Origin of the sequence: Acinetobacter piscicola (assembly GCF_015218165.1) — a bacterium.
Classification (GTDB): Bacteria; Pseudomonadota; Gammaproteobacteria; order Pseudomonadales; family Moraxellaceae; genus Acinetobacter; species Acinetobacter piscicola_A.
Genome location: NZ_CP048659.1, coordinates 1,557,133 through 1,613,633, shown reverse-complemented (window position 1 = coordinate 1,613,633; position 56,501 = coordinate 1,557,133). Strand labels below are relative to the sequence as shown.

Annotated in this window: 69 protein-coding genes, 1 tRNA gene and 1 pseudogene (2 of these 71 only partly in view); 11 read left to right on the top strand and 60 right to left on the bottom strand. The window is 37.8% G+C overall.

The genetic code is table 11. The features are described 5' to 3' along the window. Positions 1-17: the 5' end (the start) of a chlorhexidine efflux PACE transporter AceI gene (gene aceI / locus G0028_RS07890; RefSeq protein ID WP_130073841.1), read on the bottom strand. 406 nt of this gene lie to the left of the window's left edge; the window shows 17 of its 423 coding nt (coding positions 1-17); it begins with the start codon at positions 15-17; the stop codon falls past the left edge of the window. A 102-nt stretch (positions 18-119) separates the two neighbouring features. Here aceI and G0028_RS07885 point away from each other — a divergent pair, with 102 nt between their 5' ends. The 4 genes and pseudogenes from G0028_RS07885 to G0028_RS07870 all read left to right on the top strand — a co-directional run bounded on the left by G0028_RS07885 (position 120) and on the right by G0028_RS07870 (position 4,132). Next, positions 120-1,010 (top strand): LysR family transcriptional regulator, encoded by an 891-nt coding sequence (locus tag G0028_RS07885; RefSeq protein WP_130073842.1) that lies wholly within the window; start codon positions 120-122, stop codon positions 1,008-1,010. 90 nt (positions 1,011-1,100) lie between these two features. Next, complete coding sequence (tal, locus tag G0028_RS07880; RefSeq protein ID WP_180047885.1) at positions 1,101-2,090, top strand: transaldolase; 990 nt, start codon at positions 1,101-1,103, stop codon at positions 2,088-2,090. A 99-nt stretch (positions 2,091-2,189) separates the two neighbouring features. After that, positions 2,190-2,840, top strand: coding sequence for a leucine efflux protein LeuE (gene leuE / locus G0028_RS07875; protein ID WP_180047883.1), 651 nt, complete (start codon positions 2,190-2,192; stop codon positions 2,838-2,840). Between the two features lie 123 nt (positions 2,841-2,963). After that, positions 2,964-4,132: pseudogene (locus G0028_RS07870) on the top strand (benzoate/H(+) symporter BenE family transporter). A gap of 94 nt (positions 4,133-4,226) precedes the next feature. Here G0028_RS07870 and G0028_RS07865 read toward each other — a convergent pair. Then, complete coding sequence (locus G0028_RS07865) at positions 4,227-4,712, bottom strand: DUF4274 domain-containing protein (protein ID WP_180047881.1); 486 nt, start codon at positions 4,710-4,712, stop codon at positions 4,227-4,229. Between the two features lie 376 nt (positions 4,713-5,088). Beyond that, complete coding sequence (map, locus tag G0028_RS07860; protein ID WP_180047878.1) at positions 5,089-5,883, bottom strand: type I methionyl aminopeptidase; 795 nt, start codon at positions 5,881-5,883, stop codon at positions 5,089-5,091. A 339-nt stretch (positions 5,884-6,222) separates the two neighbouring features. On the opposite strand from map, the gene brnQ reads away from it, so the two are divergent. Together brnQ and G0028_RS07850 are read left to right on the top strand one after the other, a co-directional pair. Continuing rightward, the gene (gene brnQ / locus G0028_RS07855; protein WP_130073848.1) at positions 6,223-7,515 is read left to right on the top strand and encodes a branched-chain amino acid transport system II carrier protein; all 1,293 of its coding nucleotides are present in this window, start codon (positions 6,223-6,225) and stop codon (positions 7,513-7,515) included. A 459-nt stretch (positions 7,516-7,974) separates the two neighbouring features. After that, positions 7,975-8,220: a hypothetical protein gene (locus tag G0028_RS07850; RefSeq protein ID WP_174492879.1), complete on the top strand. Its 246-nt coding sequence runs from the start codon at positions 7,975-7,977 to the stop codon at positions 8,218-8,220. Between the two features lie 61 nt (positions 8,221-8,281). On the opposite strand, the gene G0028_RS07845 is transcribed toward G0028_RS07850, so the two are convergent. Then, positions 8,282-8,740, bottom strand: coding sequence for a hypothetical protein (locus tag G0028_RS07845; protein WP_180046658.1), 459 nt, complete (start codon positions 8,738-8,740; stop codon positions 8,282-8,284). 144 nt (positions 8,741-8,884) lie between these two features. Here G0028_RS07845 and G0028_RS07840 point away from each other — a divergent pair, with 144 nt between their 5' ends. Next, positions 8,885-9,742, top strand: a complete 858-nt coding sequence (locus G0028_RS07840; protein ID WP_180046656.1) for an alpha/beta fold hydrolase — start codon at positions 8,885-8,887, stop codon at positions 9,740-9,742. 96 nt (positions 9,743-9,838) lie between these two features. Here G0028_RS07840 and G0028_RS07835 read toward each other — a convergent pair whose 3' ends face one another. Continuing rightward, positions 9,839-11,374 (bottom strand): TerC family protein, encoded by a 1,536-nt coding sequence (locus tag G0028_RS07835; protein WP_180046650.1) that lies wholly within the window; start codon positions 11,372-11,374, stop codon positions 9,839-9,841. Between the two features lie 897 nt (positions 11,375-12,271). On the opposite strand from G0028_RS07835, the gene G0028_RS07830 reads away from it, so the two are divergent. Then, positions 12,272-12,736 (top strand): MarR family winged helix-turn-helix transcriptional regulator, encoded by a 465-nt coding sequence (locus tag G0028_RS07830; protein WP_180046648.1) that lies wholly within the window; start codon positions 12,272-12,274, stop codon positions 12,734-12,736. A gap of 1 nt (position 12,737) precedes the next feature. Here G0028_RS07830 and G0028_RS07825 read toward each other — a convergent pair whose 3' ends face one another. Beyond that, positions 12,738-12,965, bottom strand: coding sequence for a hypothetical protein (locus G0028_RS07825; protein ID WP_180046646.1), 228 nt, complete (start codon positions 12,963-12,965; stop codon positions 12,738-12,740). 173 nt (positions 12,966-13,138) lie between these two features. Here G0028_RS07825 and G0028_RS07820 point away from each other — a divergent pair, with 173 nt between their 5' ends. After that, positions 13,139-14,356 carry a tyrosine-type recombinase/integrase gene (locus tag G0028_RS07820; RefSeq protein ID WP_130073853.1) on the top strand — a complete coding sequence of 406 codons (1,218 nt, stop codon included), beginning with the start codon at positions 13,139-13,141 and terminating at the stop codon, positions 14,354-14,356. 309 nt (positions 14,357-14,665) lie between these two features. Here G0028_RS07820 and G0028_RS07815 read toward each other — a convergent pair whose 3' ends face one another. The 12 genes from G0028_RS07815 to G0028_RS07760 form a co-directional block, all read right to left on the bottom strand. Further along, on the bottom strand, positions 14,666-15,418 hold the full coding sequence (locus G0028_RS07815; protein ID WP_180046644.1) for a TIGR02594 family protein: 753 nt from the start codon (positions 15,416-15,418) through the stop codon (positions 14,666-14,668). After that, on the bottom strand, positions 15,415-15,729 hold the full coding sequence (locus tag G0028_RS07810) for a hypothetical protein (protein ID WP_180045154.1): 315 nt from the start codon (positions 15,727-15,729) through the stop codon (positions 15,415-15,417). Before G0028_RS07810 ends, G0028_RS07815 begins: the two co-directional genes overlap by 4 nt. Positions 15,730-15,803: 74 nt before the next feature. Continuing rightward, entirely contained in the window at positions 15,804-16,247 is a 444-nt protein-coding gene (locus tag G0028_RS07805; protein WP_180046642.1) for a hypothetical protein, read from the bottom strand. Between the two features lie 546 nt (positions 16,248-16,793). After that, positions 16,794-17,333 carry a DUF4376 domain-containing protein gene (locus tag G0028_RS07800; protein WP_180046640.1) on the bottom strand — a complete coding sequence of 180 codons (540 nt, stop codon included), beginning with the start codon at positions 17,331-17,333 and terminating at the stop codon, positions 16,794-16,796. Beyond that, positions 17,330-21,754, bottom strand: a complete 4,425-nt coding sequence (locus G0028_RS07795) for a host specificity protein J (protein ID WP_180046638.1) — start codon at positions 21,752-21,754, stop codon at positions 17,330-17,332. Before G0028_RS07795 ends, G0028_RS07800 begins: the two co-directional genes overlap by 4 nt. A gap of 55 nt (positions 21,755-21,809) precedes the next feature. Next, positions 21,810-22,391 (bottom strand): tail assembly protein, encoded by a 582-nt coding sequence (locus G0028_RS07790; protein WP_180046636.1) that lies wholly within the window; start codon positions 22,389-22,391, stop codon positions 21,810-21,812. Beyond that, positions 22,375-23,124 carry a C40 family peptidase gene (locus G0028_RS07785; protein WP_180046634.1) on the bottom strand — a complete coding sequence of 250 codons (750 nt, stop codon included), beginning with the start codon at positions 23,122-23,124 and terminating at the stop codon, positions 22,375-22,377. The genes G0028_RS07790 and G0028_RS07785 overlap by 17 nt, the downstream gene beginning before the upstream one ends. Positions 23,125-23,127: 3 nt before the next feature. Continuing rightward, positions 23,128-23,937 (bottom strand): phage minor tail protein L, encoded by an 810-nt coding sequence (locus G0028_RS07780; RefSeq protein WP_180046632.1) that lies wholly within the window; start codon positions 23,935-23,937, stop codon positions 23,128-23,130. Continuing rightward, entirely contained in the window at positions 23,924-24,862 is a 939-nt protein-coding gene (locus tag G0028_RS07775; protein WP_180046630.1) for a hypothetical protein, read from the bottom strand. The genes G0028_RS07780 and G0028_RS07775 overlap by 14 nt, the downstream gene beginning before the upstream one ends. 52 nt (positions 24,863-24,914) lie before the next feature. After that, positions 24,915-25,259 (bottom strand): phage tail protein, encoded by a 345-nt coding sequence (locus tag G0028_RS07770; RefSeq protein ID WP_180046628.1) that lies wholly within the window; start codon positions 25,257-25,259, stop codon positions 24,915-24,917. Further along, the gene (locus G0028_RS07765; protein ID WP_194088760.1) at positions 25,260-29,240 is read right to left on the bottom strand and encodes a tape measure protein; all 3,981 of its coding nucleotides are present in this window, start codon (positions 29,238-29,240) and stop codon (positions 25,260-25,262) included. Positions 29,241-29,493: 253 nt separating this feature from the next. Beyond that, a complete protein-coding gene (locus G0028_RS07760) occupies positions 29,494-30,168 on the bottom strand; it encodes a hypothetical protein (RefSeq protein ID WP_180046624.1) in 675 nt (224 codons plus the stop codon). A 157-nt stretch (positions 30,169-30,325) separates the two neighbouring features. Between G0028_RS07760 and G0028_RS07755 the strand changes: the two genes are divergently transcribed. Next, entirely contained in the window at positions 30,326-30,547 is a 222-nt protein-coding gene (locus G0028_RS07755; RefSeq protein ID WP_180046622.1) for a hypothetical protein, read from the top strand. 50 nt (positions 30,548-30,597) lie between these two features. Here the strand turns inward: G0028_RS07755 and G0028_RS07750 are convergent, their stop codons facing one another. The 9 genes from G0028_RS07750 to G0028_RS07710 form a co-directional block, all read right to left on the bottom strand. Further along, entirely contained in the window at positions 30,598-30,822 is a 225-nt protein-coding gene (locus G0028_RS07750) for a hypothetical protein (RefSeq protein ID WP_130075263.1), read from the bottom strand. Between the two features lie 504 nt (positions 30,823-31,326). Continuing rightward, entirely contained in the window at positions 31,327-31,497 is a 171-nt protein-coding gene (locus tag G0028_RS07745; protein ID WP_227554789.1) for a hypothetical protein, read from the bottom strand. Between the two features lie 50 nt (positions 31,498-31,547). Then, a complete protein-coding gene (locus tag G0028_RS07740; RefSeq protein WP_180046620.1) occupies positions 31,548-32,072 on the bottom strand; it encodes a hypothetical protein in 525 nt (174 codons plus the stop codon). A gap of 22 nt (positions 32,073-32,094) precedes the next feature. Continuing rightward, positions 32,095-33,006 (bottom strand): phage tail tube protein, encoded by a 912-nt coding sequence (locus G0028_RS07735; protein ID WP_180046618.1) that lies wholly within the window; start codon positions 33,004-33,006, stop codon positions 32,095-32,097. A gap of 63 nt (positions 33,007-33,069) precedes the next feature. After that, positions 33,070-33,579, bottom strand: coding sequence for a Rha family transcriptional regulator (locus G0028_RS07730; protein ID WP_180046616.1), 510 nt, complete (start codon positions 33,577-33,579; stop codon positions 33,070-33,072). Between the two features lie 257 nt (positions 33,580-33,836). Further along, the gene (locus tag G0028_RS07725) at positions 33,837-34,241 is read right to left on the bottom strand and encodes a hypothetical protein (protein WP_180046614.1); all 405 of its coding nucleotides are present in this window, start codon (positions 34,239-34,241) and stop codon (positions 33,837-33,839) included. Beyond that, positions 34,238-34,618 (bottom strand): hypothetical protein, encoded by a 381-nt coding sequence (locus G0028_RS07720; RefSeq protein WP_130075269.1) that lies wholly within the window; start codon positions 34,616-34,618, stop codon positions 34,238-34,240. The genes G0028_RS07725 and G0028_RS07720 overlap by 4 nt, the downstream gene beginning before the upstream one ends. A 55-nt stretch (positions 34,619-34,673) precedes the next feature. After that, positions 34,674-35,519, bottom strand: a complete 846-nt coding sequence (locus G0028_RS07715) for a Bro-N domain-containing protein (protein ID WP_180046612.1) — start codon at positions 35,517-35,519, stop codon at positions 34,674-34,676. Between the two features lie 79 nt (positions 35,520-35,598). Further along, positions 35,599-35,754, bottom strand: a complete 156-nt coding sequence (locus tag G0028_RS07710; protein WP_180046610.1) for a hypothetical protein — start codon at positions 35,752-35,754, stop codon at positions 35,599-35,601. A 117-nt stretch (positions 35,755-35,871) separates the two neighbouring features. On the opposite strand from G0028_RS07710, the gene G0028_RS07705 reads away from it, so the two are divergent. Next, a complete protein-coding gene (locus G0028_RS07705) occupies positions 35,872-36,177 on the top strand; it encodes an Arc family DNA-binding protein (RefSeq protein WP_180046608.1) in 306 nt (101 codons plus the stop codon). A gap of 16 nt (positions 36,178-36,193) precedes the next feature. On the opposite strand, the gene G0028_RS07700 is transcribed toward G0028_RS07705, so the two are convergent. From G0028_RS07700 to G0028_RS07540, 33 genes are all read right to left on the bottom strand, one after another. After that, positions 36,194-36,727: a hypothetical protein gene (locus tag G0028_RS07700; RefSeq protein WP_180046606.1), complete on the bottom strand. Its 534-nt coding sequence runs from the start codon at positions 36,725-36,727 to the stop codon at positions 36,194-36,196. Positions 36,728-36,779: 52 nt separating this feature from the next. Continuing rightward, positions 36,780-37,151, bottom strand: a complete 372-nt coding sequence (locus tag G0028_RS07695) for a glutamate 5-kinase (RefSeq protein ID WP_218946325.1) — start codon at positions 37,149-37,151, stop codon at positions 36,780-36,782. Continuing rightward, positions 37,144-37,521: a hypothetical protein gene (locus G0028_RS07690; protein WP_180046604.1), complete on the bottom strand. Its 378-nt coding sequence runs from the start codon at positions 37,519-37,521 to the stop codon at positions 37,144-37,146. Before G0028_RS07690 ends, G0028_RS07695 begins: the two co-directional genes overlap by 8 nt. A 7-nt stretch (positions 37,522-37,528) precedes the next feature. Next, positions 37,529-37,912, bottom strand: coding sequence for a hypothetical protein (locus G0028_RS07685; protein ID WP_130075272.1), 384 nt, complete (start codon positions 37,910-37,912; stop codon positions 37,529-37,531). A 4-nt stretch (positions 37,913-37,916) separates the two neighbouring features. Further along, entirely contained in the window at positions 37,917-38,528 is a 612-nt protein-coding gene (locus G0028_RS07680) for a HeH/LEM domain protein (RefSeq protein WP_180046602.1), read from the bottom strand. A gap of 37 nt (positions 38,529-38,565) precedes the next feature. After that, positions 38,566-39,516 carry a major capsid protein gene (locus tag G0028_RS07675; RefSeq protein WP_130075274.1) on the bottom strand — a complete coding sequence of 317 codons (951 nt, stop codon included), beginning with the start codon at positions 39,514-39,516 and terminating at the stop codon, positions 38,566-38,568. A 9-nt stretch (positions 39,517-39,525) separates the two neighbouring features. Beyond that, on the bottom strand, positions 39,526-40,290 hold the full coding sequence (locus G0028_RS07670; protein ID WP_180046600.1) for a DUF6651 domain-containing protein: 765 nt from the start codon (positions 40,288-40,290) through the stop codon (positions 39,526-39,528). 108 nt (positions 40,291-40,398) lie between these two features. Continuing rightward, complete coding sequence (locus G0028_RS07665; protein WP_130075276.1) at positions 40,399-40,746, bottom strand: hypothetical protein; 348 nt, start codon at positions 40,744-40,746, stop codon at positions 40,399-40,401. A 115-nt stretch (positions 40,747-40,861) separates the two neighbouring features. Continuing rightward, a complete protein-coding gene (locus G0028_RS07660; protein WP_180046598.1) occupies positions 40,862-41,971 on the bottom strand; it encodes a phage minor head protein in 1,110 nt (369 codons plus the stop codon). Beyond that, positions 41,937-43,433 carry a DUF4055 domain-containing protein gene (locus G0028_RS07655; protein WP_180046596.1) on the bottom strand — a complete coding sequence of 499 codons (1,497 nt, stop codon included), beginning with the start codon at positions 43,431-43,433 and terminating at the stop codon, positions 41,937-41,939. The genes G0028_RS07660 and G0028_RS07655 overlap by 35 nt, the downstream gene beginning before the upstream one ends. Continuing rightward, on the bottom strand, positions 43,430-44,857 hold the full coding sequence (terL, locus tag G0028_RS07650) for a phage terminase large subunit (protein ID WP_130075279.1): 1,428 nt from the start codon (positions 44,855-44,857) through the stop codon (positions 43,430-43,432). Before terL ends, G0028_RS07655 begins: the two co-directional genes overlap by 4 nt. Next, positions 44,847-45,311: a DUF2280 domain-containing protein gene (locus G0028_RS07645; RefSeq protein ID WP_194088759.1), complete on the bottom strand. Its 465-nt coding sequence runs from the start codon at positions 45,309-45,311 to the stop codon at positions 44,847-44,849. The genes terL and G0028_RS07645 overlap by 11 nt, the downstream gene beginning before the upstream one ends. Before the next feature lie 58 nt (positions 45,312-45,369). Next, positions 45,370-46,008: a putative metallopeptidase gene (locus tag G0028_RS07640; protein ID WP_180047985.1), complete on the bottom strand. Its 639-nt coding sequence runs from the start codon at positions 46,006-46,008 to the stop codon at positions 45,370-45,372. A gap of 57 nt (positions 46,009-46,065) precedes the next feature. Then, a complete protein-coding gene (locus G0028_RS07635; RefSeq protein WP_180047987.1) occupies positions 46,066-46,515 on the bottom strand; it encodes an XRE family transcriptional regulator in 450 nt (149 codons plus the stop codon). Further along, positions 46,512-46,739, bottom strand: a complete 228-nt coding sequence (locus G0028_RS07630; RefSeq protein ID WP_180047988.1) for a hypothetical protein — start codon at positions 46,737-46,739, stop codon at positions 46,512-46,514. Before G0028_RS07630 ends, G0028_RS07635 begins: the two co-directional genes overlap by 4 nt. A gap of 62 nt (positions 46,740-46,801) precedes the next feature. Continuing rightward, a complete protein-coding gene (locus G0028_RS07625) occupies positions 46,802-47,230 on the bottom strand; it encodes a hypothetical protein (RefSeq protein WP_180047990.1) in 429 nt (142 codons plus the stop codon). A 36-nt stretch (positions 47,231-47,266) separates the two neighbouring features. After that, complete coding sequence (locus G0028_RS07620) at positions 47,267-47,938, bottom strand: DUF4760 domain-containing protein (RefSeq protein ID WP_180047992.1); 672 nt, start codon at positions 47,936-47,938, stop codon at positions 47,267-47,269. Positions 47,939-48,237: 299 nt separating this feature from the next. Beyond that, a complete protein-coding gene (locus G0028_RS07615; RefSeq protein ID WP_180047994.1) occupies positions 48,238-48,477 on the bottom strand; it encodes a hypothetical protein in 240 nt (79 codons plus the stop codon). A 161-nt stretch (positions 48,478-48,638) separates the two neighbouring features. Next, positions 48,639-48,714: transfer RNA gene (locus G0028_RS07610), tRNA-Arg, on the bottom strand. Between the two features lie 415 nt (positions 48,715-49,129). Next, positions 49,130-49,465: a hypothetical protein gene (locus G0028_RS07605; RefSeq protein ID WP_180047996.1), complete on the bottom strand. Its 336-nt coding sequence runs from the start codon at positions 49,463-49,465 to the stop codon at positions 49,130-49,132. A gap of 111 nt (positions 49,466-49,576) precedes the next feature. Beyond that, the gene (locus G0028_RS07600) at positions 49,577-50,065 is read right to left on the bottom strand and encodes a hypothetical protein (RefSeq protein ID WP_180047997.1); all 489 of its coding nucleotides are present in this window, start codon (positions 50,063-50,065) and stop codon (positions 49,577-49,579) included. 5 nt (positions 50,066-50,070) lie between these two features. Beyond that, on the bottom strand, positions 50,071-50,466 hold the full coding sequence (locus G0028_RS07595; protein ID WP_194088758.1) for a hypothetical protein: 396 nt from the start codon (positions 50,464-50,466) through the stop codon (positions 50,071-50,073). Next, complete coding sequence (locus tag G0028_RS07590; protein ID WP_194088757.1) at positions 50,463-50,810, bottom strand: hypothetical protein; 348 nt, start codon at positions 50,808-50,810, stop codon at positions 50,463-50,465. The genes G0028_RS07595 and G0028_RS07590 overlap by 4 nt, the downstream gene beginning before the upstream one ends. Then, positions 50,803-51,096: a hypothetical protein gene (locus tag G0028_RS07585; RefSeq protein WP_180048116.1), complete on the bottom strand. Its 294-nt coding sequence runs from the start codon at positions 51,094-51,096 to the stop codon at positions 50,803-50,805. Before G0028_RS07585 ends, G0028_RS07590 begins: the two co-directional genes overlap by 8 nt. Continuing rightward, positions 51,089-51,466 carry a hypothetical protein gene (locus G0028_RS07580; protein WP_180048118.1) on the bottom strand — a complete coding sequence of 126 codons (378 nt, stop codon included), beginning with the start codon at positions 51,464-51,466 and terminating at the stop codon, positions 51,089-51,091. The genes G0028_RS07585 and G0028_RS07580 overlap by 8 nt, the downstream gene beginning before the upstream one ends. 19 nt (positions 51,467-51,485) lie before the next feature. Beyond that, positions 51,486-52,280, bottom strand: a complete 795-nt coding sequence (locus tag G0028_RS07575; RefSeq protein ID WP_194088756.1) for an AP2 domain-containing protein — start codon at positions 52,278-52,280, stop codon at positions 51,486-51,488. Continuing rightward, positions 52,277-52,522 (bottom strand): hypothetical protein, encoded by a 246-nt coding sequence (locus G0028_RS07570; RefSeq protein ID WP_180048097.1) that lies wholly within the window; start codon positions 52,520-52,522, stop codon positions 52,277-52,279. The genes G0028_RS07575 and G0028_RS07570 overlap by 4 nt, the downstream gene beginning before the upstream one ends. Then, on the bottom strand, positions 52,519-52,767 hold the full coding sequence (locus G0028_RS07565) for a MarR family transcriptional regulator (RefSeq protein WP_180048100.1): 249 nt from the start codon (positions 52,765-52,767) through the stop codon (positions 52,519-52,521). Before G0028_RS07565 ends, G0028_RS07570 begins: the two co-directional genes overlap by 4 nt. Before the next feature lie 82 nt (positions 52,768-52,849). Next, entirely contained in the window at positions 52,850-53,647 is a 798-nt protein-coding gene (locus G0028_RS07560) for a hypothetical protein (RefSeq protein ID WP_194088719.1), read from the bottom strand. Then, on the bottom strand, positions 53,644-54,969 hold the full coding sequence (locus tag G0028_RS07555; RefSeq protein WP_180045379.1) for a replicative DNA helicase: 1,326 nt from the start codon (positions 54,967-54,969) through the stop codon (positions 53,644-53,646). The genes G0028_RS07560 and G0028_RS07555 overlap by 4 nt, the downstream gene beginning before the upstream one ends. Then, positions 54,969-55,808, bottom strand: coding sequence for a replication protein (locus G0028_RS07550; RefSeq protein ID WP_227554722.1), 840 nt, complete (start codon positions 55,806-55,808; stop codon positions 54,969-54,971). The genes G0028_RS07555 and G0028_RS07550 overlap by 1 nt, the downstream gene beginning before the upstream one ends. Next, on the bottom strand, positions 55,805-55,993 hold the full coding sequence (locus G0028_RS07545) for a hypothetical protein (RefSeq protein ID WP_180045378.1): 189 nt from the start codon (positions 55,991-55,993) through the stop codon (positions 55,805-55,807). The genes G0028_RS07550 and G0028_RS07545 overlap by 4 nt, the downstream gene beginning before the upstream one ends. Before the next feature lie 47 nt (positions 55,994-56,040). Continuing rightward, a protein-coding gene (locus G0028_RS07540; RefSeq protein WP_130075340.1) for a phage regulatory CII family protein crosses the window boundary here: on the bottom strand, positions 56,041-56,501 show its 3' portion. The gene runs 40 nt beyond the window's last position; 461 of the gene's 501 nt are visible here — the last part of the coding sequence; the start codon falls outside the window, past its right edge — the gene reads right to left on this strand; the stop codon is at positions 56,041-56,043.

The window sequence follows — 56,501 nt, the reverse complement described above, 5'->3', positions numbered from 1 at the left end:
CTTTTGGAAATCAACATGTTTCAATACTCAAATTTATTCGACAAATGCAATTTTATTTTTATAATAGTGAATAATAAAGTTAGATTCTTTCAATAAAATTGATAGATAAATCCTAAAGTATGAATATCAACCAAGAACAACTGATTGTTTTTAAAACTGTTATGGAATGTGGCTCTTTTTCTGCGGCTGCACGTAAACTTGCAAAAGTCCCTTCTGCCATCAGCATGTCCATTGCAAATTTAGAAATAGATTTGAATTTAAAACTTTTTGAGCGCATTGGGCGTGAGCCTATTCCAACCGCTCAAGCACATGTTTTATATGAAAAAACAGAACAACTTCTGATTGAAATGAATCAATGGAAACAGCAAGCTTTGGCTCTAGCGAATGGCTTAGAAACGTCATTGAATATTGTCGTTGTCACTGAGCTTTTACATACCGATTGGACAGAATACATTGCCCTGCTTGCTGAGCATTTCCCAACCTTACAAATTAATATTTTTTCTGCACCGCAAGAAGATGCTTTAAAAATGCTGATTAACCAAACCGCACAGCTCGCTTTAATGTTTGAACGTGAAATCTTAGAACGCCGTGAACAATTTGTTGAAGTTAAACGTGAAGCTTTAGTACCTGTTGCTGCACAGCATTTTCCACTTGCACAACATGATGTGGTGACTTTCGAGGAAATTTTACAAAGTCGGCAAATCGTAGTGGCAAGCCGAGATAAAACCATTAAACCCGAACTACTGTATTCTAAAAATTATTGGCGTACTGATAATCATCATTTGGCGTGTTCAATGATTTTACAAGGCTTAGGTTGGGGCGTTTTGCCTTTACAAATTTTTGAGGAAAATAGTCAGTACAAAAAAAATCTTAAAATTTTAAATTTGGCAGATTTTACGCCCAAGTTTGAATATTACGTTGATTTGGTTTGGAATCGTGAAAGTCATTTAGGACAAGCTGCTCGTTTTTTGATTAATCACATCAGAAATCAACGAATTCATACAAAATAATGCACACTAAAACACTGAAACCACTTTCGCTGAAAACACATTGTGATATAAATAAAGTTACACGTATTTTTATCTAAGAATTAAACAGCAATGACACAATCAGCATTAGCGCAATTAAAACAACTCACCACTATTGTTGCCGATACAGGTGATTTAACTGCCATTCAACAATTTCGCCCTTTAGATGCAACCACAAATCCATCTTTAATTACCGCAGCAGCACAGCAACCTGAAAGTAAAGAATTAATTGAGTCTGCTTATTTACAAGCAAAACAAGAAGGTTATGTAGCAGATCAGTTGCTTGAACGCACCATTGACATTTTAACAGTCAAGTTAGGTGTTGAAATTTTAAAACTTGTGGAAGGTCGCGTGTCTACCGAAGTTGATGCTGCTCTTTCTTATGATACAGAAGCAACCATTGCTAAAGCCAAAGAATTGTTAGCATTGTACAAAGACTATGGTGTAGATCAAAATCGCATTCTGATCAAAATCGCTTCGACTTGGGAAGGCATTCAAGCAGCGAAAGTACTTGAGGCTGAAGGAATCCACTGTAATTTAACTTTACTCTTTGGGTTGCACCAAGCAAAAGCATGTGCCGATGCAAATGTGACCCTCATTTCACCATTTGTAGGTCGTATTCTAGATTGGTATAAAAAAGCTGAAAATGTGGATCACTACGCTATTGATAAAGATCCTGGTGTATTGTCAGTGAAACAAATTTATCATTTCTATAAACAGCATAATATTCAAACAGAAGTGATGGGCGCAAGTTTCCGTAGTATTGATCAAGTACTCGGATTAGCAGGTTGTGACCTATTAACTGTTGCACCAAGTTTATTACAACAACTTGAACAAGATAATCGCACAGTCACTGCACAAATTTCTGCAAATCATGCACATGCACATCAAGAACATGCTTATACTGTGCTAGAAAAAGCACAATTTAAACAAGAACTTGAAAATGACCTTATGGCATTTCAATTATTACAATCTGGCATTGATGGTTTTATCAAAGCACGTGAACAATTACAAAGTTTATTGCGTCAGTCTTTTGGTTTAGATGCTGAAATTCAGGCTTAAATAAATCTAAATTAATTTCTTCATTTTTATGCTCAAAACCGAGTTTAGGCTTATAATCCGACTCGGTTTTTTTACCTTTAGATATAAAGTGAGCAGCTGGTGTTTGGTATTACAGATATTGTAACGTTTATTATCGGCACAATTTTTATTGTGATATTACCTGGTCCAAATTCACTTTATGTTATGTCTGTTGCATCGCGCTTTGGTATTAAAATCGGTTATTTGGCAGCACTAGGCGTCTTTACCGGCGATTTAATTTTAATTTTATGTACCGTTCTAGGTGCAGCCTCTTTACTCCATAGTTTTCCTTGGTTATTTATTTTATTAAAAATCATGGGTGCTGCATATTTATCTTATTTAGGGATTCGTTTAATTATTACGAGCTATCATACTTGGTTAAATACTCACGCTCAAAACATCGAAGCTTCAACGCCTACAACACAAAAGAATATTCATCCCTTTAGAAGTGCATTAACCATTAGCTTGCTAAACCCTAAAGCGATTTTCTTTTATTTATCTTTTTTTATTCAGTTTGTAGACCCTGACTATACTTATCCTGCACTTAGTTTCTCGATTCTCTCGATCGTGGTACAAATCACCAGTATGGCATATTTAAGTATTCTCATTTTTTCTGGCGTTAAATTAGCTCATTTTTTTAACCGTCGTTATAAAATTGCAGCAATAGGAGTTGCCTCAGTAGGCTTACTATTTTGTGGTTTTGGTTTAAAACTGGCTTTTTCAACAATATAAGTGTCTAAATAATATAAATATTCATCATATGAGAATTTTTCATGTAAAGTCTATTTTTGCAACCTACCCAAACGTGTATGATTTACATACTTTTTAGCTCAACTCAAATCTACGCAACGGATTATGCAAAAACTTCTTCAAGATTTCTCGATCCCCGCTGTCTTCGCTGGCTTTATTACTTTTCTGGTCGGTATTAGTGTTTCTTCAGTCTTGGTAATTCAAGCGGCTCAACTACTCGGTGCAACACAAGCGCAAGTTACTTCGTGGTTTTGGGCTTTAGGCTTAGCAATTGGTTCATGCGGATTATTTTTATCTTGGAAATTTAAGTATCCTGTAGCCACTTCATGGTCTACTGCGGGTTTAGCACTTATTCTTGCCTCAGGCAGTGACTATACGCTCTATGAAGCCATTGGTGCTTTTTTAGTGTGTGGGTTACTCACAGCAGTTTTAGGTTTTTTAGGCATTTTTGAAAAAGTACTGACTTATATTCCACAAAGCCTCACGAGTGCCATGCTTGCGGGCGTATTACTTAAGTTTGGGATTGCTATTTTTGCCAGTATGCAAAACGACTGGGGATTTATTCTTGCCATTTTAGCGATTTACATCATCAGTAAACGTCTATTTCCACGCTACTGTATTGTTATTACCGTAATTTTGGGTGTTATGATTTGCCCATTGTTTATGCAATTTAAGACCACAAACATTCATCTAGCACTAGCATACCCTGTTTGGATGAAACCTGAGTTTACTTGGTCTGCTTTGTTTGGTTTAGCATTACCTTTATTTGTGATTAATATGGCATCACAATATCTGCCGGGACTTGCCATGATTAAAAGTTATGGCTATGCGCCTCATGTCAAACACTTAATTGGTTGGACTGGTTTGACCCAAACCATTCTTGCACCTTTTGGCTGTTTTAGTGTGAACATTGCTGCGATTAGTGCTGCGATTAGCTTAGATGATCAAGTGCATCCTGATCCTAAAAAGCGTTATATTGCAGGAATGAGCTGTGGTATTTTCTACATCATCATGGGCTTATTTGCAGCCACGCTCACCAGTATATTGATGTCATTTCCATATTTATTACCGCATTAGCAGGAATAGCACTGTTTGGCACGATCAGCCACAATATCGCGATTGCCTTTCATCGCATTGAAGACCGTGAAGCAGCACTACTGACCTTTTTATTTAGTGCCTCAGGTGTTCAATTCTTTGGGATAGGTTCTGCTTTTTGGGGCTTACTATTTGGCTTAGCGGTTTCTATGATTTTGAAATTCAAACTCAAAAACTAAACTCATTGCATTGAGTTTAAGATTTCATCGATTATGTTGATGAATATGTTGTTCTGTAAATATAATTTCATGCTCATCAAATATCTTCCAAATTTTAGAGTTCCATAACTCCGTCAGACCTTCCTGAAAATCTGCATTGCGATACATTTTTTTTGCCAGCTAATGCAATGCACATTTGCTCAGGAATAGGACGAAGAACCTTGGATTTATCATATGTCATTGTCCAATCTATGCCATCCTGATCATGTGCTGGATTGAATGCAATTTCATTCTTGTACCAAAAACCACGGATGTACTTTTCTTCCAAATTTTCAATAAAATCAAAAGTATTAACATACCAACTATCTTTAGCTAAAAATTCATCTCTATTGAGATACTGCTTTGCAAAAGTTGGATCACTCATCCAATAAACTGCTAAAAGCACTGCTCGATCTACCGTCTGATCTTGTATAATCCAATCGAGCAACTGATTATTACTATCCCAGTTGCAACTGATAACAGATTGATATAAATCTTCCGAAGATGCCTGATGCAAATATTCACTCCAAACAAATTGGATTAGCAACTCCAATTGTTGCATCGTAATTTTTTCATTACATTATTCTTAATAAGAATGATTTAAAGTTTTACAAAAATTCTAGCATACCTTTAATACTATTGGAAAATACAAGAATTGAGCCCTAATAATAGCCCACATTCCAAAAAAAAGACAAAAAAAAGCTTACCCTAGGATGGATAAGCTTGAAAACTGAAAATACTTCATTAGAAACTACAGCGATAATCTATGGATAAGAATAATACCTACCCATAAAATAAACAAATATTAAAAAAGTATAATTTTATACCTTAAAAATAAATATGAATGAAAACAAAAAGTAAGATGAAGTAAGACGCAAAAATAAAATAGTTTACAGGCTCAACACCGTATCAAACACCTTACCCGATTAGACTTCATTTTAGATTTCAGGATATTGCCCAGTCCCTTCTGGCCAAGGTGAAAGCAATTCAAAACCAGTATCTGTCACATAGACCATATGTTCCCATTGTGCTGTCAAAGAACGATCTTTGGTCACTACGGTCCAACCATCATTTAACTCTTTAACATCCGCTTTACCCGCATTGATCATCGGTTCAATGGTAAATACCATACCTTTTTTTAGTTTTAAACCTTGTTCTGGTTGACCATAATGTAAAACATTCGGTTGCTCATGATATACCTTACCAATACCATGACCACAATATTCACGTACTACACTATAACCTTCACGATGCGCAACAGACTGGATTGCATAACCAATATCACCCAAAGTTGCATCTGGTTTTACCGCATGAATTCCAGCCACCATCGCTTCATAGGTTGTTTCTACTAACTTTTTCGCAGCAGGACTCACTTCACCCACAAAGTACATACGACTCGTATCACCAAAATAACCATCTTTAATAATAGCGACATCAATATTGATAATATCACCTTCTTTTAAAATGGTTTTTGCCGATGGAATACCATGACACACCACTTCATTCGGAGAAATACAGGTCGTTTTCGTATAACCATAATACCCCACATTCGCAGGGATCACTTTCAATGTATTTACAATAAAATCATGACAAATATCATCTAAATATTCAGTCGTTACACCAGGTTTTACATATTGACCTATCATTTCTAAAACCTGAGCAGCCAAACGCCCTGACACTCTTAATTTCTCAATATCGTGTTCAGTTTTAATCGTGATAGTTGAAGCTTTCATATCTTCTGCCCTCAAATGTAAGCCGTTATTATATGCCTTATATAAAAAAAATGGGCAATATGAATGATAAAATCTAAGCATTTCTGCATTTTATAGCGTTTAATTTTACGTTAAAGCGCTCAATATAAGTACAATTGAAAATAAAATAATTCAAATATTTAAAATCATATTCAAAAAAAACATTTTAGAAAAAAGTATATTGTTTTCATTTAGATAAATCCACTGAAACCTTGAACTATAAGTTTTTTATAATTAAATTTCATACGTTTTATAAAATAAAATACAAAACACCCAACTTTTCCCCTAAAATCTACAGTTTTTTGTAACACCACATCTCCTATGACTAATCTCCGTACCAAGGATATTATTGCTTTAGGGTTCATGACTTTTGCCTTATTCATTGGGGCAGGCAATATTATTTTTCCACCTATTGTTGCACAACAAGCAGGTGAACATGTTTGGTTAGCAGCGTTAGGATTTCTAATCACCGCTGTTGGCCTACCCGTTATCACGATTATGGCTCTTTCAAAAACTGAAGGTTCTATTGCTATTCTTAGCTCACCTTTAGGTAAAGTCGCAAGTTTGATTCTTACCGTTGTGTGCTATCTTTCCGTTGGACCACTGTTTGCAACTCCTCGTACAGCAACAGTTTCCTACGAAATCGGTTTTTCATCTTATTTTGGTAACTCAAGCTCGAGTCTACTGATTTATAGTGTCATTTATTTCGCATTTGTGACATTGGTTTCACTTTATCCCAACAAACTACTCGACACAGTCGGTCATATCCTTGCACCTTTGAAAATTATTTCATTGGCGATTTTAGGGATTGCTGCATTTGTCATTCCAGCAGGTTTTATTCCTCCTGCGATTGATGGCTATGTCTCAAGCCCCGTATCTGAAGGCTTTGTTAATGGTTATCTGACTATGGATACCCTCGGCGCTCTAGTATTTGGTATTGTGATTATTCACGCAATCCGTTCACGCGGTGTGAATGACCCTAAACTTATTACTAAATATGCCGTAATTGCCAGCTTAATTTCGGGTATTGGTTTAACTTTGGTTTATCTGAGTTTATTTAAACTTGGGTTAGGTAGCCACGAAGTTGCACCAAATGCGAGTAATGGTGCAGTGATCCTGCATGCTTATGTTCAACATGCGTTTGGCGATTTAGGTTCTTTATTCCTGACCGCTTTGATTTTCCTTGCATGTATGGTAACCGCAATTGGTTTAACCTGTGCTTGTGCTGAATATTTCTCTTTACTCACTAAAATTCCTTATAAAATTTTAGTATTTATCTTGGTTCTATTTTCTTTAGTTATTTCTAATTTAGGTTTAACCAAGTTAATTGCTGTTTCAGTCCCTGTGCTCAGCGCAATTTATCCACCTGCGATTGTGGTGATCATGTTGAGTTTTTTATGGAAATACTTTAACAATCCTCGCTTAGTCATTGCACCTGTAACCGCAGTGGCATTTATTTTTGGGATTATTGAAGGAATTAAAGTCACAGCATTTGCTGACATTTTACCTGATGCCATTCAGCATTTACCGCTTAATGCCCAAAATCTTGCATGGTTAATTCCATCTTGCGTCGTTTTAGTTATTTTTGTTGTCATCGACAAAGTTAAAAAATAGTTTTGGATGATTGTTCTAAAATCTTATTTTACCCAAATATAGATTTTAACAGCACTCAATAATTGTGACGTTTACCCAACGAACTTTTATTGCTTGCATCCCCCAAAACTAACGTGAATCACCATTCCACTGTTTTTAGTAAATGACCGTCTAGGCATTTAGCTTATCTTACAATCCAATCACATGTTTTACCCTTCTTTTCCCCCTTCCTATTACAAATAAAATATTGTATGTTAAATGTTCTGCAAAACAGATGAGTTAAATCAAATACATACATTCAGCGTAATTTAAGTAATTTATAAATCATCACTTAAAGTCAATTTGTCATAAATATGTCACATTTATTTAGGATAATATGATGTATTTGCATTTAAAATAATAATTTGCTATGGTAAGGATCAACCAAGCAATTCTGACTAAAACAATGGGGTTTTTGTCGAGCAGACAGGAGGGATGAGGATGTTATCACTACATTCAAACAAGCAAGTCTTCATTAATTCTTTGAAGGCGAACAAAAAACTGGTCATTTATCTCAGTACAACTTTTGCACTGATGACAATTTTATTTTTACATGGTCTGATTCAAGGCAACTTAAAACCTGAGTTTTTTGTTTATGCTTTAGTCGTTTCTGCTGCATTTTGCATTTGGGAATTGATTGACCACAAAACACGTAAATCTGCGAAAGCCGCAGCTGCAACAGAATAAAAGATGGATGCACAAGCATCCATCTTTAAAAGAAAATAATTAGAAATAACAACTTAAAATATTAATAAAATTTTAAAACCACACCAAAAACTAATATTCCCGTTGCCAAAACCTCACCTAACGCCAATAGCAGCATTGCAAAGCTCATCATCCATTGAGGTAAATGCCATTTTCCCATCTGATGCGGTACTTTAAATTGATTCGTTGTATCTTTTAGTGCGCCATGCAAAATATAGCTCATGATCGCAAAACTAAAAAAAATTAAATTAATCACCACACAAATAAAAGTAATATTTGCTGACCATGCAGAAAAATAAGCTAAAACTGCCAAAATCAAAGTCGCTGGTGCATATAAAAGGCTACTGCGATGTGCAATATCTACATAATAATGCGCCCGTGATTGCGAAGACTGACGGATTTGCATATATTTCCACACGCCTGTCAGCATACCTACCCATAAATATAAACCACTGAAAACAATTGCTATTTTAACCGATTCTGAAAACTGTAAATCATCCATTGTCATTTTGAAATCCTTATATCCTTTCTATAGTGTAGCCTTGTTTAAATCTATTTTCTGACTTTCTAGTCATACTTTTAACAAGTTTCTTTTTGGAACTTATGTATGGTATATATTATTTTCTACAGCTATTTCTTAAAACTTATGCAAACACCACAACAATTAAATATTACCTGTAAAGATGGCTATAGCCTCAGTGCAACTTTTTATGACATAGCATTCTCTACTACAAATTTACCCATTTTGATTTGCCCTGCTACAGGAATTACTCAAGGCTTTTACCGTGCTTTTGCTGAATGGTTAAATGAACAAGGCTATCAAGTTTTGGTCTTTGACTTTCGAGGGATCGGTGCCTCCCTACATGGTCCTTTAAAAAAATCGGATGCCAGTATTCAAGATTGGGGACAACTCGATATTCCTGCAGCTATTGATGCTTTATTAATCAAGACTGGCAAATCACAAGTCATTTTACTAGGACATAGCGCTGGGGGTCAGCTCCTAGGAATTGTGCCTAACTACGCAAAAGTTGCCAAAGTCATTGCGATTTCAGGTTCAACTGGACATGTTAAAGGTCTAAAAGGTCGTACCAAACAATTAGCACCCGTCATGTTTAATCTGATCTTCCCTATTTCAAATCTTTTGAAAGGCTATGGCACAACCAAAATGCTGGGAATGGGGGAAAATTTACCGAAAAATGTAGCAAAACAATGGGCACAATTTTGCAGCCACCCAGGTTATGTTGAAAATGCATTAGGTAAAACCATTTTTGAAGATTTTCATCAAAATATTCGTTGCCCAATTACAGTATTTTGGTCATCTGATGATGAAATTGCCACCGAAGCCAATGTTAAAGATTTAATTCGTTTATATCCAAATGCCTCAACTCAAATGCATGAACTTGTACCCTCAGCTTTAGGTCACAAGCAAATTGGACATATGCTCATGTTCAAAAAATCACATCAAAATATTTGGCCAATCATTGCTAAAGAACTCAATATTTAAAAGTTTATGCACTTAGTGTTGTAATCCATGCTAAGTGTCTTTTTATTTATGCCATAAAAAATGCCTCATCAATGAGGCATTTTTTAATCCGAGTAATTAAGCAACGCTATAAGTAATTTTCACAGTTTTAATACGATTTTCATCCATTTCTAAAACTTCGAAATGTACACCTTCAACTTCAATTTGCGTGCCTACTCGGACATCGGATTGTGCTTTATCAAAAATTAAACCTGCCACACTGAAATAGCCAGAATCTTCTTGAACTAAATCAACGGTTTCAAGTGCTAATTCTAATTGATACAAGTCCAACATCCCCGATCCTTTCCAAGTATGATCATCGACTTTGACCAATTCAAGCTGTTCATCCGCATCTGGGAATTCACCTGCAATTGCTTCAAACACATCGAGTGGTGAAATCAAGCCTTGAATATTTCCAAATTCATTTGTCACGAGAACCAATGAACCTTTTGATGAACGCAAAGTGTGAATCGCATCAATGACCTTCATTTTTTCAAAAATAAAAATCGGACGTTGACGTTTAATCAAAGCTTGTAACTGCTCAGGATCATCCAAAGCATCAATCAATTCTTTAGCACGGACAATTGTAACAACTTTATCCAACTGACCACGACACACAGGGAACAAACTATGAGGTACTGACAAAATTTGTTCACGAATACGCTCAGGATCGTCTTCAAGATTCACCCAAGAAATTTGATTTCTTGGCGTCATAATTGAAGCAACACTACGCTCAGCCAACGTTAATACACCACCGACCATGTAGCGTTCTTCATCAACAAAGGTCTTTTGTGCTTCCACTACGTCAGGAGATGCGACAACATCTGCATCCAACTTACTGCCCATCAATTTTAAAATAGAATCCGCAGTACGATGACGTAAAGGAATTTTTGCTTGATGTTTCGCCGCATTACGATTACTAAACTGATTAAATGCTTCAATTAAAATTGCAACACCAATACCAGAATAAATATAGCCTTTTGGAATATGGAAACCAAAACCTTCTGCAATTAAGCTAATACCAATTAACAATAAGAAGCTTAAACATAGAATAACAACGGTTGGGTGACGGTTCACAAATGCAGTTAATGGTTTAGAGGCTAACAACATCACTGCCATTGCGACAATCATTGCAGCCATCATGACATAAATGTTATCCACCATACCAATGGCTGTAATCACGGAGTCTAATGAGAATACTGCATCTAAAATAACAATTTGCGTTACAACCGCAGCAAAGCTAGCATAAACAACATTGGTTGTGACTTGAACCTCGGGTTTACCTTCAAGCTTTTCATGTAATTCAGTGACTGCCTTATAGACAAGGAATAATCCACCAAACAACAAAATCAGATCTCGACCTGAGAAAGTTTTATCAAATACCGTAATCAAAGGTTCTGTCAATGTAACGAGCCATGAAATGGCAAATAACAGTCCCAAACGCATAATCAGCGCAAGTGAAAGACCTAAAACACGTGCTTTATCACGTTGTTCCGGAGGAAGTTTTTCTGCCAAAATAGCAATAAAGACAAGGTTATCAATACCCAATACAATTTCTAAAACAATAAGAGTAAGTAAACCTACCCATATTCCAGGGTCTAATAAAAATTCCATTATTAGATCTCCTGCTCATTATTATAATTTACAACAGATAACTTAAATTCTAACCTACACGGCGACGGATCCATACATAAGACCTTTTCAACTAAATTATCTTAATTATGCATAATCTCACTATTTTGTAATTATTTTTTTTATTATTTTACAAATAGACACAAAATTTAAGGTTTTTCAAGCTGAAATATATAAGCAAAGATATCTTTATATTTTCGATATTTATCTCTATTTTTCAAAAATATCATTTAAAAAAATATTTTTACTTTAGAGCGTTATAAGCTGCTGATTTTTAGTTCAATACAATAAAAAGCACATTGGTGACTATTAGAAATATCATACTGCAACATGCAATAAGGTATAAAATGATAACCTTTACAACAAATATTTTTTATAATCAACTATATTATGCTTAAATCTAAATCAATTTTTTTAAATATATCCCACTTGTCATTAGTGAAAGATATAAAAATAATGACATCATCAGATTAACTTTCTCATTTATACATCCATAGATATAAAAATATACCTACAGCTATTCAATAGAAAACAAAGCAAATTAATGAAGATCAACAAAAATTAAGATACAGTATCCTATCAACCATTACTTAGCATAAAATGATCGAAAAGATTTATATTCAATGATTCAACTTAATGTATCCACTCTATAAAATGAGTAAAATTCAGTCAAAATAACCATCATAATCAAGGAACAAATGAAGTATAGTCTTTGATCCAATCCTATAAAATTGATGTATTATGTATAAAAACTTAATAAATTTCTCATTTTATGCATACTTCACCTCATTTTTATGTTGATTTAGAACATCAATTTACAATACTATTACAATTGTTATTACATTGGGCTAATAATTAGAAAAAACAAAGGAATTTTTGATGACCAAAAAATATTCAAAATTTTTACCAACAACCGATAATTTTAATTTGGCAGAGTTTCCGTACTATTGGATTACCCAAGTTCATTCTCAATATGTACTTAATGTCGACCACGCATTAAAAAAATATGGAGTGGATAATTCTCGACGTCGCTTGTTATTGGCACTTGAGTCTAAACCAGATGCGAGTGTTTCAGAACTGTCTGATATGATTGTATCAAAAATGTCAACGACCACTAAAATTGTCTATCGTTTAAAAGATGAAGGCTTAGTGGATACGCGTTCTTGTAGTCAAGATGCACGTATTACACGCGTAAACTTGACTGATGCAGGTAAACAAATGATTATTAAAATCAATGATTTAATGAGTGTCGTTTTAGAACAATCTTTCGAAGGTTTAACACCGCTGCAAATTGAAAAAATGATGGAAAGTTTAAAACACATTTTCAAAAATTTATCGCGCTAATTCATTCATCAAACATACTTAACTGTGGCGAGTTTTTGGCTTGACGTTGTTGTGGACAATAAAAGCACTCAAACTCATCTACAGGAAAGCCTTTGATAAATGGCGCAATATTTATATTTTTCCAACTCAACCATTGCTCGATGTGTTGTTGTGCAATCACAATAATAGAACGTTTAATATTGCCTGGTTCGTGAAACTCTTTCATCATAGCATGATCGATTGCATCCATACCAAACACTAAAGAAACCTTGTATAACCTTTTATTACTTTTGTTTATATCTACATGATTTTATTAATTTGATGTTATTACTATATATAACCTTGCATGACATGACATACCTTTTTTTTGTGAGTAAGATGGTGAGTAATTTAATTTAAGCCATAACGGTTGTTACTCACATTATGCTAAACGATTTAAAAATCAAACAATTAAAAGCCAAAGAAAAAGTATATCGCGTTGCTGATCATTCTGGCTTATGTATAGAAATCCGACCAACTGGAAAAAAGTTCTGGCGTTATCGTTATAGATTCTTGAATAAACCTCAAATGTTAACGATTGGGCAATATCCTGAGATAAGCCTATCTTACGCTAGATCTAAAGCAACAGAAATGCGAGAACAGTTAGCTAAGGATATTGATCCAGCCGTGTTTAAAAAAAATGAACGGTTAGAAGCCTTACAATCTCAAAATGATACCTTTAGCGCTATTGCTAAAGAATACTGTAACCATAAAAGAAGCTCTAAATCTGAAAATTGGCTATATGTGCGTGAGCTGTCTTATGCTGTTGATATATTTCCCATGATTGGTAATAAGCCGATCAAAGATGTCACCTCTGTTGATATAAAAAATATTATGGATAGTGCTCTTAAGCGTGTACAAAAATCCGGAAAAGGGACGGGGGAAAATAAATCAATACTAGTTAGGCAACATATAGCTGAGGTTATGCAATACGCTATTATTTCAGATAAACTTAACAATGATCCTACTTATGCATTACGGGGATACGTTCAAAAACCAGAAGTAGAGAATGCTCAACCTATTAACACCAAAGATCGAAAGTTGATCATGTTGAGTATTAATAAATACACGGGTTCTATTAGTACTAAAAATGCTCTTAAAGCACTTATCTATACAATGTTACGCACAATCGAGATTCGCAGAGGTTTAAAAGAGTATATAGATTTTGAAGCTCGAACATGGACAATTCCGGTTGCCTCGAAATCCGATATTCTAGCAGGCAAACGCAACATGAAGAAAAACCGTATTCATATTGTGCCCCTGTCAGATCAAGTTATAGATATTCTTAAGGCGCAATTTGCCGCCTACCCTGATAGTCCCTATATTTTTCCAGGCATTAACAATAATACAATGATTGGTCCAACAACGCTGAATCAGGCATTTCGGAATATGAATCTAGGTCATATCACGATGCATGACTTTAGAGCCACCGCCTCCACTGATCTAAATGAAGCGAACTACAACTCTAACTGGATTGAGTTGCAGCTTGCACATGTGAAGGGTGATAAGGTCAAAGCAACTTACGATCATGCAAAATGGTTAAATGACCGTAGAAAAATGATGCAGGATTGGGCAAATATTGTTGATAGCTGGAAGGAGTGAATTAAAAACTGATTTTATACACATGATACGAAATTTTTATTATTGTTTTTGCAAAATTGTCATTACATTTTAGCTGTTTTTTATTCCAAAATTATTCCTGACTATTTTTTACTCAAATTGGTTATAAAAAGTTGAAAATAATTCTGTTGATAAAAGCCCTTGGTTAAGGGCTTTTTCTGTAATATTATGCCACCGTACTAAAAACATGAAAATTAATAAATACAATGAATTATGAATTTCATAAAGTTTGGCCAAGCTCGAAATTTAGTTTGGCCAAGGTAATGTTTTGCAAATAGTATGGTATTGTAGTTAAGCCTCACTTACTTTTGTTGCACTCACCCCATCCAAAAATTCCAACTTATAACGAGACTCAGCAGGTCGGCTTGTTTTCCCATACCAACGAAATTCCTGAAAATCTGAATCACTGTATAAGGCATAAGAGACAGCATTGCCTTGATTCCCACCTAAGCAGACTAATTTTTTAGTTTTTTGGTCACGACCAACTACGAAACACACATGACCACCACCATTGCGGGTTTTAATTGCAACACACCCATATGCAGGCTTTGCGAGTTTAGATCCGTAGTTCACATAATCTAAGGCGCGGTACCAATGCTTTGGATATTTCACACCTGCCACTTTTAAACAGTGCGCCACAAAGGTCCCACACCATGGCGTTTCATCGTCAGTGAACCAACCGCCAAGTCCTTTGATCCAAGACAGGATTGTTTGGTTATGTTTTTTACCTACAATCTCACGTAAACCAATATGTTTTTTCGCTTCAACCATCCATGCTAAATCATTTGAATTTTGCGGTGTGGCCAAAAGACTATTGATACCATTTAGCTGCGGTGCATGTAACTCTGGTTGATAGATCTTCTTGCCGATCAAGCCGAGTAGTGGAATTACAATTCCAATAATGATGCCTTCATGTTCTTTTGGAATGAGTTGGAAATCTAATGCCCATTGCAAAAGTGGAATTAATACAAGCATAAAAAAAGCTCCCAACATCGGGAGCTTGACTGACAAATATTGCCATGGGTTTTCATTGATTAATTTCATTTATTATCCTCTCGATGGCTTTGCATAATCGCCATATCTTGTTTAAGTTGATTAATTGAATTGATGGTCCATGTGCCACCAGACAATGCAACAGTCAGCACCACACCAAGCCCCCACTTCAACATCGCAATCGCACCCTGTGCTTTATGGTTTTGCTGCTCAAGCAGTTCCACTTTTACTCGTTGCTGATCAAGTGCCTGGTGATACCCTTTATTAATTGCATTAGTTTCCACCAACTGCTCTGATACTCTCTGCAGTCGATCTGATACTTCATTTAACTTTTTCCAAAGTGATGCGCTTGGCTCATTCACGTATGCCCCCTAATTTTTGGCAATAAAAAACCACCCGAAGGTGGTGTGTTTCAATTTTTTACTTAGGTTCAAGCTCATCTACATTGATTAAGTAATGCTTTTTTGAGTGAGCCATCCCCATCAATAATATCTGAGATTTTGCATCTATTTCCCTGACAATCAACTTTATAAGTCACTTTCTTCTCTTTATAGAATTCACCATAAGGAGCTAGTGTTACTTTTACAAGGTTTTGTCCTACTTTTTGAAAAGAGGGTTTTTGACGATATTCTGGATCTTGGCTTTGCCACATTTGATCCTGCCAAGCTTGACCACAATCTTGCCATCTACCTTCTCTTAAATTGTTTTGAGCCTGCTCTAAACTCTTATCATAATACAAAGCTAATAACTCATCTCCTTTTTCCAATTTTTTACCTTGCTGATAAATTTCTTTCAATAACTGAATCTGAGGATCTGTATTTGCAAAAACACTTCCACTCAACATGAATGATGATAATAAGTAAATAATTTTATTTTTCAAAATACACCCCATATTTAAAATATCATATTGAAAATAAAAACATGATTATAAATAATATTTTAAAAAATCAAACATCTATTTGAACAACTTCACCATTTCGTGCAAGGCTGCTTTAACGAACTAGGCTTTCCCATAATTGCTCATTACCTATTGCAACTGAAGTTTTTGACATTGATTTTTCCTTATTATTTACAATAAAAAAGCCACCTCTCGATAGCCATTAAAAATTCATATAACTACAATGTAGAAATACATCACTTAAATTCAAATAAAAAATTTTACAGCTTGTTGCGAAATACGAATGACTCATACTGTCTTTCATTGCATATATCATCATTTCACGCATCAATCTGCTTTGCTCATTTAATAAAATTGCATTCATATGACCTCTTAAACGTCGACTTTTCCCAAGAATGCAAAAAATGATGTAAGTCCGCTTGCTGCTGTGACTTTTTGAGTAATTGCGACAGCACTTGTTTCGAGTACTGCCTGTGTTTCCGACATGTATTTCCCCTATTTTTGGCAATAAAAAAGCCCCGATTGGGGCTAGTACTGAATTAAATTGATTTCATCTATTGAATTTGCATCATAAATTAACTGTCGTGCAATACGACTACGCTCATGACAACTTGCAACATGCATTGCAAGTGCGATTCTTAAATCTTTCAATTGTCCCGCATTTAGTAAAACAACTGAGTTATCTTTTGTAGTCCATTCCACATCTACACTAAGCTCGCTTGCAGTAATGATTCGAGATTGTGAAACAGGATTGGAATCGAACACATGATCTAAAAAAGAAAAACCACCGTATTCGGTGGCTTCTCGTTCCGTTTTAATCTCAGACCATTTTTGATCTTTAATTTGCTCTATACTTCTTTGATCCACCCATGTTTTACTCTCATAATCAAAAATATGAAACAAAGAAGGTTGCTCAGGCATCTTGCGCCACCAGCCTGCATAATACATGTTTGGATTAGGTGGGCTAGAAACAGCTAAACAACCAGCGGGCTTGTTTAATTTAATCGTTTCTTCATTTGCATAAATTGTTTGAAGCAATTCACCGCGTTTAGAAATAATTGCTGTCATTTTTTAAGCTCCAAAGTTGCTATTGTTGCAGATAAAATCTTGCTAGCATAACCAGATTGGGTTCCATGGATGGAAACCCCGCCATTTGCGACTTTGGTTGTAAAACCCAATTGCAATGAATAGGTTGCATTACCTGATCCTGTATTATCAATATAAGTAGGTAGCTGCACGGCAGTATTAAACAAAGCAACATCTTCAAAAACGCTGCTAGGTGACCCAACTATATATTCAGCAATAGGATTGCCATTTTTTAATAAGACAATACCGCACAATAAGTCTTTGGCAACACCAGATATCAATCCTCCTTGCCTTGTTGTTGTAACAGCAAAGTCTGAAATAATAATGTTTCCATCAACCCTACATTTACCACCTGCTCTATTAATTGTAATAGAAGCACTATTTCCTATTAGTGAACCACTTGCCCGCAATACCTGCCTCCAATCACCAAAAACTTGAGGTGTCAATATTGAAGATACCTTTTTTTCTGCGAGATTGGTTATAGCACTTGGAACTGTTACAGCTTCATCTTGAATTTTCAATGTTGAAACTGCCAAATCATTAATATTTGCTGTCTTTACTTTGATGTCACCAAGATTCGCACTAATCGCACTTAAGCTATCAGCATGAATTTTATTGGCATTGATTGATCCAATATATGCATCATCTAAATACAAGCCCTTAGGAATGACTGTGCCATTCGGCAAAGTTGAAGCTGTAGATTGATAAATAAATGCATAAGCATGTGAAACACCAGAAACGCCCGATGGTGCACCAATTGCGAATTTATTGGCTTGAATAATGAAATCAACAGTTTTGCTGTCATTTTCAATACCCACACCACCAATCAAATTACCCGATTGCAACTTCAATGTTGCCCGTGCAGTCAAGCCATTGATTGATGTTTGTTGAGCTTGAATACTTGCTGTATTTTCTCCGACTTTGGTCTGTAATGTGGTTGTCGCTGTAACATTGGCTGATACAGCATCTGCGGTTGCTTTAATCTGTTGCTGATATAAAGCATCATTCTGATTCATTTGCGTAACAACTTGATCAACACGGATAGATTGTGCTAAATCTCCCTCGATTCTTGCTGATTGTTCAGACCACACCCCTGCATAACCGCCAGAATTACCAATAAGATCAGACTCTGAACCAATCAATGGCGGATTAATTTGCGCATACACGCCATTCAGCATGGTTGTATTCGCAATCACTAGCTTATCAACAGCAGATAAATCTGACTTAACCTGATTTAGAGCACCTGTACTTGCTTTGTCTTTAATTTCTAAATTTAAAGCATCAATTAACACCGCATTTGAATTTGATTTCTCAACTGCAATTTGTGCTGAATTTCGCACAGTTGCTAAAGCTTGATCATTCTCAACAATATAAGTATCAATCTTTTGGACAGTGGCTTTATCTCCCTCTATACGCGCTTGAACTTCTTGCTGTGCAAAGGCTTGAACATCATTGACTTGAGCAACAGTTGTATCAATGCGCTTACTCAAAACAAGATCACCCTCAATCATTGCTGATTGAAGCGACCAGGTTCCCGCGAAGCCTTGATTATTACCGATCAGATCAGATGATGAACCAATCATAGGAGGATTCAACTGCGCATAAACACCATCTGTTTTTTCAGCAGTCAATTTCAGATTATCTGCAACAACCTTAATTTCTGATTGTGCAGCTGCTACTCCATCATCACTAGACTTTTTGACAGTTTCAACAACCTTAAGTACAGCCTTATCTCCATCAATAATTTGCTGAGATAAACCATCTTTTGCTTGTTGAATCGCATACTGACGATCAATAATTTCTTGATTAATCTGATCCTTTGTATTCTGAATATCCAGTTTAATTGGTCCTATTTCTGCATCTACTGCTTCAATATGATCAATCTTAGTTTGCAGATCCTGATGAAGTTGCGTTTCAGTGATTTGCCCAGACAGAGCATCCAAAATATCAGATACTTGTGCTGTTGAAGTCCCACTAGTCCAATCCGACCATTCCCCGATATTTCCGATTCGATCAATCAAACGACCTCGATACCAAAGCGTAACATTTGCCGCTAAGCCTTGAATTTGTGTACTTGTCGTCGGATACGCAAATAATCCCTGAACAGAAGCATTTGCACCATTTGATGTTGTGGACACCTCAATTTCAGTATGAGCAGTATCAAGGGCACCCACCACAGGAAATCCCCACTCAACTTTCATCCCAAACATCGTACCTGTGGCTTTAATGAAAGCCAATTTGGGTGGCTGTCCGGCTTTTCCTTTGAGTTCAGTCAAAGCAGAATAAGTCGGTAAAGAGCTGACATCAAAAGCAGAAATTGCTGTGACACGCGCCTGATAATTGCCTGAATAAATGCCCTGTACTTCAACTGAGTTATTACCTGTTAATGGTAATTTAATCCACGATCCATCATCTTTACGCCACTCCACCAAGTATTTAACGGCTGCTTGTGCTTGTGGCCATGTGATCAACATCGTTGCAACAGTTAAACCTTGCTGCACCATGTGCTCAGCACTTACAGTAACAGAAGCAACAGGTGCCTGAACTGTGGGTGTGATGATTGTGATCGGACGATCATCAATGACTGCACCGAAGTCAATCGCATCATATTTAGTAGGATTGTATTGCAGTCCTGTGATTGTAAATTGATGTGATTCATCTTGTGTGATCGATACGACACGGAATTTCATCGTTGCTAAATCTTGCGCATCAATGACCCACACATTTTGCGGAGCAACTGAATCAAATGCAGCAACCACAGTCACCATTCGACCATTGATCGACTGAACGACACGTGCCTGTGCTTTACCATCTTCACCGTTCACAACCAGTCGATCACCCGCTTTACACACAACATTGTCACGATCCAATGTGATCTGTCTTAAATCAGTACTGACTTTTGAAATACGTCCACCATTTGCACGCCCTGCAAAAATCGGATCTGCAATTTCAATCACTTTACCTGGCAACGGAATGTAGCCATCTAAGCCAACTTTAAACGTGACTGTACGCGTCTCATATTGCTCAGATTTTAAAGCCCAAAGTCCTGCGCGTTGTGCTTGTCCTTCTGAGGTACAACCCCATGCCGAAATGTCAGCAATACGAATTCCGAGACGTGAAATTGCAGGTTCATCACGTACAGGAATGTATTCTGTTTTATAGCGATTTTTTGGGTTATCCCATGCCACTTTTGCAACTGTATGTCGATCACGTGCACGTGTGCCAGAGTATTCAAATAAACCATCAATGACGTTTGCGGAAGTGTATGTAAAATAAGTATCTTGCGGCACATCCGCATCGCAAACAATTGACTTACCATCCCAATAAATGAATGCACGAAATACACCTGCCATTTTTGACAGTACAGTCCAAGCATCTTCTTGTGATTGCTCATAAACATTCAGTGTAAAACGCGGCTCTTCACCGCCGCTGCCATCAGGTACAAGTTGATCGCAGTACTGCGCAAGGCGATAAATCGACCATTTATCAATCATAGATGAATTGATTCGATCACCTAAAGCATAACGTTTTGTAATACATGCATCGTAAAAATGCCAAGCTGGATTGTTTGTGTAAGCTCGCTTAAATGTGCCGTTCCATAAACCCAAGTATTGTCGGGTTTCAGGGTTGTAATTAGTTGGCACTAAAATTTCAATACCGTCACATTCGACTGCTACTTTTGCAACATTTGAGAATGTTTCAGCATCATATTGCAAACCAAGCAATGCTGTATTGGGATAACGTAACTTAGCATCAATCACTTCAGTGACTGCTTCAACATACATTTTGTCGCTGATAAATTCTGATGTCGCATTTGGTGTGATACGACGCACGCGGATCTGCCAACCCTTAGATGCTTTAAGCAAGTCAATGCGATGCGAACGCTCATAGTTCGCCGATGTCTTATCAGTTACTTGTGTATTTAAAACTTCAGTCCACGTACCCCCATCGGTTTGAACGTCCATCGCATATTGGATCGTAATGCCATTCACATCACCATTTTCTTGATTCTGTTCACGCAATGGTCCCCATTTCAGACGTACACGAACTGCATCCATGTCTAAATTTGTAAATGCTTTGACCCATGGCGATGCTGATTTAAGTTCTACACCTATAGCTGTTTCAGATGAAATATCTGGAAAGCCTTCAATGTAATCTTGGTCATTCGTGCCAAGTCGAGTATCAACCGTGATGTTCTCAAAGTTACTGTTGCCGTTTGCATCATGTAACGGAGTATCATCTAAATAAATCGACTGAAACCCATTGGCTAACCCTTTGATTTTTCCTTCTGATAAACCATATAAAATTTTAATGTAGGTTTTAGATTGTGCTGAATCGGGCGCAACAACAGCCTGTCTTGCTTTTTTTGAACCTGCTTTTTCGCCTTTGATCATTGCGCTCATAATTTTTCCTAAGCAATAAAAAAGGCGCTGAATGCGCCTAAAACTAAAAACTGAATTACATTAAATCTTCAGGATATTGACCTGCTGACACAATAAAGCCGCCGATCTCACGCCGACCACGTAACACCGGGACTGGATTACCCTGAGCGACGGTTGTCACCGCACCACCAAATCCAAAATTGGCTTTATTGCCATCGCTGTTTTGATCTTGTGTATTGTCGACTTTTGGCATCAACATTTGAGCTACACCACCAATCAGCATACCAATCCCAGCACCAACAAGATTTGCGCCCCATGCTTGGCCATATGCCATTGCAACAGCACCAACCACAACCATCACTGCACCCAGTATTGTTTGCAAAACCCCATTGTTACCACCTGCACCAATCACGCGGGGCACGATTTTAATGACCGATGCAGTTGTATTCATATCCAATTCTTTTGCAGAGATATTTTGCTTATCCTGAAAAACCGCAAACTCTAAACCACGTTCATGTGCATGTAACATAAACTTTTCAAAGCCAGGTATTTGTATAGATAAAGCACGCACTGCCTCACGTGTGTTTGCAACATTAAGCTGAAATTCTTTACCAAATTTCTTGGCTAAGATGCCATACAATTTAATTGTTTTGAGCATGTCGTACCACCTTAACTACACGTTCTTGCCACTGTTGACCAAAGATTTCACGCACCGATTTGCGTCCGTATGGGTGATGTAAAATTAAAGCTGAACCAATGCAAGGCTCTGTCTTTTCAGATTTCAACATACCGTTATCGCCGAGCCAAATTACCGCATGATTCACATGCTCAGTACGTCCAACTTTGCATAAAAGTACATCACCATATTGCATATCACTGACTTCAACAAAACCTGCTTTGGAAAAGTTCTCTAAATATAGTGATTCATTTTCTACCGATTCCCACCAACGATCTTGACGCTCAAAATCAATGAGCTGAATACCCAATTCACGCTGATAAAAATCACGCACGATTGAATAACAGTCTTGCCAACCATGATGATAGTTTCGCCCCACAAGCGGTGCCTTATAGCCGAAAGGCTCATAGATCTGAAACTCAAGATCAGGATAAGCACAAATCACCCATGGTTTTTCATGCAATTCTATTTGATGTAAATCAAGATCAGATGCCTGTGCTGAAGCATTGGGATGTGAGTGTACATAGGCTTGAATTTCCCCCACATCTTCAGCTTTGGCTAAGTCTTTATGATGGATTTCAAACTGATGATCATTTTGAGCAATGTTTCGACATGCGATATATTGATCATTCACAATCACGCCACAGCACTCACGTGGAAAACACTTTTCAGCATGAGATCGAATGGCTTTTTTTAGCTTTGCTGTGAGTTTCATACATCACCCCAATAAATTCGCAGCAGGAAAACCACCAAATGGAATCGCTTTGTTTTCACCGAAACGTAGCCGGCATGAAGTAAGCCGACCAGGACATTTGTCTAATGCGGGGTTGTCTGTTATCTCGTCTTTTTCAGTGAACATTGCAACACCTGTGTAACCACATTCTTCACCGCGATAATCCCCCATCGTCGCCCAATGACACATCGATGTAATCTGTCGAACTGGAATACGTAATCCTTCAAAATCAATGGGGTTTGAAAGCTCAAATGTCACTGCTTGCGGGTTTTCAGAGGTTTTTTGCTCAATATACCAAAGCTGTTCTTTTGCTTCATTTGCAGCAGTTTGATTACCTGAACCAAAGTTTTCAGCATCAAGATACTTTGCAAGTGTTGTGATGACTTTAAGCTTTGCACCTGCAAAATCATTAAATTGCAAACAATATGCAGAGACCGCATTTTGAATACCATTGATATTATTGGCCATGCTGAGTGTTGGTGCTGAAGCTTTGCCATCTGAGCGCATTTCTAAGCCGGATACTTCCAGCGCCATTGGCTCAAATGTTTGTCCCTGCCAGATGATATTTCGCAGCCATGCTTTTTCATTGCTAGAATCAAAAACTTTACCGATTGAGCCTGTATCAGCACCAATTAATTCAGCTGAGCCGATGGTCGTATAAATGCGCTCCCAATCTTCATAAGATATATGCCCATGAAAACGCAAGATGCCCGCACCTAAGTTGCGAGCATCTAATTCATAAAGCGTAATCAACCCATCGACATAGAGTTTTTGAAAATCACTATTCAGCGTCATCCTTCAATGCCTCCGAAACTGCTTGAGCCAAGTTGGTCGGTTGAAAATCTATAGGTGTATCTGAAATTTTAATTTTGGGTTGTAGTAATGCTTTTAAACGAATGTCGATCCAGCGACCTGTCGGAATATCACGAGGCTTTTCAAGATTCGGAACAATATCACCTGTATCTTCATCAAACTTTTTAGCAAAGGTTTTGACTTCAATCGTATCGTCTTCAAGCTGTTGGTACTGTACAGCAACCAGCACATTACCATTGGCATCTTTTGGCATTTCGATGTACCAACCGTTATCTGAAAAACCTTCAGTATTTTTTAGCAAGTAATGACCAACGCTGACCTTTTCAAAATTTGGGTTTTGTTCAAAAGCCTCTTCATTCGCTTCGATTTTACCTGCAAACAGCTTAATAATTGGTGATGCTTTTTTGATGAAGCCATTTGAGTCTACTGTTGTGTTTGCAGCTGTATATAACGCATACCACGCTCCCCAAACTGTCGCACTAATGGGTGAACGAATATATTGATATTTACCATCTATACCAGAAAAAATTTGCCAACTGTATGAATAATTATTATTAGTGATGTGATAGCCACGGATAGCACCGTAACTTTCTGGAAACCCTGGTGTCGCTCCATTGTTTGTGTGATAGTAAGTGTCATACGCTCCACCGTTTTTCGATAATAAATAGCTATATAAATCCGTTGGGTTTTTTGAAACTATATCAACAACACCAATATCCGCAGCTAATTTACGCCCCAAACCAAACGCCCCCACCTCCATCACATTGCCAGCCTCAGTTCCCACCATTCGACTTGCAGCATGCGTATTGTTAGTAAAGTTCTCATTTACTTTCACACCTGTCGAACGAAACGTATCACCACCTGCGCCAGTGGGAGTGCTGCCTAAATTAATTGTTTGAATTGCCATATTTTTTCTCACAAAAAAACCGCCAAAAGGCGGTGATTAAAATTTGAATGAATTAAGGGTGAAAAACTTGATAGAACGTTGTTGATATTTGCCAAACATCACCCCCAATTTGCTTTGGTGAATATGATGTATTTGTTTTAACCCACACCTCTCCATCCAAAGGTGAATCCCAAAGAAAGGAATCAGCACCTTTATGCTTATCAAAGAATGCTTTAATTAAAAGAATTTCATCTTTATAGGCTGTTCGTTGGTAAGACCATTCTCCTTTTCTGTTATTAATCCCTATTGAGATATTTTGTTCATACCCATCACCAAATTTACTGGTTAAAACATTGAAGTTTTGGGTATTTGAGTTCCCATCTAAATCACAGGGAAATGTAAATTTTTCATTGCTCATCTATTTCCACCCCTGACGATTCGCCATCCTAAATCGCTTCTCGATCTTCGCATCCATCATGGCTTCATTCTGCTTTCGCATTTCAGTTAAAATTACCTTTAATTCATCCCCATCCCATTGAGATGTAGCTTCAACTGGTTGAGAGGTTTGATTAATAATGGTTACTTTTGCTTGCTTAGCTTCAGGTGATCGTTTCTCAACAAGTTGCCTTTCACGATAAATCTGCGAATAAGAATCAGGTTGAACGCGCGAAGATCCAACCAAACCACCATCTTTATACTTGGATACAATAAACGGTTCCGGAAGTTGATTCCCCGCAATTCGCTTATGTAATTCTTCGTACTCACGTTGGAATGGCATTTCCCCCGTGCGGTTCATATACTCCATATTCGCAACACCGATCTTCTTCACCGCGGATGCTTTAGTCACAAACTCATAGTCCGAAAGCATTGCGGGAATGGAATCACTTGTTGAAGTACCGGGACCGCGAACGTGACCGCCTGTAGCGTAACCATCACCTGTTGGTCCTGCAAATTGCTGCGCAGCAATTACACCAACAGCTGCATAGCCTGCTGCACGTATAACAGTAGCAGCTGACATACCGAAAATTGTTCCACCCTCAGACATTGCTTTGGTTGCTGCGAGTTCAGTGTTAATTACAGCTTGAGCAATCGCCATCTCTTTTTGAACAAAAAACATGGTTTTATATGTTTTGCTGTTCTTATCCTTACTTTCAGCAACCATGTTTGTTATATCATTCCAAACAGATGATGCTTGAGACAACATTGACCCATAAAGTTGAAGCTGTGATTCATGTTGACTCTGTGCTAGATCTTGTGCTTGTGCTGCATAGTCCTCTTTGATTTCAAGCATTCTTGCTTGATGAGTTCTTTCAGCTTGCTGCAACAACTGATTTCTATAATTAGCATCTTCTATCTCAAATCGACCAGCTTCATCCTTGCGATTAATACCCTTGACATCTTTTTGGTAATCATCGAAAGCATAACTAATATCATTGGTCATGTTGTTTTGAAGATTCCAACGCGCAAACTCATCTGGTGACATATTTGCTTGAGCTAAGATCCTAAGCTGATTGTTTGATGATTGCTTTTGCCGTTCTGTCAAAACATCTGACAGCTCTTGAGCTTTACGTCTTTGTGTTTCATCAAAAACAGCGAGTTCATACTTAGCTTGATCATCAATAGCTTTTTTAAGCACCTTCTTTTGCTTATCACTATACTGAGTACTTAAAATTAACTCTTGTTGCGCTCGATCTCTAGCATAGACAATTTTTTGTTGCTCACTCCATTGATATCCATTCAGAGATTCGCTATAGCTAAGCTCAGCTAGTTTGCTTTCTGCCGCATACCGTTTTTCTATATCTGGAATGAGATGCTGTAAACCAAGGCGATTAGCTTCCGCAATTTCATCAAGACGCTGTTGGTTGCGAATGATATCTTCACTACTATATCTTTCACGCAGTTGTTTGATTTCCTTCTCTAGTTTTTTCTGGTCATCTAGGAATTTTTGATAAGCTTTTCCTGAATCATCAGAACCAAGTAAATCACCTTTCTTACCATCACCCCATGAAGCCCATTTATCAATTTTTGGTAAATATCCTGCAACCTCTTTATTTCTGTCGGGCGAACCATTAACTTTGCCTGTATCAAGAAATTGCTTAGAACCTGTTGGTCCAGCATTGTGAGATAGAATCGCCTGCTTCAAACTACCTGATTTTTTTAATTCATCAGAAATAGCATCTACAACAATTTTACCCACAAATAGGAAATCATTATTTTTCGATAATGGAATGTTATGTTGATCACGATAAGCTGTCGTGGTTTGCCATGGACCTAATGCTCCTGTACGACTTTTCAAGGCTGTTCCTGCTTTTGATTCTTGCATGTACAGACCAGCAATAACATTTGCAGGAATACCTTTGCTTTCCGCATAAGCACCTAATCCGCTTTTAGAAACATCACCGTACGCTTTTCTTAATAGCTCGACTTCCGCTTGCTTGTATTTATATTGCTTTTCATTCTCTTTATTTTGCTTCCTTTTAGCATCTATTATCTCGCCTTCTTTCTCTTTTACCTTATCAAGAATATTCTGAGCTTGAATAATACGATTGATTTCTTCTGTTGTTACAATAGCTGTCACGCCATCACCCAAGGCTTTCTGCTTCTCCTTTTGGAGTTTATTGATTTGATCAATCACCTCTTTGCTAAAGCCCAAATTCATGTAAGCTAGACGCTCATTTGCACTAAGAACATCTTGATTTAAACTGTCAAAATAGTCCTTTTGAGCTTTTGCGGCTTTATCGGCAGCACTGGCGTTTTTATTCAACGCTTCAGTGTACTTATCCAACCCAACTGACGCATTTGTCGCCTTATTCCCATTTAACTCAACTTGATTACCATAAAGTTTTAATTTATCGGCAACTTTTACGGTAGTAGAGGCTTGCTCAATATTTGCATTTACAAAGTCTAAACCCTGCTTTTTCTGCTCTGGAGTAAGAATATTTAAGCTATTTAGCTGCTCCAATGCATCAGCTTGAGAAATAAGACCAAGTCTAACTTTGCGAGAAATTTCAGCAACCTCTTCATTTCCCTTATTTGCATTCTGAACAGAGATAACAAAAGCATTAAATTGATAATTCAACTCTTTTAGTTTCTTGTTCTGCCCCTCGAATGCCTCTTCAAGGTCTTTTTTCGCTACGTCAGCTTCAACACCTTTTAACTTCAGCAATTCTTCAGTAGTTCTTTCAGCAACTTGAGTCTGCTCTTCAAGTTTTTTGCTTGCTTCTTCTGTACGTTTTTGCATGTACATGTAGCCCGCAGCTAAAGCAGTTACTCCGATTGTTAACGCACCAATAGGACCACCAACCAAACCAAGCAAGCGAGTACCAACTGCACGGCTTGCATTTAATGCATTTTGAGCTGCTGTCTGTGCTGCAAGTGCTGCTGTGCCTTGATTTAAAGCTAAACGATGTGCAACTTCAGCTTGCGTTAAGCGTATTGTTGCTGCTGCACGTGCCTCACGCGTAAGAGCACTGTTGCGCTCTTGTCGAGCAAGGTTTAACTCTGTTGCTGCAAGTGCTGTAACTTGGCGTGTACGCTGAACCTCTAATGCTGCAAGTCGAACATGTGATTCTAGTTGCGCTGTTTTTGCTGCTCGATCTGCTATTGAATCAGAAATTCCCTTTTTCATTGCAACTGATTGCGTAAGAATTGCTTTGGTCAACATTGCAACACCGCCAAGTACAGCAATATGAGCTATCGAATCAAGATTGTCTGCTAATCCTTTAATTGATGATGATAGGAATGATGCTGCACCTGATGCTTCACCTGCACCACCAATAAACTGTGTTGCAGCATTATTTAATTGAGTGAGAGATTGTCCAATTGTGAAATTTGTTTTCCCGAAATCCTCCTCAATGGAGCCTGACATTTTTTCAATCGCCTGAATCATTTTGTCAGTAGTTAACTCACCTGCAGAAGACATTTCCTTTAATTCAGCACGAGTAACACCCAAACCTTTAGCAAAAACCTCCATTAGATAGCCCGCATTTTCTGACATGGATACGAACTCATCGCCATTTAATGATGATTTATCAAAAGCTTGACCCAATTGGTACAATGCCGCTCCCGCTGCTTGTGCGCTTGATCCTGAATTGCTAATAGACTTTGAAATTGACTCTGTAATTTGCGCAACTTTCGCCTGACTCAAACCTAATTTTTCACTGTTATATTGAATCTTTTGATAAATTGCTGCTGTGCCGCCCCATGCTGCACCTGAGCGTTGAGCAATATCAAAAGTGTCTTTCATTGCTTTATTTAGTTCTTGCTGACTGTTTGTAACTAAACGAAGACGGTTATTTAAATTTGTCCAATCATCCATCTTTGCAATAGCTGCACCCGCAGTAACTACGCCCATCATGTATCCAGCAAGTTGACGACAAGCTACAGAAAAACCATCCATAGAACGCGATGCAAAGTCACCATTACGCTGAATACTTCTCAACTCGCGATCTAATGCTTGTGCATTGCGTTCAGCATTTCGTGAGTCAATCACGATTCTTAAAATTGATTCTTGAGCCATATTTACTTTCCTGCGGGCATAAAAAAGCCCGCGGATGCGAGCTATAAATTTAGTGTTTTTGTATTACTGCAAATCAACTCATTTGAAGCTAATTGAGATAATTATTCCTAAAATAAAGATAGATAACTTCACCTTATTCAACCTTATTAAAATTTTTCAACACTTTGTATTTGATCATTTGATTATTTGCTTCAATTACCTCTAATACAGCCCCTTTATAACCAATGGTTTTGGATTCGCTTAGATCATATTCAACATCATTATTAAATGCTGGGCGTGCTAAATTACTCGAAAATTCTCTATATCCGATATTGATTTTATTTCCAACTTTTCCATTATAGATAAGCGTTTGCTGAAAAGAATTATCTTGTGCAACATTAACAGTTCGCTTCTCCCCAATGTCTTTAAAGTGACAAGCTTTATTTAAATACATACCTACAATACAAAGGCTGTTGTCACTTGTAACCAATAAAGAGATTATTCCAGTGTTATTTGGAACTGTGGCGCCATCAGGAATATTATTGGTTGGTGAATAATAACTACCTTTATTATCTTCTCCTGTTTTTAAATAAAACCCCTTAGGTATATTAAGTAAAAATTTTTTATTGTTTTCAGGAATATAGTACGCCTCTCTCTTAGTATAGATGCCCTGAGTCAACAATTGATCTCCTATGTATGATTCATTAGTACTCCCTATGGGTGGTTTGCTGACATTTTGAAATGTAGCTTGATAGTTATATTTTGGTGTTGCACATCCACCTAAAACCGCACCAATACCCAAGATACTAATCAATAATAATTTTTTCATTTTAAAAAGCTCCATAAAGTGCTTATAAAATATCAAGTTGGGTGTAAAAAAACTACCTTTACAACTTATTACTTTTGATACCTAGGCACTTCTTCAAACAAATCAATTTATGTTATAAGGAGCGCTCTTTGTAACTTTTTGCTCTTTAGGCATTTTTATGAAAAAAACCTCCTCATCAGACCATTTAGAATCAACCACATTAGGGTGGAAGTTTGTTGCCATTATCGCTCTTATAACCACTATATTTTTTACTTTTCTCTATTTAGCCATGTCTCATGAACCTGATTATATGCCTAGTCATAAAGCTAAAATTGCTCAACAAGAACAGATCAACTCGCCACAACCTACACCCGTAGAACAGGCTGCATCTGAAAAGTAATTTATAGGGATCTAAATACGATAATTAAAAACCACATTTCGGTGGTTTTTTTAATTAATTTCAAGATAATGCTTTTCTGTAATCATTTTAATTTTAATACCCTGATAATAGCGAACCATTGGATCATTTTGGTCTTTACTAAGATGATCAATAAAACTTTCTTCTTTCATTAGCTTTGAATACGTTTTATAGCCAATTACGATCTCTTTAGGCTCTTCACCAGTACGTTTAAACTCTTCAATGCGTTTATTGAATTCTTTCAGATTAATTCCCATTATTCACTACTCGCAATAATTTTGCACAACCTAACATTCAATTATGACAAATTAAAGAAAGTAGAGTTAAAAAACAAGATTGATTTGATTAGTTTATTTCAGCATCTGACAATAAAGATGCTAATCGCCACATAGAAATATCTGCTGTTATTTTTAACAACCATCCCAAAATGCTTTATTTTACGGTTTATCTAATAACCTTAATCAACTCAACCACAGCTAAAATAATTGGTGGTGTCTGCCATGCGAGCACTCCAATAATGATCAAAGATGTAATTATGTAAGACTAGATTCTTAAAGGCTTACTTTCTGATAACTTATTCATCACTTTATCAACCTGCATATTTAGGTTAAAATTCATGTATGTTTAGATCCTCAAGTGTGCATTGTGGGTTGAAAACAAAAAAACCCAAGACTCCACATCTTGGGTTTTTGCTTTTTCAATTATTGATTTTTAAATTCCAAAATCATATTTAATAAAGTTGTAAAATGACTTAATACAACTCACTTCTTCTTATAAGCTTGATCTAGAAATAAATTATCCAACATCAAAACACATTCAACAAAGACATACAGTTCAACAGGAGAATCATGTAATTCTAAATATGATTCAATATCCGCAATGCCTAATGCCAACGGCGTACCCTGCTCATATCTTCTAGAACGTGCAATCATGTTGTAAGCATGTAATACAGTATGTGCAGTATAAGAATATTTAGGTGGATCTATGTAGTCTGGCGGTTTGACACCGATTTTTTCGTAGACTTCGCGACTCTTTTCCGTGCCCCATTTGAGGGTTTGGTGGTGGTACAATCTTCGGACTTTCCCAAAGTATCTTCCTTGATTTGATTCGCTTCCTTCTGAATCTTTTCAGCCTCAGACTTTACAAAGCCCCAGATCTGCCAACCCAAATCCCCCATGTGAAACAACTTAGTTGCATTTTCTTCAGAATATGGTTGCTCCTTAACAACTTCACCTTCTTCAAACTCAATGCCTTCCCAATCCTCAATCAGGTGACATGCCACGGCTTCCATTGTGAGCTGATACCACACCTTGTCATCGGCAGAGGCTTTTCTAACATCATAACCTTTGGACACAATCTGATTCTGTGCGCGTTCTAATGCTACTTGATACGCCTGATATTCAATACCACGAATTTTAAAACGTGCTAATACTGTACCTTCCTTATCCTTGTATTCACGCCACAATGAAATTTCTTTGCTTTCTTTAATTGCTACTTTTAAAGCCATGTTAATACCTCAAAAACAGCTCTTAAGGAGCTGCAACTGGAATTCGAGTTAAGGTTGGTGCTTCATCTGCCACTGTAAATGAAAACTGAGTATTCAAAACATCGCCCGCACCACCACTTGGTAATGGTGCTGAAACTGTTAATTTTGGAAGCAACAAGGTGTATTTATTACCCTTATTGTCTTTTAGTGAATACTGAAGACTAATCGGCTCATTTAAAAACTGATTTTCATACAACTCAGCAGTATTTTTAGACCAAGCAACCGTGAAATTACCTGTACCCTTCATAAGAGTTTCAAGGATTGCACTGATATTATTTTCATAATTCAGGCACTTTTGAACCTGCATCGAATTATCAATTGTTAGGTCCAGCTGTGTGACACACATACCCGCTTTGGCTTGACCATCAATTAAAATGTCACCAGTAGAAAGTGATGTAAAGACAATGGCATCTTCAGCAGGTGTAACGGTAGTTGCTGGTGATACTTCGTAAGCTGTACGCTTCATTCCCATAATTGAGAATTTTGAAGTCACGATACCACTATCAGGAATAGATAAAGACCATTGATTAATATGGCAACCTGTAAATACTTGGTAATTATCAATATCCGTAAAACCACGAATAATTGAGAATGTTTTACGCGTTGTGCCACCAAAGGTTAAAACATTATTTAACCACTGGTTGAATGCAACACCTTCAAGCAAATCGTCTTGGATACCATAAGCAAATTCTGTTTCAACGTCACCAGTTACCTCAATTCCAGTCACCATTGATCCAGCAGCAACCCGGCTATCTTTGATTGTTTGTGATTCAGTTGTCTGTGCAGCCGCATCTAAACCATTTGATGTAAATGCCAGTGTTTTCCACGTTGTTGCGATTACACCTGGTGCGGATTCAATTCCGTACGGTGTTGTTTGTTTAGCGCCTGAACTCATAGCGACTCCTTAATTTAGGCATTAAAAAACCTCCGCTAAGGAGGTGGATAAATAAAATCTTGTTTATTCAAATAAGCATGGTTGCATCAAACGTTCTACTTCTTTGATTGCCCCCACCAATGTGTCACGTTTCTTTCGATAACTTCCTAAAATGTGCCCTGCTAAACTCGCATCTGCTTTTTCTAAATTCAATTGCAAACTAAGCTTATTGTGGATATTTACATGTGATCGATATTGAGTACTCAGATATTCTTTTGTCTCATAAAATGCTTGAACCAAAGCACACTTAAAATCTACAACTCTCTCTGTGTTACGCATTAATGTCATCAAAAATGTTGCTTGTTGTTCATTTAAGATGGCGATTCGTCTAGATTGGATGCCACCTTCTGTTTCAAAGGGTCGCATTTCAAATGCCACCCTTCCAAATTTATTAAAGTGATGGATATGCGTTTTGATTAGCTGCATCACAGCCTTGTGGTTCGCTTTCGCTCCATCCGCAATATGCAATGATGTAGTTAAAGCCTTTTCATTTTCTACAATCATAATCTCTTGGGTTGTTAGTACGTTTGACATGGTTTATTCCTAGATGCTCAATTGATTTAAACCATTCACCTGAGCATCAAAAAATTGTGGTGAATGGCATAGGTAATAAAAGAGCCGACAAGAAGATGCAATGAATAGTCGAAACGACCATCTTCTCTTTCGGGAGCTACCCCAGTCGGCTTGATTGCCATATTTCAGGCAATAAAAACCCCGCTATTGCGAGGCTTAAGGTAAAACTTGGTTTAATTATTTGAAATTTGACAGCGTTGTATTAACGCTTAATACAACTAATTCACTCGAAACTCAGCACGAATGATCTTTGCGTAAAAATGCTTATCATCCATATCTTGTGGCGCATGAACCAAATAAACTTCTAAATGAGATACACCGAAGTTTTGCAGGAACGCCCGCCACCCATCACATAACTTCGCCATTGCTGTGGTACCTGAATTCAACGGTGCAAAACATTGGATTGAAATCATTCCATGGTCACGAATGCAGGGCTGGTTACCAATACCTACAACATGACTTCCTGAATACTGAATATAAGCTTTGCACCACAGCTTATTCTTAGGTGGTTTGAAGTGCTGCCCTTCATCAAGTGTCTGGTTTTCAAATTGAATCACATCCACACCGTCAAACTGTGCCAAATGCGTTCTAATCTCTAATTCTGCTTGCTCAAGTGTCATCATTTGTATTTACTCGTCACTCGCTGAAAGGTTAAAGCGTAGATCCCTGTTGGAGCTTGCTGAGAATACCCATTTTCCAAAGCAACGGAATAAGGCAAATTATTCTGTACATAGACTAGATCACCAATCTTTGCTTGAAGAATTCTCATATTCCCCTCAGCAATTGTTTGCCCACCTACTTTATCCACTTTATTTAAATCATAACGAACATCGACAGAGCCAATTGAAACAAGGTTATTACCACGGAATGCGCCTGTGTCAACAGGACTTGCGAGTACAACACCTTGTAGGAACTCACTAATGATTTTTCTTTGTAGAACAGTTGCACTTTGCAGTACTTCGAAGGTGAACTGTGATAATCGCGTGCCTTGCCATGACATAATTTTCACCCATTAAAAAAACCACCCTTTCGAGTGGTCTTAATCTTATTAAAAATTATATAGGTAGTTTTTGCTGATATGTTCCAATGATCCAATCAAAACTATCTACGCATTCTTTCAACTTTTGTTTCTTTTCAATTTTAACGAACTGCCATGCAAGACATGCCCCATCATTAAAATGACTAGTTGCTCGACTATAAATAGTTGGGTTTAATTGTTTGACAAAATCACCAAATTCCGACCACCAACTACGCGCCCATATCATGTGTGTTGCCAATGCATGTATGTTTTGTAAATCTGCATCAGTGAATTTTTGTTTCTCAGCATTACTATACAAAGCAATCAAATGATGAGTGTATTCCACGGCGACAGGGATGGCATCGTACGGAATCTCATCAATACTTTTAACATTAAAACGTTGATGAACCAATTTGTAAGCATCGCTATAGTTCAAATGTTTAGTTTTAGCGACAAGCATATTTACGGCGTTGGTTAATGGCTCACGCTCTGATTTGTGGGTTTTGGTAATTGGCTGACCAACTTCCTTATCAAGAATATCAAGCACCCATTTACGGAATTGCTTAGCGATTACTGTTTTAGAAAACATTGCAATGAGGTGGCAACCACGTAGTGAAAATATACGGATTGTCTTTGTTAGGTTTTTGGTTTTCTTCGAGACACTCAAATTGAGGGTCTCGACAGATTCATCTGATTTCACAGTAATTGTAGTGGTCATGGATGAATTAAACTCATCTTGATTTCGCTCATAAACCTGACCAACTGCATCAGATTTTGCGTAACCAAGAGCTTTAGCTAACTCGCTCGCGCTTAACCAAATTTGACCACCCTGTTGAACAGGTGTGAAATTTACATCATTAAAACTTAGTGTTAAACTTGTCATGTGTTTACATCCTTTAGTGATGGCAACTAAACCTTGTGATATGTGAGAGTTGAACAAGGTTTTTTTGTGCCTACTGATTTCATGCTTTCGCACTCTTGTGTTTTTCTACCAATAATTTGACCGCTTCATTTAAAAGATAAACCATTGATCTTTTATCCTCCTTTGCAATCGCCTTAAGCTCCTTATGTAGATCGCCATCTAACCGACCTTTTACATAAACAATTTCCTCTTTCATACTTCCTCCAAATAATGCCACATTTTGTGGCGTTTAATAACTATAGCCACACTTTGTGGTAATGTAAATACCTATCACAAAATATTTACCACACTTTGTGGCATTGAGGTTTTTTTAATGAGTAATCAAACTGATCACACTATAGTTAGGTTGCGTGTCCCACCTGAATTAAAAGAAAAGATTGAAAAATCTGCTGAAGAAAACAATCGCTCTCAAAGTGCCGAGATGGTTGCTAGACTGGAGCAAAGTTTTAACACCCCTGAAAATACAAGAATCCTACTAGAGGATGCTGTTAAATTGACACTCCAAGCAATTAAAGATGACCCAAGTATTCTCAATAATCCTAGGGTTAGTTCAGCTTATACACCTGATGATGGTGCCAAAAAAGACACAGTTGAACTTATTAATAAAAAAGCACCCTAAGGTGCTTTCTTTACCATTATACAGCACCAATTATTTTCCCATTTTGGTCAAACTTAAATATCCTTTTACCAGCAACATCTGCGCCATAGGAGTTTTTAGCGGTATATTCAACAGTCACATACCATTCTGTTGGACTCCTATCTAGCATTTGGATTTTTCGTGGAATAAATGAGTATGGGTTTTTTAGTGTTGATTTTGTGTTTTCTACAGCAGAAAAAATCATTCTATTAGATTTTTTTAGATCAAATGTTTTGATATTTTCAGGAATCCCAACCATAAAACTAATCTTAACGTTAACATCTTGATCCTCTCCGCCCTTCATTTTCTTTGTCAAAATACTAGGATTAGTAGCGATAATTTTTTCAGAAGATATTAGGTCACTTTGGGTGATTTCATGCGAATTTTGTAATTCACTTGTATTAACATTCACCTCTTTAACCCATGTCCCATCAGATTTTAGATTAATGGATTCCCCTTTCGAGTTTGTGACTATTTCAGCATTAGCGAATCCTGAAGTAATTAAAAAAACACCCAATAATAATTTATTCATAAAACCCCTCCTTAAATATTTATAAAATAGCAAATAATTTAAGGGTTTAGAACTAAATTTTTCTAAGCTGACAAACCCAAATCGAATCTGTTGGATCTGCACTCACATTCACTACCTTAAAATCACCTTTAGCCGTTATCCAAACATCACCAATCTGTGGTACTGCCGTAACCTCATTTTGAAGAACTGTCGCTTTAGAGTCTGTCACCTGATAATCAGTAGGCTTAACCAGATCTTTTTTGTAGCTCCCAAACAATACGCCACGACCTGAATAAGATCCATCAATTTGATTAGGATACGTTTCAGTGACTGGATCATATTTGCCAGAGTTAATTATTTTAGTACAGGTAAAACTCGCCACTGCATCAGCGAGTTTTTTGTCAAAAGCTTTGGCAACCTTAGACTGGATTTTATCCTTAATCATCACATTGACTCTCTTCAAACATTGCAAATAAATCCTGAGCAATTGCCTGAATTGAGTAGGCTTCAAATTCAGTGCTTGGATCACGCTCATTCATTCGCTGTTTAATACGCTGCCAAATATGAACAGCTTCATGCAGTAATAGACCATGTACTTCAATTAAAGGACGCTCACAGTCTTGAATCTGGACAATTGCCATTGAATCATCATTGTAAAAATTCACCTGAGCATCACAACCATTTGACATAAACTCATCTACATCATTCATGTTTTCAAATAGCAGATCCATGTGCATCTGATTACGAGCCAATGTATATTTGACGTGCTGGAATGGCGATATATACCATTCAGGCACATAATTATTATTAATCATACCTGTATCAAACTCGCATTATCAAAATACCAAACGGCATTTTGTTTGGATTCACTAAATCAAGTGAAGCAATCAAAGCTTTAGCAATTTGTTCAAACTCTGAAATATCCACACTACCCTCAACAAAGGTTTCTGTGACCTGTACCGTGTCAGCCTTTACACTTTCACTGACCGTCTGCCGAGCAACACCTGAGTAAATTACCCCTGCTTGAATGCCTTTGATGATTTCGCATGCAGCATCCTGCAGTAATGGATCAATTGGATCAGGAACAAAGCTAACTTCATTCTTCATCCAAGTATTTGCTAATAAGATCAAACGCGCTTTATCACCATCTGGTGCAAAGTCACTTCCTAAAATTCGATCTGCATCATTGATGGTAATAAAGCTCATAAAATTATTCCTTTGGAATTAATGCTAAAAGCTCATCTTTAGATGCAGATGCCTTAAAGCCAATTTCTTTTGCTGCCAGATAATCTTTGATTTGTGGAATTGTCCAGCTCGCAAAGTCATTTTCAGTAGAGTTTAGTAATTCCATTTCTTTCGGAGCTTCAGAAGACTGTTCAGCACTCAAATCAGGATTTGCAGCAGCTGACTTAAGCTCATCAATGCGAGCTTGCATCGCACTCACATCATCCATAAATGCAAGATGTACAGCGCGTTCTGTTTCTAGATCGGCAATGGCTTTTTTGAGTTGATCATGCAAAGTTTCATTTTCAGCAACTACTTTTTCACATTCAGCCTTGGTATCCGTAAGAACTTTCTGTAACTCAGGAGATGTTTCGACACCCAACTGAACAGTAATTTTTTCCACTTTAGCTTTGCGCTCTGGTACTTCACGCACCTCAACTTCCACACCGAGTGCATCATAAGCTGCTTTGATTTGAGGATAATCACCGTAAATCAAAACTAATGTTGCAGTTGTATCTGGACGATCAAAGTACTTTGGATTTTGAAATGAACCTTTTTCATCAATCCCTGCGCTTTTTTTAGCATAAATAATTTTCATTTTGTTCTCACAAAAATGGGGCTTAAAGCCCCGATTGTTATGGTGTGATTCCTGATAGATCTAGCAATGTACCTGCTGTCATCTTGTTGCTAGTTGCGTGTTTTTTCCAATTCGCATCAGCACCCAATAGTGCCAATGTTGGATTAGCACCTTTTGTGGTATCCCAAGAGTAACCTAGTAAATCTAGATTAAAGGTCCCTTCAGCACGCATACCAATTGCCAAGTTCTCTTCATCATTAATGTCATATGCACGGAAACCCGGTGCCTGAGACTCAGTGACAGTTACTGCACCAGTCTGCAAACCAAAAGCATCATCGTCTTCAATCAAATCTGTGACTAAAACAGGCTTACCCAACGTACCTGGTAAACCGCCATAAATCACAATTTCAGATTCACCATAAATTTGATTTGTTAATGCTTCATCCACAATGTCGAAATAAGTGTCTGAGTTCATCACCCAAAGTGAGATGCGACCAAACTTATCGCCGAACTTACGCATACCTTTGGTTAAGGCTTTACGACCATCTGTAGCAATACTACCTTTGGCAATCATGTCAGGATTACTGGTGATTGCCGCCTTAAGTGCAGCTAAGCTGTATTGCAAACGGCCATGGACAAGCGCATCTGCCAAGTCATAACCGATAATTTCAGCAAATTCTTCAGGAGAACGTGCACGGCGTTTAAACGCTTCTTCAGTTGAAGCATAAGGACCATATTTAAACGGTACTTTCACCCCCACAGATTCACCTGCACCAATTTTTTTATTGGTCACTTTTGCTGTCGAGTTCACATCACGGTGTTCAATACTACCGCCAACACGATAAAAAGACTGCTGATTAAAATCACCTTGAATGATTTCATTGACATAACGGATTGCACCGTTTGAAGCTTGGTTAAATACATTCAGATTATCTTGTAGACGTTCCAAATATGCGGTTTGCGCCAATTGATTGTAGATAATCATGTCGCTATTTACAGTAGTAGTCATAATGACTCCTTATTTTTCAAGTTTTAAATATGCTGCTTGACCATGAGTTTGAATGAAGTCTGATTTAGCTTTAGCATCCATTTGGCTTCGCTTCAGACCTGCATTTGCATTGGTATTACCTTGGAAATTACCACCTGAACCTTGACCACCTTTTAAAATGTGATCTTTGTACTGATAGCCATCAATCAACTGATCTAGCGCTTCATCGAAATCAGCCAACTCCCCCGGACGAGAACGCGAATAGATTTGTTGGCCATGATTGTCATAAGCCACAACTTTGCCATTTTCGACTTTGAAATTACGACCGAACTGAGCCTGCACCATGTCCGCTGGTACTGAAATTTTGTCTTTAATCATTTGTGATCGAGCAAAGCCACCACCAATCAACTCGCTGTGTAATTGATTCTGTAATGCATCACGCTCCTGAACGATCGGAGCATACTTTTCTTCTACGGCTTTAATTGCTTCCGCTTTCACTTTCTCGACTTCACCTGCATCCACAAGCTTTTTATCGTCAAAGTTTTTTAAAGTTTCCATTGCTTTTTTGGCAGCAACTGGATCTTCAATACCTGCAAAAGTCGTTAATGCTGTTTCGGCTTTTTCATAACGCTCACGATTTGATTTAGCTTCACCATTTAGACGAGTAATCGTTGCTACGGTTTGTGCTGCATCATGTGCGACCTCTTTACCATCATCATGAATATACAAAGGCAAACCTTGTTCATTCACTTCTGCATACGTTTTGCCATCAATCTGAGTTGTTTTAAGTTTCATAAGTCATCCGACCCTAATTTGATTTGAGCATCCGCTCGTTACGCCTTTTTCATCCGAAATTTAGGCAATAAAAAACCACCCGAAGGTGGTTTTAATTTGTGTACTTGATTAATCGAAAAGCCCTGAATATTCCGTCAGTGCTCTATAGCACGTTGCGTTTCTACCCGTTTCTTCCATCTCTCCTTTTACCGAGAAAATTCCAGCTCGAGTAGCATTTGCCATTGAGTTCTCTCCGTACTGAGCTATACATTGTCTGCTCATTTGATTAATGGTTTCTACGAGCAGATTACCATCACTTTCACTTTTTAAATTGCATTGTGCTTTAATCGTAAGCATATACCCCAAAAGATCTGCATTATCTTTACAATTTTCCAAACTTGGATTATCTAAGTCGATTGCCCAAGCATTAATCGCTGTTATAGATAAAATAAAAGTTAAAATAGCTTTTAGTTTCATTAATTTCTCATTTAAAAATAATATCTTTCATTATCTTAAATAAAATACATCATCTAGGAAAAGTTGTCTAAAAATTCTCGGTATATAAGAAATTAAGAAATGAAGCATCAAATATTCACAACCCCAACTCCTTGAACGTCTTTTCATCCACAGCTTTTAATTGCTTCAAGGTAAAAGGCTGACCACTCAAAGGATCCACAAACTTATCTAAAGGATAGCCACCTTCCTTGTAAAGCTTATATTTAGATGGTCCAAGCCATTCGCGTTGGAAGCTCTCATCTTGCTGTGCAAACCAAGCTTTGTATGTCGTATTTGCATCAACCTGACCAATCTTACCAACGCGCTGATCTTTAGGAATATCTTTCACAGCGCGTTTATCTGCTACAAATGGTCGTAATCCCTCTACAGATCCATCAACACTACACCCAATTTGAGTCGTTCGACAACGGCGATGATAAGGTGGTTTTTGATGCCCTTCTCCAAGTTTTTGAATCCGACCATCTTTCATTGCACAACCTTTTGAGGTTCGACCATCTAAAGTGGCCACATCTTTGGTGTACTTATAACCTAAGGCTGTCCAAGTGTCTAAGTAAGTGGTTGAACTAATATGCGCTCTGGCTGTTCTCACCTCTGCATCTATTGAACTGCGTGTTTGATTTAATAAACCATCTGCATAATTTTGCTGCTTAGTCCCTTTGATCCGTTGAATAATCTCTTGATTGGTTTGACCATTATCAATGCCATCACGAATCACATACTCAACTTTCTTTCGGACACTATCTGCAATACCAGGAAAGATATGATCGACTAATTGACCACCTGCATACGGCGCTTTCTTAGCTTTCTTCAGTAAAGATTCACCACTGATTGCTGGAGCCTCTTTATTGGCGAGTTTATAAATATAAGCCGCTTCATAGGTCGCTAAAGCAATCATCGACACATCCAGCAATTGTGGCAAATTCACCGCGATTGCTTGTTGCCAACTCACCATGACACTCTGAAGCTCTTTTAATGATGCTGTGCTGTACTTCCCACTCATTAAAATCGTTTTTTCAGCTTCAGTTAAGTCGTCTAGTAACTCTCTAAGCTTAGTCAACATCTCCAAAGAATAGCCATCAAACTTTTTAAGCAGCTCATTGATTGCAGAAGAAGATAAGCGTTGTAGATAAGAATTATGCTGATTCAAGGCATCAAGAATTGCCTGCTGTATTTCCTTCTTGTCCATCATCTACACCCTGATAAGGTTGATAACCACCTAATGGCTTACTCATACGATATTCTTCAATTTTCTTTTCGATATCCTCCCATTTATCCTCTGGGAAAGTACCTGTTTGCTCGTAGTGATAAAGTACTTCTGGTGGGAGTAATTCACCCTGTACCATTTCTAAAATCAATCTAGAGCGCTCTACACTATATTTTTGTTTGTTAAAGTCTTGAGCAATCACGTAGTTCAATACATCAGGTTTTAGATCGTGGTTTGACATCACAAACTTGCTACACCAACGCAATGCCATATTCACCGCTTCATTGACATTGACCACACATAACGAAAGTACAGAATGCTGTACTGCATCATCATTATCAGCCTCAGTTGCTGTTTTATTTGCAGAGCCTTTCTCAACTAAACGCGCGCCCATTTCTTTCATTTGTTGCCATTTGTCTTTCATAGCTTCACGTGAAAGCGTATTCGGTTGTGCTTGTGCAATACCTAAAGTCCCACCTTGTGGCAGGGGTAACATGACCTTTGCACCAATATAAACACCACGTTTCTGTGCCTCATCAAACCAATTCCAATCCATGCCAGAAGCATAATATTGTGGATGCCCCATGTAATACACAGATTCCTGAAAGTCTGCACTATCACGATAATGAGCAAGATTTAGATCCGCGAGCTCCAATAAAGGTGAATTTTCAATTTGTGCCGAGTTATCCACTGCACCCACAAAGGTAAATGGAATATAACTCCACACATCACCATTATAATCCGTTGGAATCTTACGCCCCTGACCTGTCCAGATCCCTTGATCCGACTTGGTATAAATTTCAATCGTGTATACAAACTCGCCCAAACCAACATCTTCAAGGCGCAATACTCGATATTGCTGTTTTGTTTCGATACTAAATCCATCTTTACCGCGTTCAGATACAGACTCAGCAATCACCACTAAATTGAGCTTGGTTTGGTTACCTACAGTGATCGTATCCCAATTAATGACCACCTTAGCTGAAAGCAAATGAATCATCGGATAAGCTTGTTTAGCTTTTTCCTCAGCACGATTACGTGATGGAGCGACATCAGGAAAATCAACATATAGAGCACTACGATAATGCTTAAGTGTGTGGCGTAAGGTAGATTGGGAAAGCTGATATAAACTTAAACCAGCACCGTTGGCATTTCTTTTTAAATGTTCTAATTCTGCTGGGCACTTAAAGTTTGGATCCTTTGCAAATGCAGCACCAACGAGACTTCCCAAGGTTTTTCCTGTCACCCCATAAAATACAGCGCGCTTTAAATATGAGTCATAAAAACCTTTGGCTTCTTGGCTATGATCTTGTGGGTTATTTCGTGGCAAATAAACCTCTTTTTTATCCTTAACCGCTTTTTGCCCTTTACAGACATCATCCACTTGTTCCCATAAAGGAAGATTTTTCACATACTCTGGATGTTGAAAAGTTACGTCACTCATCGAGCAAACCCCATTGTAGGAAAGAATGGCATAAAGCCTTCGTATAAATCATTAAAAGCATCCGCAGCTGCGTCTACTTGGTCCTTGTATTTACCGTTTGGAAAGTTACGAAGTTCATCTTTGAAATCTTTATTCCACTCACCGCGAAGCATCCGTACATTGCCTACGTTGACTTGTGCTGCAAATGGTTGTGCACGTGTGACCTTATCCCCTGAAACAGGTAAAGCTACTACGTTATATCCAGCTAAAAGCTTAGTGAAAGATTTCACTTGTGATTTACCTGCTTGACCAGGATCTTGCGGTAATCGAATGGTGACTGCTGTACCATCAAGATCAGCAGTACTTTTAATCCGTTTATTGACATTCTCTGGACCAAGCTGCTCACGCTCTACACCAAAAATATAGGTGTATCCATCACTGGCACTTGCCATACCGACACCCGCTGTATAAGCACCTTCACCTTCTGAACTTGCCAAGTCCCATGCACGCGTTTTTTTCAAAATACCTGCAGGCAAAGCATCAACAATTTCAATTTCATCAGGTTTAAAAAAACCACCTGCAGGTGGTGCTGGTCGCTGCCGGTATTGCCCCGCAAAAACATAGGGTGCAGCTTTTTCCATTAAAGTTAATTTTTGAATGTTATGTTTCGCTGGCCATAGAGCAGATCCATCATCTTGAATGGCGGATAAACAGATATGATCCCATACTTCACCATTACCACCTGCAATCGGAATACCGTCTTTTCGATCCCCTAATAACCAACCTGCAAGATCTTCTTCATGCAAGCGCTGCATAATGACAATAATGGGGGTTTCAGGCGAGTTCGTTCGTGATTCAAGTGTGTTCTGAAACCAATCAATAACACCTTCACGGATGGTTTTTGAGGATGCTTCATCTGCCTTATGTGGATCATCAATGATAATACAACCACCAAAACCGTCTCGCATCTTGCCAGCACCAAAGCCTGTGATCGTACCGCCTGTACCTGTGGCATAGCACACACCACCATCTGCTGTACGCCAGTTGTCCTTAGCTTTGCTGTCATCACGTAATTTTAAATCAGGAAAAACTTTCCTATACGCTTCTTCCTGCACCAAATTTCGTGTTTGAAAAGCATTGTTTGCAGCCAACATCGCAGAATAGCTAATATGGATAAATTCACAGTCAGGATTTTTTCCCAATGACCAAGCCATAAAATTAATCACTGCAATTTCAGTTTTAGAATAACGTGGCGGGACATTAATAATTAATCGCTTGATCTCACCGTTATAAACACGCATCAAAGCATCACAGATTTCCCGATGATGCCAATTGTGTTTCCACTTATAGCCACGGCGCTCCTTAAACATATAGCGAGTGAAAAAATATAGATCCTGCTGCGCTTCAATTTCAATCGCTAAGTCACGTGCAGAATCAGTAGTCATCCACAACCTCCTGACGGGCTTTTAGGTATTCTTCTTTAGAAACCTCAACCGTTTTTTGAATTGATTCACCATTGGTTGTATGGTCTATTTCTTGCCTTATAACCCGCCCATCTGTTTCTTGAAAAGCTTGCTTTAATAGGTTTTGCTTGAGTCTTTTATTCTTACCTGAGTCGTCATACATCCCTTGAAGTTCTTTAAGTCGGAATGCTTTATTCGCAATCGCAATGTCTTCAATATTTTCTCTAAAATCTGTTCGAGTTCGCTCAAATAAATCTTTTAATTTTTTACTCAGGTTTCGACCTGCATATTTGGTCGGATCGTAATTTTCACATTGCTGTCTTTCAATTTCTAACCCAAATCTTTGCTTGACAGCATCGGCTACTTGTTGAGGGGTTTCAAAGCAAGCAAGAGACTGAACTATAAAGATTTTTACAGGCTCTTTAAGTGCTGCCATAAACTCACCTTTGTCATGCTACGTCAAGCAAGATTGCCAAAAAAAAGAGCCCTTAGGCTCAAATCACACACGTCCCACAACACTTAGAAATATCAACATCAGGAACAAACGGCGTATTCTTTGTGATTTCGACCAAACGCTTAACTGATTCATTCGCTCCCCAACGTTTGACCACGCCAAAGAACTCTTCAACATCATGACCTGCCAAATAATGTTTAGGTAAACCTGTCATATCGCTATACAGCATTTCACCATCTTCATCGCGTTCTACACCAATGTGATAAAGCTCATGATCTAATAACGCGCAAAAATTACGGTCATTGGTGTTTTCACAATAACTCGCATCGATCGTAATTAAATACGTCGGTACAAAGCCAAACCAATCCCGCATCTGTTGTTCTTGTCGTGCTTTCTTCCAACCGCCAACGTTGAACATCACCTTTTCACATTGACCTAACACCATACGTTTTTTAGATTGAGCCGCAGATGATGCCCAAGCAAATGCTAGAAACTCGTCATTGTCATGAAGTAGCTCAGCAATGTGGTCATGGTCAGGATTATGTAACGCACCACCAATAGTCAGGAAATTTGCCACAACCCAAGCTTTTAGATCTACAGCGGGTGCTATACGAATGCTTTCTTCTCCCTCAGCCTGATCAATCAATTCAGCTGGTGGGAATGGTCTGATTTGTTGCATATTTCACCCAATAAAAAACCCACATACAATGTGGGTTTTAATCAATCACTTCACTTTTTAAACCAAGGCACTTGCCACTTCATAATGTGCTTTATCTAATTTCCCTTGATTAAATAACCAAGTTGCCACTTCTGGCCATGAATACATCGCTGACTTTGAAGATAGTCCATACATTGGTTTTGGGAAATTCCCATCCCCACGCTTATTTAATGCATACAGTGATAATACTTGGCGACTTAAGCTCGCACGTTCTGCCATTTCCGATAAGGTAGAAAAACCTTGCTCTTCAACAATTAAATCTTGATAGCCTAATTTACGAATATCATTTAATGCTGAGCGTATTGCTGTTACTGCATCAGCAGCTTCACGATCAAATTCTAAATAAACTGTATCATTGTAGCTACATAGCAATGCGTCATCACAGCCTGCTTCAAAAAAGCGATCTTCTAAATCTGCAAGATCTGAACGAGCATCACGTACCACAATGGTAAAATGATAAGTATTCATTGTTCATCTCCATTACATTGCTTCACTTTACGCAGGATTTGTTTAGCATGCGTTTCAGGATCTTTCGGCGTACTCCAAACACTCATTTGATGTTCAGTATGCCCCAATATGCATTTTAATCTACAAAATGCATGTCCTGATTTACCCGTTTCAACAATATCCCATCCATTCTCAACTGCATATTCAATCGCTTCTCGGATATGCTTATTTGGATGTTTTTTCATGTCTTATCCTTAGAGAATGCTTATTATTATACGCTAGTGTTGTCAAGTGTCAACAAAGTAGATTATTTAAGCTGCTGAAAATGAGTTCCCTCTTCTTCAAATCTCTCCAATTTCCCTTTAATCCAACGAATTACAGAACCTGACTCAACTGCATGTGGTTCAAATCGTTCAATCGTATAACCCATGTTTTCAGCGAGTTCATATTTATTAAATGCGTTTGCAATCTTCTTACCACCACGGCCCACTGACCATGAGCTACCCACAATTTCAATAAGAAGATTGAGCTTCACAATATAGAAATCAAATCGCCAATTTTTCGTGGGCTCAAATTGAAATTTTCTTCGATAACCAATGTTATTTTCTTCTAGTTCTTGGAATAGGGTTTCTTCAGCTTCTAAATATTTTTGTGTTGCTTTGGGTAATGGGCGAGTTTTGGATTTAGGCTTTAATGGTTGCTTCTTGGTAAGTGCGGTGTATTCGGAAGTCTCCATACTTTTACCCCATAAAATAAACCACCCGAAGGTGGTTTACTTGATATCTTCTGATTTAAGAGGATTTGCTTTCCAGCGATTAGCTAAACACTCGAATTCTTTAAATAAAGTATCCTTTTTCGCAGCCTCTCTTAATTCAGAAACAGCTCCATTGCAAATACCCCAAAATTTAAGCATTGTTGAGCAATACATTCTTTTAAACATTTCCTCGTCTAAAAGATTTTTATTTATGCCAATAGCATAAAATTCATAACGATTTAGTACTTTCAACAAGTGCATCCTAACTTCTGCTTCATTTTTAGTTAAGGCACTTTCCTTAACACTCAGGAGTGAAGCTAGATGCTCTCTAGTACTCTCACTATCGCTCAATAAAGCATAATATTGTTTAGGATTCTCATTAAACCTAAGAACAACCATCTTTGAATGAAAAATAGTCTCATCTTTATTATCATCCAAAATAGTATCTAAAGTAGCTCTTTCTCTTGATGTTTCTTTTGAAGAATGGATTGTTGTGTATGCTATATAAGCCGAAATGGCAAACACTATTAGTTGCGAAAAAACTAGCCAATCACTAATTTTCCACCCACCCAAATCTAAGTAAGATAAAACATCATCCGAGATTAAGAACATAGATATTAAAAAAGCAGATAACGCTAAAAAAAACGTTATTCTGCTTTTGGTATTCTGTGAAGTTAGGGTGTTACCCATCCCAACCCTCGAAAGCACAAGTATTTGATGCAATAGCTTTATCTTTATTAATATAATTCATGAACATAGCCATAAATACCTCCAAATAATAGTGATAAAAAAGCCCAATTGATCATTTGATATTAGGCTTATTCACAACTATATGCACTATGACCATTCCTGTCAATGCCTAACTGTAATGAATTGTCAAGCCCTACAGCCTGCTTGGATGTTAAATACTGTCGTGCTACATCACCCGTACATGATGTCACCTTGATGTGGGCAAAAAGAAACCCTCCAAAGAGGGTTGATATATTTAACTAAAGCACATCTTGTAATCCAATATCTGAAACACTATAAAAAAGTATTTCAGTTCCAATTGGGTGTTTATCTAAAAGGATTTGAGTAACCTCATCCTTGTCTATAGCACCATCCCTATTGGTAATTTGACTAGATTTCACATAAGTCGTAAAAGCAACATTATCTGCAAAATAACTTATCAAGTGCGCAGGCTGCTTTCCTAGTGGTGGATTCATTTTTACTTCAGTTTGAAATCCCATATCTTAATCCTAATTAAAAATTAGATTAAACGATAAGCTATTCACAAACATTATTCAAGCCAGAATGTAGTTACAAGTATATGTTTTTTATAAAAAAATACACTATTCAAAACTATTACATTATCCAAAACTACTTATCTTATTTATGTTGAGTAAAAATATGGCACGCCATACAGGATTCGAACCTGTGACCATCCACTTAGAAGGCGGATGCTCTATCCACTGAGCTAATGGCGTATTAAAAAGGACATGGCAATCTGCCACATCCTGCCTTTAATTTCGATACTGATCAGCTCGGCAACTGATCTACCGCTACTCAACACTACTGCTTCTCAAAGTTAGCTATTGATACGCTTTGTGTCTTTCAGTCTCTTTTGGTCGGGGAGTCACCCACAATTTAAGGCTCTGAGGCTAACTCAATGTGTGACGAAATCACATTGGATTCAAACCGATTTATACGACTAGTTTCGCATCACACCCTTTGCGCTTATAGCTATGTAATTAGATTACACAGCGTCACAAATCCATGTTGCCGAAGCTAACTTTTTCATGAGTCAATCCTCAATTATTCACACATGAATAGCACATGCACCTTTTAAAATATAGGCGTAAAAAAGACGCCTAAGCGCCTTAAAACTATGTTTCTACAAGTTTATTCAGGATTATCAACCAAACAAGTCGCTAATAAAACTGCATATTCATAAGTCATATTAGACGTATATTGTGAAATATCCTGTTCATTACTTTTATAATAATCATCATTATATGTATCTTCCACTATTTCAGTGAACTCTTTCGTTAGGTTTTTATCCGTCTTTATATCCGTATATAAAACTTCTAAACCTTTTACTCTTTTTAGCGCTATTTCTTTTGACACGCCATCAATTTTCCAAAATCCCGTAAGTACATGTAGTTGAGCAATTTTTTCACAATAATCTGCATGAGCAAATGAAGGAATAAGCATTAAAAGAAAGATTATTTTTTTCATATAATTTTATACTCAAAACAAAACCCCGCAAATGCGAGGCTCTAAAACTTCAGTGGTTTGCTTAAAACTTCGTCCACTATAACAGAAATATGCCATATCTCGTGCGCACACTCAAGAAGTTTCTTTAAAATCTTCAAATTTAAAATGGCTGAATCGACTTCTAATAAATGCCTTACCGCACTTTATGTCTTGCCGAATTTGATTAACAGTAGTGTCAGAACTTACAGCAATTTCACGTAATGAATTACCTAAGACATGATGTGACCAAATAGATGATAGCCAATCTTGCAAAATCTCATCATTAATAGATTGAATATCTAAAAACAAACGTTGAATCGCACGCGCCTCATTACTATCTAACTCGCAACACGTACCCTTACGGCGTACACATAAACGATCCTTTAGCTCTACATCATTCATATACATGGCGAGTAGCTTTTCACGCTGCTGCTGCGTAATACGTTTTGTTGGCATAGTCTTTACAACTCGCACCATCGTTTCATTATCACCATTGATCCAAGCACCAAGCTGACGACACCATTCTTCGAAACTATACTTCTTCCAATCCGTTGCTTGCATAATCGTAACCGCTGCATTCATACCCATCACTCCACCAACCGTCTAATCTCATCAATCGCCTTACCGCTTTTCACCTGCTCAGTGCTATACCGATACACTGAATAACCCAACGCTGTAGCTGAGTTGTATTTCTCCATATCTGCTATGTAGCCTTTCCCTCTTGTGTGCCTCCCACTACTCCAAATCCCACCTTCAACCTCGATCAAAACATTGCTACCCACAATATAAAAATCCGCCCTCCACTTGCGTTCAGGATTAAATTGAAACTCTGCCTGAAACTCGATGTTGTACGACTTTAAATGCTGTGCGAGCGTAGCCTCACCCTCACTGACTACTCGTTCTTTTTTCACTGTCATGCGGCGCTTGCTACGGCGTGGTTTTGCATACTTGGCTTTGTATTCAGCGGTTGATATGCTGCTCAAATCACTCGCTCCAACATTGTCAAACATGAACGATATGCAAACGCATATTCTGAGTTGTTATTCTTTACAGCATCACTCACAGCAAGCTTTAAGCATGAGATTAAATGCAAATGCTGACTATTCAGCTTTGACCATTTACTCTTGTAATGCTCAAGCTCTTTTTCAATAACCTCTAAACGCTCAACCGATTCAACATAAGAGAGTTGGTTAAAGCATTCACCATATTTGCAATATCCTGCCTCAGGACAATCCTGTGCAGCATTTTGGCAACGAGTTATTGCATTACCATAAATTTCAAGATCAGTGCTGAGTAGATCAGCTTCGCAAGGGATACGCTTAATCATGCTTACCTCGCAGGGCTTTTTGAATTTCATAAGCCATACTTGGGCGCATGGTTGTGTACTCATCATCAATCAATTTTTGAAGCAAAGCTTTTAGATCCTTATCTTCGCTTTGATAAGTTTTAATGCTTTGAGCTTGATTTGAATTCCATTCTTCAAGCCGATCAATCTCAGCCTGTCTTGATTTCTGCCCTGCTTCATAAGAAATTCGGCAGCAATTTGCATGACGCATAGCATCAAAACCCTGAAGTGACGACAACCACTCGTTATATGTTTTTGGTTTATCCATTCCGCTCCACCTCCATTTCAGGGCGTTTTCTTAATGAATCGCGCCAGTCGTCTTGATAGTTGAAAGTTAATGATGATTGATAATTACCATTGGATCCAACCACCACCCATTCTGGCGAATCAATCACTGGCTCTCTATCAAAGCAATGTGCCTTACCTTTCTTATCCATAGCCCACCAATCAAAACCATCAGGAATCTTATCCCAATCAGGTTGCCATTCTAATTGGCTCGAATTCGATGCTTTTAAAATCGCCTCAGGTACACCGCCTTGACGCTTATCCGCTTCAGCTTGCATTGCGTCTGCATAACGCCACCCAAGACCAGCGCAAATATCAACACTCACACCGCTTTCCGCTATCTTTAAAGCCATTTCATGCGCCATTGTTAATTTATCCATGGTTGATCACCTTCGTATTTGGGCTAATGTTTCTAGGGTCAACCTGTGATTCAACTTGATAAGCCATCAAAGCCTCATAGGCTCTTGTGTCAATTTGATCTTTCCATTTATTGGCTACGGCTTTGATTTGAGCCTCTTTGGCTTGCTTATAAGCCTGGAAAGCTTCTTCTGCCGTGCTAAATCTACCAAGTCTGACGGGCTTTTTTCCATTATGAATTTTCGACTGAAAATTATTCTCACGACTGTCGTAATAAACCCCAAGTGGATATTTATCTTGGTTTTTATCTTGCCTATTAAGAAGTTTATTGATCTCCTGTGGGACAAATACACAAGTGTCTTCACTGTAAGATTTATTACCCCTCACAAGTATGTCCTTATCCAGATCCCACCCAGTTTGATTGAAGCCAATTTGTTCAGAGCACCAGTCTTTAAAATATGGGTAATATTTGAATTTTTCAGATACATAGCAATCTTTGTAAGTAGGATGCTTACTGTGATATTTATCGTCATAACAACGTTGCAGCATTGACCCCCATAGCATATATTCCTTTGGTGTCTTGCCATTAACGCAAGCAGGCTCATCGCCCAAAACACCCACACCCCACACAGTTGCCACCAATCTATCTTTAACATTGCCTTTTTTAATCTGCCCCATATCAGCAACTGTTTCATAGCCTGTATCAATGAACTTAATGTGTACCTTGGAGCCATTGATATACTTGGTAACAATCAAAGACCCATAGTTATTAGTCTTAAATATTTTCCCTTCATAATTTAATTCATTCATCTTTCAGTCACCTTAGTTAGTGGCGAGATGTGATTAGCAATATCACTGCATGTATCAATGCAGTCATACTGAGCAATGGCGGTGCGGAGATCGTCAACAAATACACCAGTGGTGCACTGCACATTACCAACCATGATTTGATAGCTAATCTTTGTTAGATTCTTTGCTTTAGCTCTTTTAAGCATTGATTTTGCCGTATCAATGCCACCAACCCGATCAATAAGGTTGTTTATAGTTGTCATAGCGCCACCTCATCCTTGTTCACATTCATGATGTCTTTTGCGTACTGTGTTGCCCTGTAATGTGTTTTAGTTACACGCTCCAAGTAGTTCCATTTTTCAAAGTTTTGAAGCATCTTGTGAACCGTTGCACGATGAAAATCAAACACTGCTTCTTGCACATCTTTGACTGAAAATGGCTCAGTCGCATGACAAGCAAACAAAAGCAAATACAACTGATTATCAAAAAAAGTTTTAGCCTCACTCACACCCCACCCCCATGCATAACGTTCTCACACTGACCACTAACCCAAACTAGGGCGCAAACTGCGATTAAAATTAGGAGTTGTTTCATGCTTCTTCCTTAAACTTCAATACTTTCCAGTCGTTATCTTCTTTCGCAATCTGACAACTGAAAGAACAGTCAATATCTGGTTCGTCTTTGTATCGCCCCATTTTTGGATTCAACTCATCAAGAAAAATAGGACCGTTTTCATTCTTTAAAATTGAATGCCCAATTTCACGCTCAACGATTGCCATGCGCTCAAAAGTCTCAGGAAAATCTTTACGAATCTTGTTCCAATATCCTGCCCCCCCTTTCACACAGCCAATGCAGTTATTATTCATGTACCCAAGCTCATACATTTTTGGAATGCGAATACCTGCGTCTTGAAGCATCGCTAAGCAATCAGCTTTTGTTAAATCAGATTCAATTAACGGGAAATACACATTCAAAGATGGGTTTCTTTCTTCAAAATCTTGCGCTCGATCAATTTCATCCAAGTCGTACCCAAAAACATGCAAGTCACCCTCTTTTTGAAATGAGCCGCGAGGGATGCGTTTCAGTTGAGTCGTGCATGGCGCACCATTCACACCTTTTAAATATCCTTTTTTAAATACTTCAAAAATTGAGTTTTGACCTTCTGGATATTTCGGATTAAAGATTTTGATAATCTCTTGATCAAACCACTGCTGACACTCACCAAAGAAACGCTTATTGTCTGAGTGCTCTTCTTGAATCGGACTATTCGCAATGACAGCGGGAACATTTGGAAAAATCTTCGATGCTTGTTGAAGCATGATTTTTGTTGCAACAGCAGATGCAGCACCACAACTAAACCAACAAACGATTCGTTCAATATTTTTCACGCTGCGTCTCCTTGCATTCCACCTTCAACAATTGACACAAAACGGCAAATGTCTAAGCGGTCCCTAACTCTCGCTACGCCACGCTTGCCATGTCGATTTTTAGCCACAATAATTTCAGTCACACCAGTTGGCAGCTCATCTTCACCGTTGATTGGGTGAGCCAAAATGATCTGATCTGCGTCTTGTTCAATCTGCCCTGATTCTTTTAGGTCAGAAGCCTTTGGGCGTTTGCCTTTTTCTGATTCACGATTCAATTGAGCCAAAGCAATCACTGGGCAATTAAATTCTTTTGCCAATGCTTTTAAATCACGACTGATTGAGCTGACTTCTTGATAGCGATCTTTCTTGCTTGGATCACGAACAAGCTGTAAGTAATCAATTACGATGCAACCAAGCTTTTTGTATTTACGTCTCGCTTTACGTGCATAAGAATGAATTTCCGCAATCGTTGGCTTTTGCTTATCTTCAATATGAATTTTCAACTTGCTAAATTTATGTTGTGCTTCTGCGAAATCCTTAAGCATTCCATCGTAAAGTTCAGCGTTATGGATGTTGTCGTACGGAATACTGGTTAAAGCCGAAATACAGCGATTTGTGAACGTCTCAACGTCCATCTCAGCCGATACCACTAAGACCGATTCTTGATAGCGCAACGCTGTTTGGATCGTCAGCATTTGAGCCAAAGTAGATTTACCTGATCCTGGTCTGCCACCAATGACACAAAAATGACCTTTCTGAATCGTACCCACCAAATCATCAACAGATTTCAAATTGAACTGCACACCTGAGAATGTTTTGCTTGCCTTTGCTTCTGCTTTTTCGATCAGTTGCTTACCCGACAAAATCAAAGCTTCCTCAAAAGTAAAACTTGATTTCTCAGCTTTTTCACTTGCTGTTGATCCATCAAGAATGGTCTCTGCTGCAATATGCACATCAGAGATTGTTAAATCTTTGGCAATCTCTGAAATACTATGCCCGATCTTCTCAACCTCACGATGTGCCTTAAATTTACTAAGTTCAGCAACATAGGTTTCAAGATTGTAAAAACTTGAAGGCGCTTCGCTGGTCATTTGAAATAGGTATTCAGAGCCACCGATCAAATGGATTACATTTTTTTGGTTAAGTTGCTGCTCAACCATCACCAAATCATATGGCTTGTTTTCATGTGCCAATTCTTGAATTGCGTTGAAAATTTGCTTGTGACGTTCAGGAAAGAAACAATCCACATCAATATCATTCGCAACAGTTTCAAATGATTCAGCAACAGTCATCAATGCAGTTAAAACAGCCTGTTCCATCGGGATATTGTGAATATGTGACATTACCAGTCCCCCATGTCTTCAGTGAAGTTTTGAGGGATTACAGGTTGAGATTTAGCAGCCTGTTCAAAAAGTTTCTCAGTGAGTTTGGTGTCACGCTTAATCCACTTCACAAAGTTTGAATACATCTGAGTGTTGTTCAACAAACCATCTCGAATACGATCTTCGTAACAAGGATTTACTTCAAGTAAAATTTCTTCCACTTGGGCTTGATTGATTTTTGGTAATCCTGAACGTTGTAGCCAAGAATTGAGATCTTGTAAGTTTGGTTTCCAAATTTCCAAAACTTCATCGACTGAATTTTCTTGCGCACCCCTTTCTTTAATATTTTCTTTTACTATTTCTTTAACAGAGTGACATTTGATGCTACTAGTTCCAGTATCATTTAATGTTACTAGTGTAGGTACATTTGATGTAACCGCTTTTGATGCACTAGTATCATTTAATGTTACTAGTTCAATTGATAACCTAGACTCAAAAGTTACTTGGTAAGTGGTAGATTTACCCAAATCTTTTGTGATTTTTACAAGATTATATTTAGCTAAATCTGACATGCCCTTGCGAACAGTACGCTTATCTTTAAAGCCAGTTAATTTCAGAATAAATGCCTCACTAAAAGCACTGTTTTCTTTGTGAAATCCCTTGATATGACGATTAAGAAATATCAAGCATTTAATAGCTTCACCACTTAACACAGCTAAATAACCCTCATCACAAACGAAATTCGGCAAAGGTGTATAACCATCCTCTTTTTTTGCCATAGCTTGCCGCTCGATCCTCTTGACTGTATTTGGGTGAACGTCAATATTATCGACAGGTTCAATTTTCATTGCAGTATTCATGCCCCACCTCTTAAAAAATCAAAAAGGTCATAACGTGCTTTGGCAACACCAACAGCATTGTCTAAATTTGGATTTTCCATATTCGCTTTAAGGGCACTTTCAAGAAGCTTGATTTTTTGATCAATCATTCGCTCCCGATAAGTCGCTTGCAGCTTAGGTGGCTCATGTGCTAAATTTGTTTTCATATTCATCTCCGCAAGTATTTGAATTGCTAAAAGCCTGATTCCCAAGATCAGGCTTTTTCATTGTCTACACATGATGTGTATTTCTTCATTTGCTTAAGTGCTGCCAGATCAACAGCTGTTGCTAACTCAATTAATGTTTGTGTGAGTTGATGAATAGTCTCGTATTCTTGTGGTGTCACAACGCCATCTTCATAAGCCTCGTAAACTGCTTTATTGGCTTTGCCTGACTTTATGTTGTGCTGCATCATTGCTTCAAAAACTGACAACTCATGGTGCTTATTTGAATCACAGTCCACAGGAACCAAGGCGTAACCCAATTGATGTGCCCACACTTTTAAAATTTCAGGATTTCGTGTGTACATCATGATTGCTTCGAGTTTCTTTAAACTCGGTAAATGATTAGGCATACCCACATTTCCGTAATTACAGATTGTGTTGTGTGAGTCACCAGTAACCTGAGCAATTTCTTTTGGTGAAATCCCTTGCGTTTGGTTAATCATTTTAAAAA

What these genes read in the sequence shown, in the direction of transcription:
- G0028_RS07850 (WP_174492879.1), top strand. Translation starts at nt 7,975, where the DNA reads ATGTTATCACTACATTCAAACAAGCAAGTCTTCATTAATTCTTTGAAG.
- G0028_RS07615 (WP_180047994.1), bottom strand. Translation starts at nt 48,477, where the DNA reads ATGGGATTTCAAACTGAAGTAAAAATGAATCCACCACTAGGAAAGCAG.
- G0028_RS07730 (WP_180046616.1), bottom strand. Translation starts at nt 33,579, where the DNA reads ATGTCAAACGTACTAACAACCCAAGAGATTATGATTGTAGAAAATGAA.
- G0028_RS07885 (WP_130073842.1), top strand. Translation starts at nt 120, where the DNA reads ATGAATATCAACCAAGAACAACTGATTGTTTTTAAAACTGTTATGGAA.
- G0028_RS07785 (WP_180046634.1), bottom strand. Translation starts at nt 23,124, where the DNA reads ATGAAACTCACAGCAAAGCTAAAAAAAGCCATTCGATCTCATGCTGAA.
- G0028_RS07750 (WP_130075263.1), bottom strand. Translation starts at nt 30,822, where the DNA reads ATGGGAATTAATCTGAAAGAATTCAATAAACGCATTGAAGAGTTTAAA.
- G0028_RS07655 (WP_180046596.1), bottom strand. Translation starts at nt 43,433, where the DNA reads ATGAGTGACGTAACTTTTCAACATCCAGAGTATGTGAAAAATCTTCCT.
- G0028_RS07800 (WP_180046640.1), bottom strand. Translation starts at nt 17,333, where the DNA reads ATGACAGCAATTATTTCTAAACGCGGTGAATTGCTTCAAACAATTTAT.
- G0028_RS07755 (WP_180046622.1), top strand. Translation starts at nt 30,326, where the DNA reads ATGAAAAAAACCTCCTCATCAGACCATTTAGAATCAACCACATTAGGG.
- G0028_RS07570 (WP_180048097.1), bottom strand. Translation starts at nt 52,522, where the DNA reads ATGACAACTATAAACAACCTTATTGATCGGGTTGGTGGCATTGATACG.
- G0028_RS07775 (WP_180046630.1), bottom strand. Translation starts at nt 24,862, where the DNA reads ATGGCAATTCAAACAATTAATTTAGGCAGCACTCCCACTGGCGCAGGT.
- G0028_RS07600 (WP_180047997.1), bottom strand. Translation starts at nt 50,065, where the DNA reads ATGAATGCAGCGGTTACGATTATGCAAGCAACGGATTGGAAGAAGTAT.
- G0028_RS07630 (WP_180047988.1), bottom strand. Translation starts at nt 46,739, where the DNA reads ATGAAAAAACATCCAAATAAGCATATCCGAGAAGCGATTGAATATGCA.
- G0028_RS07580 (WP_180048118.1), bottom strand. Translation starts at nt 51,466, where the DNA reads ATGGCTTTAAAGATAGCGGAAAGCGGTGTGAGTGTTGATATTTGCGCT.
- G0028_RS07550 (WP_227554722.1), bottom strand. Translation starts at nt 55,808, where the DNA reads ATGAATACTGCAATGAAAATTGAACCTGTCGATAATATTGACGTTCAC.
- G0028_RS07720 (WP_130075269.1), bottom strand. Translation starts at nt 34,618, where the DNA reads ATGTCATGGCAAGGCACGCGATTATCACAGTTCACCTTCGAAGTACTG.
- G0028_RS07725 (WP_180046614.1), bottom strand. Translation starts at nt 34,241, where the DNA reads ATGATGACACTTGAGCAAGCAGAATTAGAGATTAGAACGCATTTGGCA.
- G0028_RS07690 (WP_180046604.1), bottom strand. Translation starts at nt 37,521, where the DNA reads ATGATTAATAATAATTATGTGCCTGAATGGTATATATCGCCATTCCAG.
- G0028_RS07640 (WP_180047985.1), bottom strand. Translation starts at nt 46,008, where the DNA reads ATGCAACAAATCAGACCATTCCCACCAGCTGAATTGATTGATCAGGCT.
- G0028_RS07685 (WP_130075272.1), bottom strand. Translation starts at nt 37,912, where the DNA reads ATGAGCTTTATTACCATCAATGATGCAGATCGAATTTTAGGAAGTGAC.
- G0028_RS07815 (WP_180046644.1), bottom strand. Translation starts at nt 15,418, where the DNA reads ATGAAATTAATCAATGAAAACCCATGGCAATATTTGTCAGTCAAGCTC.
- G0028_RS07660 (WP_180046598.1), bottom strand. Translation starts at nt 41,971, where the DNA reads ATGGACAAGAAGGAAATACAGCAGGCAATTCTTGATGCCTTGAATCAG.
- G0028_RS07770 (WP_180046628.1), bottom strand. Translation starts at nt 25,259, where the DNA reads ATGAGCAATGAAAAATTTACATTTCCCTGTGATTTAGATGGGAACTCA.
- map (WP_180047878.1), bottom strand. Translation starts at nt 5,883, where the DNA reads ATGAAAGCTTCAACTATCACGATTAAAACTGAACACGATATTGAGAAA.
- G0028_RS07635 (WP_180047987.1), bottom strand. Translation starts at nt 46,515, where the DNA reads ATGAATACTTATCATTTTACCATTGTGGTACGTGATGCTCGTTCAGAT.
- G0028_RS07830 (WP_180046648.1), top strand. Translation starts at nt 12,272, where the DNA reads ATGACCAAAAAATATTCAAAATTTTTACCAACAACCGATAATTTTAAT.
- G0028_RS07710 (WP_180046610.1), bottom strand. Translation starts at nt 35,754, where the DNA reads ATGAAAGAGGAAATTGTTTATGTAAAAGGTCGGTTAGATGGCGATCTA.
- G0028_RS07740 (WP_180046620.1), bottom strand. Translation starts at nt 32,072, where the DNA reads ATGGCTTTAAAAGTAGCAATTAAAGAAAGCAAAGAAATTTCATTGTGG.
- G0028_RS07545 (WP_180045378.1), bottom strand. Translation starts at nt 55,993, where the DNA reads ATGAAAACAAATTTAGCACATGAGCCACCTAAGCTGCAAGCGACTTAT.
- G0028_RS07705 (WP_180046608.1), top strand. Translation starts at nt 35,872, where the DNA reads ATGAGTAATCAAACTGATCACACTATAGTTAGGTTGCGTGTCCCACCT.
- G0028_RS07715 (WP_180046612.1), bottom strand. Translation starts at nt 35,519, where the DNA reads ATGACAAGTTTAACACTAAGTTTTAATGATGTAAATTTCACACCTGTT.
- G0028_RS07605 (WP_180047996.1), bottom strand. Translation starts at nt 49,465, where the DNA reads ATGAAAAAAATAATCTTTCTTTTAATGCTTATTCCTTCATTTGCTCAT.
- brnQ (WP_130073848.1), top strand. Translation starts at nt 6,223, where the DNA reads ATGACTAATCTCCGTACCAAGGATATTATTGCTTTAGGGTTCATGACT.
- G0028_RS07665 (WP_130075276.1), bottom strand. Translation starts at nt 40,746, where the DNA reads ATGAAACTAAAAGCTATTTTAACTTTTATTTTATCTATAACAGCGATT.
- G0028_RS07765 (WP_194088760.1), bottom strand. Translation starts at nt 29,240, where the DNA reads ATGGATGGTTTTTCTGTAGCTTGTCGTCAACTTGCTGGATACATGATG.
- G0028_RS07795 (WP_180046638.1), bottom strand. Translation starts at nt 21,754, where the DNA reads ATGAGCGCAATGATCAAAGGCGAAAAAGCAGGTTCAAAAAAAGCAAGA.
- G0028_RS07625 (WP_180047990.1), bottom strand. Translation starts at nt 47,230, where the DNA reads ATGGAGACTTCCGAATACACCGCACTTACCAAGAAGCAACCATTAAAG.
- G0028_RS07575 (WP_194088756.1), bottom strand. Translation starts at nt 52,280, where the DNA reads ATGAATGAATTAAATTATGAAGGGAAAATATTTAAGACTAATAACTAT.
- G0028_RS07585 (WP_180048116.1), bottom strand. Translation starts at nt 51,096, where the DNA reads ATGGATAAACCAAAAACATATAACGAGTGGTTGTCGTCACTTCAGGGT.
- terL (WP_130075279.1), bottom strand. Translation starts at nt 44,857, where the DNA reads ATGACTACTGATTCTGCACGTGACTTAGCGATTGAAATTGAAGCGCAG.
- G0028_RS07780 (WP_180046632.1), bottom strand. Translation starts at nt 23,937, where the DNA reads ATGACGCTGAATAGTGATTTTCAAAAACTCTATGTCGATGGGTTGATT.
- G0028_RS07865 (WP_180047881.1), bottom strand. Translation starts at nt 4,712, where the DNA reads ATGCAACAATTGGAGTTGCTAATCCAATTTGTTTGGAGTGAATATTTG.
- tal (WP_180047885.1), top strand. Translation starts at nt 1,101, where the DNA reads ATGACACAATCAGCATTAGCGCAATTAAAACAACTCACCACTATTGTT.
- G0028_RS07735 (WP_180046618.1), bottom strand. Translation starts at nt 33,006, where the DNA reads ATGAGTTCAGGCGCTAAACAAACAACACCGTACGGAATTGAATCCGCA.
- G0028_RS07745 (WP_227554789.1), bottom strand. Translation starts at nt 31,497, where the DNA reads ATGATTGCACGTTCTAGAAGATATGAGCAGGGTACGCCGTTGGCATTA.
- G0028_RS07835 (WP_180046650.1), bottom strand. Translation starts at nt 11,374, where the DNA reads ATGGAATTTTTATTAGACCCTGGAATATGGGTAGGTTTACTTACTCTT.
- G0028_RS07675 (WP_130075274.1), bottom strand. Translation starts at nt 39,516, where the DNA reads ATGACTACTACTGTAAATAGCGACATGATTATCTACAATCAATTGGCG.
- G0028_RS07840 (WP_180046656.1), top strand. Translation starts at nt 8,885, where the DNA reads ATGCAAACACCACAACAATTAAATATTACCTGTAAAGATGGCTATAGC.
- G0028_RS07845 (WP_180046658.1), bottom strand. Translation starts at nt 8,740, where the DNA reads ATGGATGATTTACAGTTTTCAGAATCGGTTAAAATAGCAATTGTTTTC.
- G0028_RS07790 (WP_180046636.1), bottom strand. Translation starts at nt 22,391, where the DNA reads ATGCTCAAAACAATTAAATTGTATGGCATCTTAGCCAAGAAATTTGGT.
- G0028_RS07680 (WP_180046602.1), bottom strand. Translation starts at nt 38,528, where the DNA reads ATGAAAATTATTTATGCTAAAAAAAGCGCAGGGATTGATGAAAAAGGT.
- G0028_RS07700 (WP_180046606.1), bottom strand. Translation starts at nt 36,727, where the DNA reads ATGAATAAATTATTATTGGGTGTTTTTTTAATTACTTCAGGATTCGCT.
- G0028_RS07555 (WP_180045379.1), bottom strand. Translation starts at nt 54,969, where the DNA reads ATGTCACATATTCACAATATCCCGATGGAACAGGCTGTTTTAACTGCA.
- G0028_RS07590 (WP_194088757.1), bottom strand. Translation starts at nt 50,810, where the DNA reads ATGATTAAGCGTATCCCTTGCGAAGCTGATCTACTCAGCACTGATCTT.
- G0028_RS07820 (WP_130073853.1), top strand. Translation starts at nt 13,139, where the DNA reads ATGCTAAACGATTTAAAAATCAAACAATTAAAAGCCAAAGAAAAAGTA.
- G0028_RS07645 (WP_194088759.1), bottom strand. Translation starts at nt 45,311, where the DNA reads ATGGCAGCACTTAAAGAGCCTGTAAAAATCTTTATAGTTCAGTCTCTT.
- G0028_RS07670 (WP_180046600.1), bottom strand. Translation starts at nt 40,290, where the DNA reads ATGAAACTTAAAACAACTCAGATTGATGGCAAAACGTATGCAGAAGTG.
- G0028_RS07760 (WP_180046624.1), bottom strand. Translation starts at nt 30,168, where the DNA reads ATGAAAAAATTATTATTGATTAGTATCTTGGGTATTGGTGCGGTTTTA.
- G0028_RS07695 (WP_218946325.1), bottom strand. Translation starts at nt 37,151, where the DNA reads ATGATTAAGGATAAAATCCAGTCTAAGGTTGCCAAAGCTTTTGACAAA.
- G0028_RS07620 (WP_180047992.1), bottom strand. Translation starts at nt 47,938, where the DNA reads ATGGGTAACACCCTAACTTCACAGAATACCAAAAGCAGAATAACGTTT.
- G0028_RS07825 (WP_180046646.1), bottom strand. Translation starts at nt 12,965, where the DNA reads ATGGATGCAATCGATCATGCTATGATGAAAGAGTTTCACGAACCAGGC.